The organism is Streptomyces sp. NPDC015532, assembly GCF_043078065.1.
In the GTDB taxonomy this organism is placed as follows: domain Bacteria; phylum Actinomycetota; class Actinomycetes; order Streptomycetales; family Streptomycetaceae; genus Streptomyces.
In genome coordinates this window covers 1-57,174 of the sequence record NZ_JBIBSY010000020.1, presented here as the reverse complement: position 1 = coordinate 57,174, position 57,174 = coordinate 1, and the positions used below count along the sequence as shown (strand labels likewise).

Annotated in this window: 49 protein-coding genes and 1 pseudogene (1 of these 50 only partly in view); 23 read left to right on the top strand and 27 right to left on the bottom strand. The window is 71.7% G+C overall.

The features are described 5' to 3' along the window. A protein-coding gene (locus tag ACF07B_RS38130; RefSeq protein ID WP_392182291.1) for a serine-threonine protein kinase crosses the window boundary here: on the top strand, positions 1-1,317 show its 3' portion. Its footprint begins 6 nt before the window's first position; 1,317 of the gene's 1,323 nt are visible here — the last part of the coding sequence; its start codon lies beyond the left edge, outside the window; its stop codon occupies positions 1,315-1,317. Between the two features lie 95 nt (positions 1,318-1,412). Here the strand turns inward: ACF07B_RS38130 and ACF07B_RS38125 are convergent, their stop codons facing one another. After that, positions 1,413-4,205 carry a penicillin acylase family protein gene (locus tag ACF07B_RS38125; protein WP_392182290.1) on the bottom strand — a complete coding sequence of 931 codons (2,793 nt, stop codon included), beginning with the start codon at positions 4,203-4,205 and terminating at the stop codon, positions 1,413-1,415. Between the two features lie 298 nt (positions 4,206-4,503). Here ACF07B_RS38125 and ACF07B_RS38120 point away from each other — a divergent pair, with 298 nt between their 5' ends. After that, on the top strand, positions 4,504-5,106 hold the full coding sequence (locus tag ACF07B_RS38120; RefSeq protein WP_362400252.1) for a hypothetical protein: 603 nt from the start codon (positions 4,504-4,506) through the stop codon (positions 5,104-5,106). Positions 5,107-5,504: 398 nt separating this feature from the next. Then, a complete protein-coding gene (locus ACF07B_RS38115) occupies positions 5,505-6,611 on the top strand; it encodes an RNA ligase (ATP) (protein WP_392182289.1) in 1,107 nt (368 codons plus the stop codon). Positions 6,612-6,668: 57 nt separating this feature from the next. On the opposite strand, the gene soxR is transcribed toward ACF07B_RS38115, so the two are convergent. Continuing rightward, positions 6,669-7,220 (bottom strand): redox-sensitive transcriptional activator SoxR, encoded by a 552-nt coding sequence (soxR, locus tag ACF07B_RS38110; protein WP_392182288.1) that lies wholly within the window; start codon positions 7,218-7,220, stop codon positions 6,669-6,671. Positions 7,221-7,326: 106 nt separating this feature from the next. Here soxR and ACF07B_RS38105 point away from each other — a divergent pair, with 106 nt between their 5' ends. Further along, a complete protein-coding gene (locus tag ACF07B_RS38105) occupies positions 7,327-7,788 on the top strand; it encodes a MaoC family dehydratase (protein WP_362400261.1) in 462 nt (153 codons plus the stop codon). A gap of 43 nt (positions 7,789-7,831) precedes the next feature. Here the strand turns inward: ACF07B_RS38105 and ACF07B_RS38100 are convergent, their stop codons facing one another. The 3 genes from ACF07B_RS38100 to ACF07B_RS38090 all read right to left on the bottom strand — a co-directional run bounded on the left by ACF07B_RS38100 (position 7,832) and on the right by ACF07B_RS38090 (position 10,026). Then, positions 7,832-8,458, bottom strand: a complete 627-nt coding sequence (locus ACF07B_RS38100) for a TetR/AcrR family transcriptional regulator (protein ID WP_369485863.1) — start codon at positions 8,456-8,458, stop codon at positions 7,832-7,834. A 96-nt stretch (positions 8,459-8,554) separates the two neighbouring features. Further along, on the bottom strand, positions 8,555-8,809 hold the full coding sequence (locus ACF07B_RS38095) for a YiaA/YiaB family inner membrane protein (protein ID WP_392182287.1): 255 nt from the start codon (positions 8,807-8,809) through the stop codon (positions 8,555-8,557). Between the two features lie 65 nt (positions 8,810-8,874). Then, positions 8,875-10,026 (bottom strand): acyl-CoA dehydrogenase family protein, encoded by a 1,152-nt coding sequence (locus tag ACF07B_RS38090; RefSeq protein WP_392182286.1) that lies wholly within the window; start codon positions 10,024-10,026, stop codon positions 8,875-8,877. Between the two features lie 89 nt (positions 10,027-10,115). On the opposite strand from ACF07B_RS38090, the gene ACF07B_RS38085 reads away from it, so the two are divergent. Beyond that, on the top strand, positions 10,116-10,757 hold the full coding sequence (locus ACF07B_RS38085; protein WP_369485865.1) for a TetR/AcrR family transcriptional regulator: 642 nt from the start codon (positions 10,116-10,118) through the stop codon (positions 10,755-10,757). A 264-nt stretch (positions 10,758-11,021) separates the two neighbouring features. Beyond that, complete coding sequence (locus ACF07B_RS38080; protein ID WP_392182285.1) at positions 11,022-12,101, top strand: DMT family transporter; 1,080 nt, start codon at positions 11,022-11,024, stop codon at positions 12,099-12,101. 85 nt (positions 12,102-12,186) lie between these two features. Here ACF07B_RS38080 and ACF07B_RS38075 read toward each other — a convergent pair whose 3' ends face one another. The 8 genes from ACF07B_RS38075 to ACF07B_RS38040 all read right to left on the bottom strand — a co-directional run bounded on the left by ACF07B_RS38075 (position 12,187) and on the right by ACF07B_RS38040 (position 21,849). Further along, positions 12,187-13,323 (bottom strand): Zn-dependent alcohol dehydrogenase, encoded by a 1,137-nt coding sequence (locus tag ACF07B_RS38075; protein WP_392182284.1) that lies wholly within the window; start codon positions 13,321-13,323, stop codon positions 12,187-12,189. After that, positions 13,280-14,668 carry an aldehyde dehydrogenase family protein gene (locus ACF07B_RS38070; protein ID WP_392182283.1) on the bottom strand — a complete coding sequence of 463 codons (1,389 nt, stop codon included), beginning with the start codon at positions 14,666-14,668 and terminating at the stop codon, positions 13,280-13,282. The genes ACF07B_RS38075 and ACF07B_RS38070 overlap by 44 nt, the downstream gene beginning before the upstream one ends. A 131-nt stretch (positions 14,669-14,799) precedes the next feature. Further along, positions 14,800-16,146, bottom strand: coding sequence for an ABC transporter ATP-binding protein (locus ACF07B_RS38065; protein WP_369484057.1), 1,347 nt, complete (start codon positions 16,144-16,146; stop codon positions 14,800-14,802). A gap of 241 nt (positions 16,147-16,387) precedes the next feature. Then, a complete protein-coding gene (locus tag ACF07B_RS38060) occupies positions 16,388-17,167 on the bottom strand; it encodes a class F sortase (RefSeq protein ID WP_392182282.1) in 780 nt (259 codons plus the stop codon). Then, positions 17,154-17,846 (bottom strand): hypothetical protein, encoded by a 693-nt coding sequence (locus ACF07B_RS38055; protein WP_392182281.1) that lies wholly within the window; start codon positions 17,844-17,846, stop codon positions 17,154-17,156. The genes ACF07B_RS38060 and ACF07B_RS38055 overlap by 14 nt, the downstream gene beginning before the upstream one ends. Positions 17,847-18,035: 189 nt before the next feature. Next, a complete protein-coding gene (locus ACF07B_RS38050; RefSeq protein WP_392182280.1) occupies positions 18,036-20,294 on the bottom strand; it encodes a molybdopterin oxidoreductase family protein in 2,259 nt (752 codons plus the stop codon). 171 nt (positions 20,295-20,465) lie between these two features. Further along, positions 20,466-21,083: a TetR/AcrR family transcriptional regulator gene (locus ACF07B_RS38045; protein ID WP_362400294.1), complete on the bottom strand. Its 618-nt coding sequence runs from the start codon at positions 21,081-21,083 to the stop codon at positions 20,466-20,468. 193 nt (positions 21,084-21,276) lie between these two features. Continuing rightward, on the bottom strand, positions 21,277-21,849 hold the full coding sequence (locus ACF07B_RS38040) for a hypothetical protein (RefSeq protein ID WP_392182279.1): 573 nt from the start codon (positions 21,847-21,849) through the stop codon (positions 21,277-21,279). Positions 21,850-22,051: 202 nt separating this feature from the next. Between ACF07B_RS38040 and hmgA the strand changes: the two genes are divergently transcribed. The 4 genes from hmgA (at position 22,052) to ACF07B_RS38020 (ending at position 26,827) form a co-directional block, all read left to right on the top strand. Beyond that, positions 22,052-23,392, top strand: coding sequence for a homogentisate 1,2-dioxygenase (hmgA, locus tag ACF07B_RS38035; protein ID WP_392182278.1), 1,341 nt, complete (start codon positions 22,052-22,054; stop codon positions 23,390-23,392). Between the two features lie 49 nt (positions 23,393-23,441). Then, positions 23,442-24,191, top strand: a complete 750-nt coding sequence (locus ACF07B_RS38030) for a GntR family transcriptional regulator (protein ID WP_392182277.1) — start codon at positions 23,442-23,444, stop codon at positions 24,189-24,191. A 41-nt stretch (positions 24,192-24,232) separates the two neighbouring features. Next, a complete protein-coding gene (locus tag ACF07B_RS38025) occupies positions 24,233-25,447 on the top strand; it encodes a type ISP restriction/modification enzyme (protein WP_392182276.1) in 1,215 nt (404 codons plus the stop codon). 171 nt (positions 25,448-25,618) lie between these two features. Beyond that, positions 25,619-26,827, top strand: a complete 1,209-nt coding sequence (locus ACF07B_RS38020) for a CaiB/BaiF CoA transferase family protein (protein ID WP_392182275.1) — start codon at positions 25,619-25,621, stop codon at positions 26,825-26,827. A gap of 157 nt (positions 26,828-26,984) precedes the next feature. Here the strand turns inward: ACF07B_RS38020 and ACF07B_RS38015 are convergent, their stop codons facing one another. From ACF07B_RS38015 to ACF07B_RS38005, 3 genes are all read right to left on the bottom strand, one after another. Beyond that, the gene (locus tag ACF07B_RS38015) at positions 26,985-27,254 is read right to left on the bottom strand and encodes a hypothetical protein (protein ID WP_369486249.1); all 270 of its coding nucleotides are present in this window, start codon (positions 27,252-27,254) and stop codon (positions 26,985-26,987) included. A 115-nt stretch (positions 27,255-27,369) separates the two neighbouring features. After that, entirely contained in the window at positions 27,370-28,158 is a 789-nt protein-coding gene (locus ACF07B_RS38010; RefSeq protein WP_392182274.1) for an anti-sigma factor domain-containing protein, read from the bottom strand. Positions 28,159-28,213: 55 nt separating this feature from the next. After that, a complete protein-coding gene (locus ACF07B_RS38005) occupies positions 28,214-28,756 on the bottom strand; it encodes a sigma-70 family RNA polymerase sigma factor (RefSeq protein WP_392182273.1) in 543 nt (180 codons plus the stop codon). A gap of 353 nt (positions 28,757-29,109) precedes the next feature. Here ACF07B_RS38005 and ACF07B_RS38000 point away from each other — a divergent pair, with 353 nt between their 5' ends. From ACF07B_RS38000 to ACF07B_RS37985, 4 genes are all read left to right on the top strand, one after another. Continuing rightward, positions 29,110-30,651 carry a DUF4331 domain-containing protein gene (locus ACF07B_RS38000; RefSeq protein ID WP_362400321.1) on the top strand — a complete coding sequence of 514 codons (1,542 nt, stop codon included), beginning with the start codon at positions 29,110-29,112 and terminating at the stop codon, positions 30,649-30,651. A 116-nt stretch (positions 30,652-30,767) separates the two neighbouring features. Beyond that, a complete protein-coding gene (locus ACF07B_RS37995) occupies positions 30,768-32,408 on the top strand; it encodes a tetratricopeptide repeat protein (RefSeq protein WP_392182272.1) in 1,641 nt (546 codons plus the stop codon). Further along, positions 32,405-34,309: a sulfite exporter TauE/SafE family protein gene (locus ACF07B_RS37990; RefSeq protein WP_392182271.1), complete on the top strand. Its 1,905-nt coding sequence runs from the start codon at positions 32,405-32,407 to the stop codon at positions 34,307-34,309. Before ACF07B_RS37995 ends, ACF07B_RS37990 begins: the two co-directional genes overlap by 4 nt. 45 nt (positions 34,310-34,354) lie before the next feature. Next, a complete protein-coding gene (locus tag ACF07B_RS37985; RefSeq protein ID WP_392182270.1) occupies positions 34,355-35,992 on the top strand; it encodes a protein kinase in 1,638 nt (545 codons plus the stop codon). 90 nt (positions 35,993-36,082) lie between these two features. Here ACF07B_RS37985 and ACF07B_RS37980 read toward each other — a convergent pair whose 3' ends face one another. Continuing rightward, on the bottom strand, positions 36,083-36,889 hold the full coding sequence (locus ACF07B_RS37980) for an SGNH/GDSL hydrolase family protein (protein ID WP_369486360.1): 807 nt from the start codon (positions 36,887-36,889) through the stop codon (positions 36,083-36,085). 451 nt (positions 36,890-37,340) lie between these two features. On the opposite strand from ACF07B_RS37980, the gene ACF07B_RS37975 reads away from it, so the two are divergent. Further along, on the top strand, positions 37,341-38,435 hold the full coding sequence (locus ACF07B_RS37975) for a DUF5925 domain-containing protein (protein WP_369486359.1): 1,095 nt from the start codon (positions 37,341-37,343) through the stop codon (positions 38,433-38,435). A 30-nt stretch (positions 38,436-38,465) separates the two neighbouring features. Here the strand turns inward: ACF07B_RS37975 and ACF07B_RS37970 are convergent, their stop codons facing one another. After that, positions 38,466-38,840: a GntR family transcriptional regulator gene (locus tag ACF07B_RS37970; protein ID WP_328454120.1), complete on the bottom strand. Its 375-nt coding sequence runs from the start codon at positions 38,838-38,840 to the stop codon at positions 38,466-38,468. A gap of 71 nt (positions 38,841-38,911) precedes the next feature. Here ACF07B_RS37970 and ACF07B_RS37965 point away from each other — a divergent pair, with 71 nt between their 5' ends. Further along, the gene (locus ACF07B_RS37965) at positions 38,912-39,841 is read left to right on the top strand and encodes a GNAT family N-acetyltransferase (protein ID WP_384235784.1); all 930 of its coding nucleotides are present in this window, start codon (positions 38,912-38,914) and stop codon (positions 39,839-39,841) included. After that, a complete protein-coding gene (locus ACF07B_RS37960; RefSeq protein ID WP_369486356.1) occupies positions 39,822-40,322 on the top strand; it encodes a DUF402 domain-containing protein in 501 nt (166 codons plus the stop codon). The genes ACF07B_RS37965 and ACF07B_RS37960 overlap by 20 nt, the downstream gene beginning before the upstream one ends. A 220-nt stretch (positions 40,323-40,542) precedes the next feature. Here the strand turns inward: ACF07B_RS37960 and ACF07B_RS37955 are convergent, their stop codons facing one another. Beyond that, positions 40,543-41,166 carry a class I SAM-dependent methyltransferase gene (locus tag ACF07B_RS37955; RefSeq protein ID WP_392182269.1) on the bottom strand — a complete coding sequence of 208 codons (624 nt, stop codon included), beginning with the start codon at positions 41,164-41,166 and terminating at the stop codon, positions 40,543-40,545. Between the two features lie 161 nt (positions 41,167-41,327). Here ACF07B_RS37955 and ACF07B_RS37950 point away from each other — a divergent pair, with 161 nt between their 5' ends. Further along, positions 41,328-41,462, top strand: a complete 135-nt coding sequence (locus ACF07B_RS37950) for a hypothetical protein (protein WP_263974428.1) — start codon at positions 41,328-41,330, stop codon at positions 41,460-41,462. Between the two features lie 122 nt (positions 41,463-41,584). On the opposite strand, the gene ACF07B_RS37945 is transcribed toward ACF07B_RS37950, so the two are convergent. Next, positions 41,585-42,058: a GNAT family N-acetyltransferase gene (locus tag ACF07B_RS37945; protein WP_392182268.1), complete on the bottom strand. Its 474-nt coding sequence runs from the start codon at positions 42,056-42,058 to the stop codon at positions 41,585-41,587. Positions 42,059-42,308: 250 nt separating this feature from the next. Between ACF07B_RS37945 and ACF07B_RS37940 the strand changes: the two genes are divergently transcribed. Further along, on the top strand, positions 42,309-43,553 hold the full coding sequence (locus ACF07B_RS37940) for a hypothetical protein (RefSeq protein WP_392182267.1): 1,245 nt from the start codon (positions 42,309-42,311) through the stop codon (positions 43,551-43,553). A 30-nt stretch (positions 43,554-43,583) separates the two neighbouring features. Here the strand turns inward: ACF07B_RS37940 and ACF07B_RS37935 are convergent, their stop codons facing one another. Beyond that, the gene (locus ACF07B_RS37935) at positions 43,584-44,123 is read right to left on the bottom strand and encodes an NUDIX hydrolase (RefSeq protein WP_369486352.1); all 540 of its coding nucleotides are present in this window, start codon (positions 44,121-44,123) and stop codon (positions 43,584-43,586) included. Between the two features lie 451 nt (positions 44,124-44,574). On the opposite strand from ACF07B_RS37935, the gene ACF07B_RS37930 reads away from it, so the two are divergent. The 3 genes from ACF07B_RS37930 to ACF07B_RS37920 all read left to right on the top strand — a co-directional run bounded on the left by ACF07B_RS37930 (position 44,575) and on the right by ACF07B_RS37920 (position 48,409). Next, positions 44,575-45,507: a hypothetical protein gene (locus tag ACF07B_RS37930; RefSeq protein WP_392182266.1), complete on the top strand. Its 933-nt coding sequence runs from the start codon at positions 44,575-44,577 to the stop codon at positions 45,505-45,507. A 94-nt stretch (positions 45,508-45,601) separates the two neighbouring features. After that, entirely contained in the window at positions 45,602-46,552 is a 951-nt protein-coding gene (locus ACF07B_RS37925) for an NUDIX hydrolase (RefSeq protein ID WP_392182265.1), read from the top strand. A gap of 804 nt (positions 46,553-47,356) precedes the next feature. Then, entirely contained in the window at positions 47,357-48,409 is a 1,053-nt protein-coding gene (locus ACF07B_RS37920) for a lytic polysaccharide monooxygenase (protein ID WP_392182264.1), read from the top strand. Positions 48,410-48,568: 159 nt separating this feature from the next. On the opposite strand, the gene ACF07B_RS37915 is transcribed toward ACF07B_RS37920, so the two are convergent. Together ACF07B_RS37915 and ACF07B_RS37910 are read right to left on the bottom strand one after the other, a co-directional pair. After that, a complete protein-coding gene (locus ACF07B_RS37915) occupies positions 48,569-49,429 on the bottom strand; it encodes an esterase/lipase family protein (protein WP_384234333.1) in 861 nt (286 codons plus the stop codon). 170 nt (positions 49,430-49,599) lie between these two features. Next, on the bottom strand, positions 49,600-50,046 hold the full coding sequence (locus ACF07B_RS37910; protein WP_369485782.1) for a MarR family winged helix-turn-helix transcriptional regulator: 447 nt from the start codon (positions 50,044-50,046) through the stop codon (positions 49,600-49,602). Positions 50,047-50,207: 161 nt separating this feature from the next. On the opposite strand from ACF07B_RS37910, the gene ACF07B_RS37905 reads away from it, so the two are divergent. Then, positions 50,208-50,582, top strand: coding sequence for a cupin domain-containing protein (locus ACF07B_RS37905; protein WP_392182263.1), 375 nt, complete (start codon positions 50,208-50,210; stop codon positions 50,580-50,582). A gap of 64 nt (positions 50,583-50,646) precedes the next feature. On the opposite strand, the gene ACF07B_RS37900 is transcribed toward ACF07B_RS37905, so the two are convergent. The 4 genes and pseudogenes from ACF07B_RS37900 to ACF07B_RS37885 all read right to left on the bottom strand — a co-directional run. Beyond that, positions 50,647-51,621 (bottom strand): hypothetical protein, encoded by a 975-nt coding sequence (locus ACF07B_RS37900; protein WP_392182262.1) that lies wholly within the window; start codon positions 51,619-51,621, stop codon positions 50,647-50,649. After that, a complete protein-coding gene (locus ACF07B_RS37895; RefSeq protein ID WP_392182261.1) occupies positions 51,618-55,202 on the bottom strand; it encodes a DNA polymerase III subunit alpha in 3,585 nt (1,194 codons plus the stop codon). The genes ACF07B_RS37900 and ACF07B_RS37895 overlap by 4 nt, the downstream gene beginning before the upstream one ends. A 336-nt stretch (positions 55,203-55,538) precedes the next feature. After that, complete coding sequence (locus ACF07B_RS37890) at positions 55,539-56,606, bottom strand: S1 family peptidase (RefSeq protein ID WP_392182260.1); 1,068 nt, start codon at positions 56,604-56,606, stop codon at positions 55,539-55,541. A gap of 398 nt (positions 56,607-57,004) precedes the next feature. After that, positions 57,005-57,174, bottom strand: a pseudogene (locus tag ACF07B_RS37885) (slipin family protein); the annotation flags it as partial.

Sequence of the window (57,174 nt, the reverse complement as noted above, 5' to 3'; positions counted from 1 at the left end):
GAACCGGCAGTGAGCGTTTCTCCCTACTGGGAGCTGGTCTTCGACGCGGACGGGGACGTGGACGGCCGGGAACGGGACCGGTGGATCGAGGAGGTGCCGCGGCGACGGGTCCGCGACCTGATCGTCTTCGCGCACGGCTGGAACAGCGACCGCTCGGCGGCCACCCGCATGTTCGGCCAGTTCTTCGAACCCGTCCCCGCGCTCGCGCCGGCCGCACGCCTCGGATTCGTGGGCGTGGTCTGGCCCTCGATGCGGTTCTCGGACGAACCGATCCCGGACTTCTCCCCGTCCGTGGCCCCCGATGTCACCGGGGACAGCGCCTCACCGCTCGGCAAGAACACCCGGCACGCCCTTCTGGAGGTGTTCCCCGGCCGCGCCACCGTCGTCGAGCAGATCGCCCGGCTGCTCGAACAACAACCCGACGACGGAGCCTCGTTGGAGGAGTTCGGCCGGCTTGTACGGCTGCTCGTGGAGGTCCGGCCAGGGGGTCCGCAGGCCTCCTTCGCGGCGGACACCCTCGCGGAGGGCGTCCCGGAGAGCGATCCCGAGATGCTCTTCGGGGACACCGCGACGGTGTGCGGCGAGTTCGCGCGGGCGCTCGCCGGGGCCGGGACCCCCGGTGCCGGGACGTTCGCGCCGCCCCGGTTGTGGGACGGAGCGCTCGAACTGCTGCGCCAGGCGACGTACTACGCCATGAAGAGACGCGCGGGCACGGTCGGCGAACGCGGGCTCGGCCGGGCGGTCGGTCAGCTCGCGGCGGCGGCGCCCGACGTGCGGGTGCATCTGGTCGGGCACAGTTTCGGCGCCCGGCTGGTCTCCTTCGCGCTGCGCGGGCTGCCGCCCGGAGTGCGGGCGGTGAAGTCGGTGACGCTGCTCCAAGGCGCCTTCTCGCACTACGCGTTCGCCTCGCGGCTGCCCCACGATCCGCGCGCGAGCGGTGTGCTGGACGGCCAGTACCACCGCATCGACGGCCCGCTGGTGTGCTGCTACTCCCGTTTCGACTCGGCGCTCGGCACGGTCTACCCGCTGGCCTCACGGATGGCGGGGGACAACCGGTCCGTCGTGGCGGACTTGGGCATCGGCCGTGCGCTCGGCGCGCAGTGGGGTGCGATGGGGCACGACGGGGTGCAGGCGGTGCCCGGGACGACGTCGTTCACGCTGGCCGAGGCGCTGCGCACCCGGCTTCCGGTCTCGGGGTGCGTGAACGTCGACGCCGCCTCGGTGGTGTGCCGGGGTGGCGCCCCGGCGGGTGCGCACAGCGACATCTGTCATCGCGAGCTGGCACAGGTGGTGCTGGCGGCGGGCCGCGTCAGGTGACCCGCCGCCGTTCAGGGCCTGTCCGGCGGATCACTCCGGACAGGCCCTGAGCGCCGATCGCCCCTAGGGGCGGCCGTGACGGCGCCGCCGCGCGTTCATCGGTGCGAGGTGTACTCGACGACCTGCTGGAAGGTCGGCCGGTTCTGCCAGGTGATCTTGCCGTGCTTGATCCCGCCGAGCGTCCGCTGGACGATCGAGTCGGCGCACCACTGGTCGCCCGCCGAGCACTGGTCGTCGCCCGGGTACACGGTCGACGCGCTCTTGCCGGCCGCCTCCTTCAGTGAGCTGATCAGGGCGTCCCGGCAGGCGGTGAGGCTGCCCCCGCCGCAGTACGTCTGCGGCAGGCCGCCCTGCACGGACTCCCCGAGCACCGCCCGGATGTCCTTGTCGACATAGCTCCACCAGCCGTACTGGAAGGAGCTTCCGGCGTGCGAGCCGGTCGGTCCGTGTCCGGCGGACGGCGCCTCGTCGACAGGGAGGTTGTTGCCGAACGCGGTGTACAGGTCGCTGCCGAGTCCCGGCTGGAACTCCGCCTTCACCAGCAGCGGCCACCAGGCGTCCAGGAGACGGATCGCGTCGGCGTTGGCGTAGGTGTGCGAACCCGACGACGTCTCCGTGCGCTTGGCACCCGCCGTCACCCACGCGGACAACTTGCTCACGGCCGCGGCGGCCGTGGAGTCCGTGACCGGGGAGCTGTTGACGACCTTGAGCAGGTCGGGGAGCACGTCCTCGGCGCGCAGATCGGCGAGTGCCGCGTCGGCCATCGCCTTCACCAGCGCGGACCTGGTGACTCCGCCGGCCGCGACCAGCTTGGACACCCGGTCCTCCAGCAGGTCCCCGCGGTGCACCGAGCCGTCCCCCCAGGAGGCCGTGGTGTAGTCCTTGGCCTGCTTGTTGTTCCAGGAGATGTAGTAGTCCTGGTCCACCGAGTTGGGATGCGCGGACGCCGGAGTGTAGGAGGCGGTGTTCGTGGCCGGGTCCCAGTTCCGCCACTCGTACCCGGCCTGCGCCCACACCGGGAACTCCGCGTCGACGCCGCTCGCCCGCACCGGGTTGTCACCGCTGTTGTAGTAGGCGGTGTGCGCCGAGTCGGCGTAGAACCAGTTGAAGGTGTAGTTGATGTTCTGCGCCGCGCTCTGGAAGGTGGCCGGACTCTTCACGAAGTCGGGGTCGTTGAGCATCTGGAAGCCGATGATCGAGTCGGCCTCGTGCATGAAGGAGGTGCGCAGGGTGGTGTACGCGACCTTCTTGCCGCCCACCGTCGCGCGGTACTCCACGGGCCCGTACTTGGTGCGGTAGACCTGCATCCGGTACGACCCGGCGGCGGTGCCGTCGGCGGTGGTCGGCTTCCAGGAGTTGGTCCGCTCGATCTTGTCCATCGCCGTGCAGGTGCCGTGGTACAGGTAGTGGTAGTCGTCCTGGCACAGTTCGACGGCGTAGGTGTCGATGATGTCCTGGCCGGAGGTCGTCGCGCTCCAGGAGTAGTCCTGGCCGCGGCCGAGTTCGACGTACATGCTCAGGCCCGCGAAGGAGGCGCCGCGGGCGCTGATCCCGGGCCCCTGGATCTCCTGGAGCATGAGGAGCTGTGGCGCGAAGTAGCCGGTCTGCGGGCCGAAGACGGCGATCGGGTGGCCGCTCGCGGTGTGGTTGCCGCTGACCACGAGGGCGTTGGACATCCCGCGCTTGGCGGAGGTGAGCGCGGTCGTGGCCGCCGTGGCCGAGGCACCGGTCGCGCTCGCGCCGGCCGCGCTGCCGGTGCGGTCGTAGACCAGCGGTTCCTGGCTCACCGAGCCGGTGTCGGGCAGTGCCTGGCCCTGCGCGCTGTCGGGCTTGGCGGCGTAGGGGAAGCTCTCGCCGTTGTGCACGGTGAGCGCGGCTTCCGGGTCGTTGCGCTCGCGGAAGGACTCCCAGACCTTGGTGCCCTCGGTGACGCCGTACTTGGACTGGGCGGCGAGCAGGGAGAGGGCGTTGTTGACCTCGCCGCCGCCTCCGGAACCGAAGAGCGAGCCGATGACGGAGGCCAGCGCGACCAGGTCGGTGAGTTTGAAGTGGTCGATGGTCCCGGCGTTGGTGATGGAGTCCTTGTGGCCGGTCAGGACGTATTCGCCGGGGAAGTAGCGGCCGCTGTCGGAGGCGTCGATGTAGGCGTTGACGCCGTCGATGTAGGCGTTGGCGTCGGCGAGGGCCTGGACCCCGCGGGCTCCGGCCTTGCTGGTCGCACTGTCGATCTGGGCCTGCAGATCCGCCTCGGTGTAGGGCGCGTTGCGCCAGAACTCCTGCTCCAGTCCCTGGTTGGAGGGCGCGCCGCCGGCGAAGCTGGTGAGCTGGCCGCGTCCGACGTGCCGGAAGACGTCCATGAGCCACAGCCGGTCCTGGGCCGCCGCGAACCCGGCGCCGTACTCGGTGCCGTAGCGGGTGGTGCCGGTGATGTGCGGCACGCCCGTCCTCTTGTCGCGGACGATCGTCACGTCGGTGCGGCCGCCGGGCTTGGTGGTCGACTCCACCTGGCCCGAGGCGACGCCGAAGGAGGCGTCGTTGAAGAAGTCGTTGATCTTGGCGTCGGTGAGCGTGGAGGAGCCGGAGGGCAGGTTGCCGTAGAGGCCGAGCTGGTCCTCGGCGTGACCGGGCTGGGTTCCGAAGACCTGGTTGAGCAGGATCTGGGCGAGGGTGGCGTTGCCGTTCTCACCGGGCGGCAGGATGTCGGAGCACTGACCGCCGCAGTAGTCGTTCGCGGCGACCGCCGCCGAGGTGTCCGCGGCGGCCGCCGGGGAAAGCGGCGACAAAAGACCGGCAATGAGCACGCATAGGGATGCCGCCTTGAGGAACTTGGGGAATCTGCGGGGAGTTCTCAGTCTGTCCAAGGTGGTGCGTGGGGTGCTCGGTGGCATGTCAGCTCCTACCGACGGGGGGTGGGCCGGACGTTACCGCCGGTATCCCCGAGTTTGAAGATGAACATGCGTCAGTTTTTGGGATTCACAGCGAGCGAGGGCGCACAGGAGGTCCGGCACACGGCCGGCCGACGGCGACGGAAGGCGGGGTCAGGACACTCGGCGGGTGGCTCGCGGGGGTCGTCGAAAAATTGGATGGAGCCGAATCGCTTGTCGATACGTCTACTCGACGACGTCCGTACGGGACGGCGCCGAAGTGACCGGAGTACAGGTGCAGGTGTGACGGAGGTGCAGGACGATGGCCGGTTTCCGGAGTCTGGCGAGACAGGCGCGAGATCCGAGGTGTGATCTGGCGCTGCGGCGGTACTCACTGCGCAAGTGCCTGGAGCGGTTCGCCCCTTACGGGCATCGGGCGACCTGGGACCATCTGTGTTCCCGGGCCGGATTCGACCCCGAGGACCGCTCCCCCGATCCGGCGCGGCTCGTGGCCGCACTGGACGAACTGGAGGAGGCCCGCTCCGTCTGGCTCGCCTACGAGGTCGCGTTCGCGCAGCGTCGCAAGAAGGAGAAGCACGACGGGCTGCGCAGGCCGGGCAGTGTCGACGACTGGCACCGGCTCACCTGGGGCGGCTTCGGTGTCGCCTGGTGCGACGACCCCCGTGTCCACCCCCATGAACCCCTGGCCGAGGTGCTGCGCCGGCTGATCGCGGCACTGGAGCGCGAACCGGGCACCGTCTGCCCCGTGTGCGCCGGTGAGCGCCTTGTCTGGATGTACGAACTGGCCCACGAACCGTCGTCGGGTCCCGTCTGCACGAGCTGCGGCATCGTGGTGCCGCGGCCCGTCCTGACCCCGGAAGCGCTGGCCGGCGCGAGGCGCGTCCGGCTGCTCGTGTCCGCGTGAGTTCCCCGTCCGGCCGAGCGCGGCCGGGCAGCGGACCCAGGGGGTGAGCCGTCGGCCGCGGAAGGCCCGTGGCCGGGCGCGTACGTGTGACACCGGGTCGGTCGGGGACTGTCCCGCGCCGACGGGGGACTCGGTGCGGCTCCGTGCGGACGGAGCCCGGATCGGCACGGCGGCCCCGTCGTGCCGATGACGCCCGAACGACGGTGAGGCCGGCGGCCGATGCCTGTCGCGGCGCCGCCCATCCGGGCCGTGGCCGAGGCGGCGGTCCGCCCTCGCGGCGGGCGTGCGCCGGGATCGCGGTCGGTGACGGTACCAGCCGTTAATCCGCTGGCTCCAGCCGTTTCTCCCACGGACAGTTGGGGGCGATGAAGAACCGCTGAGCACTCCTGGAGTCCCCCATGTCGACACTGCGCGTCACCGCCGAAACGCTGACCATCCACGAGCATCCCAACGCCGACGCGCTCGAACTGGCCCAGGTGGGTCTGTATCGGGCCGTGGTCGCCAAAGGCGCGTACCGCACCGGCGAGTGGGCGCTCTACATCCCGGAGCAGTCCGTGCTGCCGGCCCCGCTGATCGAGGAGCTGGGGCTGACCGGGCGTCTGGCGGGCAGTTCGTCGGACCGGGTCAGGGCGGTGCGGCTGCGCGGCGAGCTGTCGCAGGGGATCGTGTGCCGCCCGAAGGCGCTGGCGGACGTGGACCTGGCGCGGGCCGCCGAGGAGGGCACGGACTTCGCGGAGTTCCTCGGGATCGTGAAGTGGGTGCCGCCGATCCCGCCCACGATGAACGGCGATGTCGAGGCGGCGCCCGATCTGCTGCCCTGGGTCGACATCGAGAACATCCAGCGGTACCCGGACATCTTCACGCCGGGCGAGCCCGTCGTCGTGACGGAGAAGCTGCACGGTTCGGCCTGTCTGCTGACCTACCTCGCCGACGAGGGCCGCGTCCACGTGTCCTCGAAGGGCTTCGGCTCCAAGTCCCTGGCGCTGAAGGAGGATCCGCGCAATCTGTACTGGCGCGCGGTGCGCGGACACGGCGTCGCGGAGGCGGCCGCCGGGATCGCCGAGCGGCTGGGCGCACGCCGTGTCGGCATCTTCGGCGAGGTGTACGGAGCCGGTGTGCAGGACCTGTCGTACGGCGCCGACGGCCGCCGCGAGGCGATCGGCTACGCCGTGTTCGACGTGTCCGCGGAGATCGACGGCGAGGTCCGCTGGCTGGACGCGCAGGAGCTGCTGGCGGGCGAACTCCCCCTCGTACCAAGGCTGTACGAGGGCCCGTACGACGTCGAGCGCGTCCTGGAGACCGCCTCCGGCCGGGAGACCGTGTCCGGTCGCGGGCTGCATCTGCGCGAGGGTGTCGTGATCCGCCCCGGGGCTCCGGCTCCCGGCGGACCGGAGGGGACCTTCGTCGCCGCCGAGCGGTACAGCCCGGTGACGGGCGGACGGGCGATAGCGAAGGCGGTCAGCCCGGCCTACCTGACCCGCAAGGGCGGCACGGAGTACGAGTGACGCGCTCGCGGGCGGGGCGGCTGACGCGTCGGGGGCGGGGCTGTCGAGGGCCACGCGTCAGCGGCAGTCCCCCGCCGCCGGGTCCCGGCGCGGCCCGGGCTCGCACGCGGCCGCCGGACCCCGCTCCTGGGGTGCCGGCGCCGGCCGCGCGCCGGCCTGTTCCACCAGGAGGCGGGAGCCGGCCCGGCGCTCGCCGAGGACGTCGTCGGGGTTGGAGAGCACACAGGTCTCCAGGGAGAGGCAGCCGCAGCCGATGCAGTCCGTGAGGTGGTCGCGCAGCCGGCCGAGCTGTTTGATGCGCTCGTCGAGTTCGGAGCGCCAGGCCCGGGAGAGCCGGGCCCAGTCCTCCCGCGTCGGGGTGCGCTCCTCGGGGAGCTCGGCGAGCGCCTCCCGGATGGTGGCGAGCGGGATGCCGACGCGCTGGGCGGCCCGGACGAAGGCGACGCGGCGCAGCGCGTCACGGTGGTAGCGGCGCTGGTTGCCCGAGGTGCGGCGGCTGCTGATCAGGCCCTTGGACTCGTAGAAGTGCAGGGCGGAGACGGCCGCGCCACTGCGGGCCGACAACTGTCCGACGGTCAGCTCGTGGACCTTCTCGGGGATCTGGGGCACCCCTCCAACCTACCTACCGCGCCACGCGTCCGGTCCGTTGACATGCGCCGCCCGGCCGACCATGCTAAGCAGTCGCTTAGACTATGAGATGCGGGAGGCCAGGGACATGGCAGAGCCGAGGACGTTCGCGACGGTCGACGAACTGCGGGGCGCCGTGGGCGAGCAGCTGGGACACACGGACTGGGTCGAGATCGAGCAGAAGCGGATCGACCTCTTCGCGGAGGCCACCGGCGACCACCAGTGGATCCACGTCGACCCCGAGAAGGCCGCGGCGGGTCCGTTCGGCACCACGATCGCGCACGGCTATCTGACCCTGTCGCTGCTGCCGCTCTTCGGTCCGCAGCTGATCAGCGTCGAAGGCGTGAGGATGGGCGTCAACTACGGGACGAACAAGGTCCGTTTCCCCGCTCCGGTTCCGGTCGGCTCGCGGCTGCGCGCCACCGGGACGATCACCGCGGTGGACGACGTGCCCGGTGGCGTGCAGGTCTCCCTGGCCTTCACCGTGGAGCGCGAGGGCGGCGACAAGCCGGTCTGCGTCGCGGAGTCGGTCTCCCGCTACTACCTCTGAACCGCACCCGGGCCCGGCACCGGCACGTGCCGGCCGGGCCGCCCTACTCCTTGAATCCCACCATCCGCCGGACGAGGTCGGCGTAGAGCGTGCCGACCTCGTCCGGTGTGCGGGGGCCTTCGACGTTGAACCAGCGGGCCACGTCGATGCACAGGGACAGCACGGCGACGGTGGTCCCGGGAACGTCCGGGACGTCGAACTCGCCGGTCGCGACACCGTCCTGGATGATGCCGCGGACCTCCGCGTCGACCTGCCTGCGCAGCGCGATGATCTCCGCGCGGGCGTCCGGCCCGAGGGCCTCCAGCTCGTACTGGACCACGCGGGCCGTGGTGTGCTGGCCCGCGTGCCACCGTACGAAGGAGCGCACGGCGTCGGAGAGCCGTTCGGCCGCCGTGCCCTCGGCCTCGGCGGCGGTGCGCACGATGTCGAGCGCCTTGTCGTGGCCGATCCGGCTGATCCGGTGGAGCAGCTCTTCCTTGGTCTTGTAGTGGATGTACAGCGCGGCCGGGCTCATGCCCGCGCGGCCCGCGATGTCCCGGGTCGTCGTCGCGTGGTACCCGCGCTCGGCGAAGGCCTCCACTGCGGCGATCAGCAGCCGCCGCGCCGCGTCCGGGGTCACCTCGGCCCACGGCTGCATCTCGCCGCCGGGCGTCTCCTGCGCCGTACTCATCGCTGTTCGCCCCTTCTCGACTGACAGGGTGAACACCATACCCCCGAAGCTGAGCGGGCGCTTAGCGTCTTCGGCCAGGTCATGGCCGCGCGGGGGTCAGAGCTTCTCGAACGGGTCGTACACCCGGGCGCCGGGACGGCCGCCGTCCTGGCGGTCACGGATCACTTTGGCGAGCGTGAAGGAGGACGTCACCAGATAGAGGACGGCGATGGCCAGGAAGCCCCGCACCCACGCGTCGGCCTGGAGCTTGAAGATGCCGAGCGCGGTGGCGGCCATCGCGACGGAGAAGGAGGCCACGGCCTGTCCGTAGAAGGCGGCCGTGTTCTGCTGCTTGACGGGTGTCTCGCTCATGGGACAAGGATCGGCGGACGTGGCCGCCGCCACATCCGCCGTCGTACTCAGGGACGTACTCAGAGTCAGAACGCCGAGACACCCGTCAGAGCGCGCCCGATGACCAGCTTCTGTATCTGGCTGGTGCCTTCGTACAGGGTCATCACCCGGGCGTCGCGCAGGAGTTTGCCGACCGGGTACTCGTCGATGTAGCCGTAGCCGCCGTAGACCTGGAGGGCGTTGTTCGCCGCGCGCACGGCGGCCTCGGAGGCGAAGAGCTTGGCCTTGGAGGACTCGGTCGCGAACGGCAGCCCGCGGTCCACGAGATCGGCGACCCGCCAGGTCAGCAGCCGCGCCGCGTCCACGTCGACGGCGATGTCGCTGAGGAGTTCCTGGACGAGCTGGTGGTGGGCGATCGTCTTCCCGAACTGCTCCCGCTCGGTCGCGTACGCCACGGCCGCGTCCAGGGCGGCCTGGGCGATGCCGACGCAGCCCGCGGCCACCGACATCCGGCCCTTCGCGAGCGCCGACATGGCCACCGTGAAGCCCTTGCCCTCGGGCGCCAGCATGGCGCTCGCCGGCACGCGTACGTCCTCGAAGGCGAGTTCGGCGGTGGCCTGGCCGCGCAGCCCCAGCTTGCCGTGGATGGTGCGGCGGGTCAGACCGGGGGTGTCGGTGGGCACCAGGAAGGCGGAGACGCCCTTGTGGCCCGGGGCGTCGGTGGAGCGGGCGAAGAGCAGCACGACATCGGCCCAGGTGCCGTTCGTGATGAACATCTTGCTGCCGTTGATCACATAGTCGTCGCCGTCGCGCACGGCCCGCGTCGACAACCGGCCCGCGTCGGAGCCGGTGCCGGGCTCGGTGAGGCCGAAGCAGCCGACGTACTCGCCCGCGGTCAGCCCCGGCAGCCAGCGCCGCTTCTGCTCCTCGCTCCCCCAGGCGGCGATCGACTTGGCGACGAGCCCGAGCGAGACGGAGACGATCCCGCGCACGGAGGAGTCACCGCGCCCGAGCTCCTCGGTGACCAGGCAGTACGCGAGATGGTCGCCGCCGCTGCCGCCGTACTCCTCGTCGATGGTGAGGCCGAGGAAGCCGACCTCGCCGAGCTTCTTCACGATGGACCGGTCCACGTCCTCGGCGCGGTCCCACGCGACGACGTGCGGGGCGATCTCACGGTGCACGAAGTCCTTGGCGAGCTGCCGGACGGCGGTCTGCTCATCGCTGAGCCCAAGGTTCATGCCGGGTCACCCCACAGATAGCTGACGTTGAAAGCCGTAGATTTAAATTAGCACTGCTAGTTTCATGGTGCAGCCCTACTATGTGCGCCATGGCCCGACCGCGCAAGCCCCTCCTCAGCACCGACCGCATCGTCGAGACGGCACGGACGCTGGTGGACGCCGAGGGCCTCGCGGCCGTCTCGACGCGCCGGCTCGCGGCGGAACTCGGAGTGAGCGGGCCCTCCCTCTACAACCACTTCCGCACCAAGGACCAGATCCTGGAGGCGGTCGCGGACTCGGTGAGCGCGCAGGTCGACCTGTCGATGTTCCAGGGCGGCCGCGACTGGCGGACCGCGCTGCACGACTGGGCCGTCTCCTACCGCGCCGCCCTGCGCGACCACCCGAACATCGTCCCGGTCCTCGCGCGCGGACCGGGCCGCAGGCCGGCCGGACTCCGGCTCGCCGACGCCGTCTTCGGCGCCATGGTCGACGCCGGCTGGCCGCCGGCCCAGGCCACCTCGATCGGGGCGCTGATGCGGTACTTCATCATGGGGTCCGCGCTGGGTTCCTTCGCCGGCGGATTCGTGGACGACGAGAGCGCGTACGACCCGGACGACTATCCGCATCTGGGGCAGGCGCACCTCCTCGCCGAACAGCAGGAGAAGATCGACGAGCGGGCCTTCGAGACGGGACTCGGCGCGCTGCTGGACGGCCTCGCCGTGCAGTACGCGAGGCTGGCCCGGGAGGACTGAGCGAGGCGGTCCCCGGCAGTCACCGGTCACGGCTCGGCACCGGGCTCGGCTCCCGGCAGGGAACCGGTCACGGCTCCCGGCAGGCAGGGCAGTGGACTCGGCTCCGCGCCCGGCACGGGGCTCCTCGGTTCCACACCCGGCACGGGCCCGGCTCCACACCCGGCACGGGCTCGGCTCCACACCCGGCACCGGGCCCGGACGTGCGTCGACCTGGGCGTCCGAAATCCGCGCGACCCGCGGCCTCGGCCCGCCTAGCCTCGGGGCATGACGAACACCTCCCCTGTCACGTCCCCTGTCGCGCCGCCCGGTCGGCGGGCGCGGTTGCTCGCCGCCGGTGCGGCGACCGTCACCGTCGGCCTGTGGGCCTCCGCGTTCGTCGCGATCCGCAGCGCGGGCGCCGCGTACTCGCCGGGCGCGCTGGCGCTCGGACGGCTGCTGGCGGGAGCTCTGGTGCTCGGTGGCGTCTGCGTCGTGCGCGGTGAGGGGCTGCCGCCGCGCGGTGCCTGGCGCGGCATCGCACTGTCGGGGGTGCTGTGGTTCGGGCTCTACATGGTCGCCCTGAACTGGGGCGAGCGGCAGGTGGACGCCGGTACGGCGGCGCTCGTGGTGAACATCGGCCCGATCCTGATCGCCCTGCTCGGCGCCCGGCTGCTGGGGGACGCGATGCCGCCGCGGCTGCTGGCCGGTATGGCGGTGTCGTTCGCGGGAGCGGTCGCGGTGGGGCTGTCGATGTCCGGTGGCGGTGGTTCCTCGGTGCTCGGGGTCGTGCTGTGTCTGCTCGCCGCCGTCGCGTACGCCGCGGGGGTCGTCGCGCAGAAGCCGGCGCTCGGGCGCGCGAGCGTGCTCCAGGTGACGACGTTCGGCTGTCTGGTCGGGGCCGTGATGTGCCTGCCGTTCGCGGGACAGCTCGTCCACGACGCCGCCGCCGCTCCCCTGTCGGCCACGCTCGACATGGTCTATCTGGGTGTCTTCCCTACCGCGCTTGCCTTCACGACCTGGGGGTACGCCCTCGCCCGGACGAGCGCCAGTCGCATGGGCGCGACGACGTACGCGGTGCCCGCCCTGGTGGTGCTGATGTCCTGGCTGTTCCTGGAGGAGGTCCCGGGGCCGCTGACACTGGCGGGCGGGGTGCTGTGTCTGGCCGGCGTGGCGGTGTCGCGCTCCCGGCCGCGCCGGGGCCATGCGTCGGCGGAGCCGCCCGTCCCGGGTGCCGCCGGACCGGCCGCCGCACCCGAGGCGGCATCCGCCCCGACGGCCCCGACCACGGCTCCGGCTCCGGCCCCGGCGGGTGCTCCGGCGCCCACGACGGCCCCCGGGACGGGAGACCGGACCGGCCAGGCCTGACACAGGCCTGGCATGGGGCCGCCTCGGGGACGCGGATTCTCGCGTCCCCGAGGCGGCCCGGAGATGTCGATGGCAGACGTGGGCTCTAGAAGAGCACCAGGGCCCGGCCCCCCTTGCCCGCGATCATGTTGTCGAAGGCCGCGGGGATGCCGTCCAGGGCGATGCGGTCGGTGACCAGGCCCCCGAGGTCGAGCCGGCCCGCGCGTACGTGCTCGGCGAGCACCGGGAGATCGCGTGCCGGGTCGGAGTTGCCGTAGACGCAGCCGGCGAGGGTCCTGCCCCAGTGGAAGATCTCCAGGGCGTTGAAGGTGACCTGCTGGTCCTTGCCGCCGATGCCGACGACGGTGGTGCGGCCACCGCGCCGGGTCGACTCCCAGGCCGTACGGATGGTGACGGCTCGGCCGACGCACTCGACGGCGACGTCGACGCCCTGCTTGCCGGTGAGGCCGCGGATCTCGCGGGCGGTGGTGTCGGAGGCGACGACGTAGTCGGTGGCCCCGGCCTCACGGGCGAGCTGCTCCTTCTCGGGCGAGACGTCCACCGCGACGATCTTCGAGGCGCCCGCGATCCGGGCGGCCTGGAGAGCGGCGAGCCCGACCCCGCCGGCCCCGAACACGGCGACGGTCTCGCCGGGCCTGACCTTCGCGGAGTGGTGGACGGCGCCGTACCCGGTGAGGACGGCGCAGCCGAGCAGGGCGGCCTCGGTGAGCGGGATGCCGTCCGGGGCGGGCAGGAGACAGGACACCGGGACGACCGTCTCCTCGGCGAACGCGGCGACGTTCAGGCCGGGGTACAGATCGCTCCCGTCGGAGGCGCGGCGGGCGTACACGTTACCGGCGCCGGTCAGCGCGTCGGCGCACAGCCACACCTCGCCCAGCGAGCAGGCGTGACACCTCCCGCAGGAGGGAGCCCAGTTGAGGACGACCCGGGAGCCGGGGGCGACCTGGGTGACCCCCTCGCCGACGGCGACGACGGTGCCGGCGCCCTCATGGCCGAGCACGGCGGGCACCGGCACCCGCATGGTGCCGTTGGACAGGGACAGGTCGGAGTGGCAGACCCCGGCGGCGGCGAGTCTCACCCGGACCTGGCCCGGTCCGGGGTCGGGGAGTTCGATCTCGGCGATCTCCAGCGGGGCACCCACGGCGGGAAGGACAGCGGCGCGAACCACGTGAACGCTCCTAGAACTGGAGGGACTTGGTCTGGAGATACTCGGACAGTCCATGGGCGCCGAGTTCGCGCCCCACGCCCGACTGCTTGTAACCACCGAAGGGCGCCAGGGGGTTGAAGCGTCCCCCGTTGATGTCGACCTGGCCGGTGTCGAGCCGCCGGGCGAAGGCGACCGCCTCGGACTCCTCGCCCGCCCACACCGCGCCCGCGAGCCCGTACACGGTCCCGTTGGCGATCCGCAGGGCGTCCTCGGTGTCCTCGTAGCGCAGGATCGACAGGACCGGGCCGAAGATCTCCTCCTGGGCGATCGTCATCCGCTCGGTGACGTCGGCGAAGACGGTGGGGCTGACGAAGTAGCCCTGTTCACGCGGGGATTCGGGCCCGCCCACGACGATCCGCGCGCCCTCGGCGACGCCCTTCTCGATGTAACCGCGCACCCGGTCCCGCTGCTTGGCGTTGACGACGGGGCCGATGCGGTCGCCGTACTTCGCGGCGGCGGCCGCGGCGAGCTCGACCGCCTCGTCGTAACGCTCGGCGGGGACCAGCATGCGGGTCCACGCGCTGCACGTCTGGCCGGAGTTGGACATCACGTTGGCGACGCCGACGCTCACGGCCTTGGCGAGGTCGGCGCTCGGCAGGATGACGTTCGCGGACTTGCCGCCGAGTTCGAGGGCCACCCGCTTGACCGCGGCGCCCGCGGTGGCGCCGATCCGCCGGCCGACCGCCGTGGAGCCGGTGAAGGAGACCAGGTCGACGTCCGGGTGCTCGGCGAGCGCCTGGCCCGCGACCGGGCCGAGGCCGGTGACGAGGTTGAAGACACCGGCCGGCACGCCCGCCTCGGCCACGGCCTCGGCGAAGAGCTGGGCGGTGAGCGGGGTGTCCTCGGCGGGCTTCAGCACCACCGTGCAGCCGGCGGCGAGCGCGGGGGCGACCTTGGCGACGATCTGGTGCAGCGGGTAGTTCCAGGGCGTGATCGCGCCGACGACGCCGACGGGCTCCTGGTAGACGGTCGAGTTGCCGACCTTCTCCTCGAAGGCGTACGTCGCCGCCAGCTCGGCGTAGGAGCCGGCGACCAGCACCGGGACACCCGCGTGCACCGCCTGGGAGAACGCGAGCGGCGCTCCCAGCTCGGCGGTGACGGTCTCGGCGATCTCGTCCTTGCGGGCGGCCAGCACGTCCCTCAGGGCGGACAGGCGGGCGGCGCGTTCGGCGGGCGCGGTCGCGGCCCAGCCGGGGAACGCGGCGCGGGCGGAGCGTACGGCGGCGTCGACGTCCTCGGCCGTGCCCGCCGGGACCTGGCCGATCACCTGCTCGTCGACCGGGTTCACGACCTCGATCGTGTCCCGTCCGGCGGCGGGGCGCCACGCTCCGTCGATGTACATGCCGTCATGTGCCTTCATCGTGTTCCTCCCGGGCGGGGCAGCGTCGTCCGGACCCTAAACTAGCGGTGATAGTTTTGCGGCGCCAGGGTGACCTGCCGCACGACGGGTCCCCGGTCCCGCGCGGAGTCCGTGCCCCACGCCCCGGGACGTCACTCCTCCAGGTCGGGCAGGCGCTCCGGTGCCGGGCAGATCCGCTCGCCGCTCCGGTCGAAGACGAACAGGTGGGCGAGGTCCACGAGGAGCGGGATCTGCATGCCGTGGCGGAGTTCGAGGTCGGGCGTGGTGCGGACGACGAGATCGCCGGGCAGCCGCCCCTCGGGCGGTGTCTGCCCGGGGTGATCGCCCTCGTCGTCCGCCGCGTGGTCGAGGACGACGACCGGTCCGGCCCGCAGCGCCCCGGCGCGCCCGCGCAGCCGGTCCAGCACGGTCCCGGCGTCACGGCGCCGTCGCCGCACCGGGCGGGACGGACGCGGCGACTCCAGGTCGGGCACGAAGGCCGGCCGCGAGCCCGTGTTGAAGTGGACGAGGACCTCGTGCCCCTGGAACTCCACATGCTCGACCAGACCGGTGATCGCCACCTCGCCCGGCCGGGCGTCGGACGCCCTGGCGAGCCGTATGGCCTCGGAGCGCAGCCCGACGATCACCTCGCGGCCCTGCTGCACCCGGAGCAACTGGTGGTCCAGACAGAGGGGTTCGGGCAGCCGCAGGTACTGCTTGCCGAGACTGATCGTCATGGCGCCGTCGAGCGGGGCCCGGACGAGTCCGCGCAGCAGGTTGATCCGCGGGGTGCCGATGAAGGCGGCGACGAAGACGTTCGCGGGCAGCCCGTAGACCGTGCGGGGCGTGCCCAGTTGCTGGAGGACCCCGCCGCGCATCACGGCGACCCGGTCACCGAGCGACATGGCCTCGGCCTGGTCGTGGGTGACGTAGACCGTGGTCGCGCCGAGGTCCCTGGTGAGCTTGGAGATCTCGGCCCGCAGGTGGTTGCGGAGTTTGGCGTCGAGATTGGACAGCGGTTCGTCCATCAGGAAGGTGGACGGGTGGCGCGCGATCGCCCGGCCCATCGCGACGCGCTGCCGCTCGCCGCCGGAGAGCTGGCTGGGGAAGCGGTCGAGGAGGTCCTGGATACCCAGCATGCGGGCGGTGGCGTCCACCTGGGCCCGGGGGTCCGCGCCCGGCGTCTCGATCCGCAGCGGGAAGCCGATGTTGTCGCGGCTGGTCATGCTCGGATAGAGGGCGAAGTTCTGGAACACCATAGCCATGTTCCGCTCGGAGGGCGGCAGGTCGTTGGCGTACTCCCCGTCCAGGCGCACCTCGCCCTCCGTGACCTCCTCCAGTCCCGCGATCATCCTCAGCACGGTCGACTTGCCGCAGCCGGAGGGGCCGAGCAGCACGAGGAACTCGCCGGGCCGGATGTCCAGCGAGAAGCGTTCCACCACACGGGGCCCGCGGGCGTACGTTTTGCTGACGTGGTGCAGGGAGATGGCGCGTGTCATGACAGGTGCCCCCGGGGGCGTGCAAGGCGCTGGTGCTCCGCGGCCGGTCGTCCCGTACGGGTCGTACGGGACCTTGAGTCACGGAAGCTAACGGACCGCACACGTCCGGGGGAAGACGCGTGGCGGAAACGGACGGGCGGGTTCGGTACGGGCGGAAACGGACGATCGGATACCGGTGGGGCGGGGACCGGGCGCGGGGGATCCCGCGCCGCAACTCCGGTCCGCCGTACCGCGGTTCGCCTCACCGGGCGCCGGCCCGCCCCAGGATCTGCGTGAGGTGGGCGAAGGCGATGACGTTGGCGGCGTAGCCGGTCCTGTGGTCGTACGCGCCGCCGCAGGTGATCAGCCGCAGTTCGGGGCGCCCCCGGTTGCCGTACACCTCCTTGTCGGGGAACTGGGCCTTCGCATACGTCCGTACGACGTCGACCGTATAGACGGCGGTCCGTCCGTCCACGCGCCGCGCCTCGACGCGCGCGCCGGGGCGGATCCGTTCGAGCGGGGCGAAGACGGCGGGTCCCGTCCGGGTGTCGCGGTGGCCGACGACGAGGGCCGTGCCGCGTTCGCCCGGCGTGGGACCGTCCGTGTACCAGCCGACGGGCTTCGGATCGTCCACGGGCGGCGCGGCGAGCCGTCTTTGACGGTCCAGCCGGAGGCCGATGACCGGCGCGTCGACGCCGAGGGAGGCAATGCGCAGGCGGACGGCCCGGGAGCGGGGCAGCGGTGCGGGCGGGGGTGCGGGACGGGCCGTGCGGCGGGCGGCCGGCGACGGATGCCGCCGTGGGCCGCGCGCGTCGCCGCCGGGGCGGGCGTCCGGCGCGTGCCCGGCGCCCGCCTTGCCGGCCGGAGCCCGGGAGGCGGCGCCGTCGTCGCGTACGGCACCGGACGCCACCGTCCCGGCGGGCTCACCGTCCCCCGCCCACCAGACGCCGCCCACCACCAGCGCGACGGTGACCACCAGGGTCCTCGTCAGGCGGTAGGCGCGCGTCCGGTACCAGGGCCTCCGTCGTCTACGCGGCGCCATTGCCGCGTCGGCGCAGCCGCAGGAACACGACTCCCCCGGCCACGACGAGACCCGCGGCCGCCGCACCGGCCACCGGCGAGAAGTTCCGCTCGTGAGCGAGTCCGCCGCCGCCCGCCGGAGGTCCTCCGTTGGGGCCCGGGCCGCCCTGCTGTCCGCCCGGACCGCCGCCCGGACCGCCGCCCGGACCGCCCGGACCGCCCAGTTGGCTGGGCGTCGCGCTGGGTCCGCCGCCCCTGGTCGGCGTCGGGGCCGGAGCGCTGACGGGGCAGTCGACCTTGAAGACCTTGCTCTTGCCCGCGCCGTTCTCCCCCTGGAAGTTCCAGGTCAGCTTGTACTGGCCGTCGGGCAGGGTGAAGATGCGGGTCCCGGCGCGCCCGGTCTGGGACGCGGACAGCGTGCCCGTCAGGACGGGGTCGCCCGCGGCGCCGGGCTGGTGGGCGATCGACCAGGTGACCCGCTGTCCCGCGTCGAAGTTGAAGCCGTCGAGGTAGAAGTGACAGACCTTCGGATCGTCCCGCTGGTCTTCGAACGACGTGTTCGCGTCGTGGACCTTGACGTCGCCGTTGTCGCCGGGGGCGGCGAAGGCGGCCGGGGCACCGAGGAAGGCGGCGCCCGCGACCGCGAGGCCGACGAGGGCTCCGGCGCCGCGATGGGGCACAGAGAGGGACGGGGTGGGCATGCGAGGCGCCTCCGAGTCAGATGATTTTCATACAAATTTCAGGTCATCTGACTATTTCTCACAGAAGGTCCCAAAAGGGACGCAACTGCGCCCAGACCCCCGCCGGCTGTTCGCTCTACCGGCGCAAGGACGCCCCCGGGCCGCGACGGTTCACGGGCGTCCGCGGCGGCCCCGGGGCGTGTGGCGGGCTCAGGGGCAGGCCGCCAGTTCCACGGGCACCCCGTTGAGGACCGCCGTTCCGGACAGCGGGTCGAGCAGCGTGCCGTCGAGGAGCTGGTTGACGTTGACCCCGGGATCCAGGGCGGCATGGCTCATCCGGGTGCCGGGGCGGTCGTGGCCCCAGCCGTGCGGAAGGCTCACCACCCCGCGCCGCACGGTGTCGGTGACCTCCGCCGGGGCGATCACCTCGCCGCCGGCGCCCTTGATCCGTACGGCCGCCCCGTCCGCGAGCCCCAGCCGGGCGGCGTCGTCGGGGTGGATGTGCAGGGTGCAGCGGTTGGAACCGCCGGTGAGCGCGGGGATGTTGTGCATCCAGCTGTTGTTGGAGCGCAGATGACGGCGGCCGACGAGGACGATCGCCGCCGGGCGCTCGCGCAGCGCCTCGCGCAGACGGGGCAGATCACCGGCGATCGGCTCCGGAAGCAGCTCGATCTTCCCGCTGCGGGTCTTCAGCCGGTGCGGCAGGCCGGAGGAGAGCGGTCCGAGGTCGATGCCGTGCGGGTGCGCCAGCAGCTTGTCCAGGGTCAGGCCGTCGGGGCGGGCGCCGAAGCCGTCGCCGTACGGGCCGAGGCGCAGCATCAGGTCGAGCCGGCGTTCGGGGCCGTTCTCGCCGGTCAGGGCGGCGGCGAGTTCGCGCGGGTCGCGCCCGTGCACGGGGGACGCGCTGTCCCCGGTCGCCTTGGCGAGGGTGCCCTCGATGACCATGGTGTCCACGGCGGAGGGGTCGGCGCCGTGCATGCCGGTCGCGGCGAGGACGAGCCGGGCCAGGATCTCGGTCTCCGCCATCCGGCCCTCCTCCAGCGGCACGGCGGGGCGGTTGTAGCGGACCTGGTTGCGGACGGCGAGGGTGTTGAACGCGAAGTCGTGGTGCGCGCTCCGGGAGGGCGGGGGCGGCGGCAGCACGACGTGGGCGTGGCGCGAGGTCTCGTTCAGGTAGGGGTCGACGCTGACCATGAAGTCCAGCGATTCGAGCGCCTTGTCGAGCCGGAGACCGTCGGGCGCGGAGAGGACGGGGTTGGCGGCGACGGCGATGACCGCGCGGACCGGGCTGCCGTCCTCGGTCGGGGTGTCGATCTCCTCGGCCAGGGCGGCCAGGGGCAGTTCGCCCTTGGCCTCCGGATGCCGGCTCACCCTGCTGTGCCAGCGGCCGAGGGCGAAGCCGTGGCCGGGGCCCGCCGGGCGGGGTGTCCGGTCGGTGGCGGCCGTCGGGAAGAGGGCACCGCCGGGCCGGTCGAGGTTGCCGGTGAGGATGTTGAGGACGTCCACCAGCCAGCTGGCCAGGGTGCCGTGCGGGACCGTGCAGCTGCCGATGCGGCCGTAGACGGCGGCGGTGGGCGCGGCGGCCAGCTCGCGGGCCAGCTCCCGGATGGTGACGGCGTCCACGTCGCAGGCCGCGCTCGCCGCCTCCGGGGTGAAGTCCCGCAGAGCGTCCGGGAGTTCGTCGACACCCTGGACGTGCGGGGCGAGTGCGCCGAGGTCGACGAGCTTCTCCTCGAACAGGACGTACGCCATCGCCGCGAGGAGCATCGCGTCGGTGCCGGGGCGGACGGCCACATGGCGGTCGGCGAGCTTGGCCGTGCGGGTGCGGCGCGGGTCGATGACGGTCAGCGTGCCGCCGCGGGCCCGCAGCGCCCGGAGCTTGCCGGGGAAGTCGGGGGCCGTGCACAGACTCCCGTTGGACTCCAGCGGGTTGGCGCCGATGAGCAGGAGGTGGTCGGTGCGGTCCAGGTCCGGCACGGGGATCGCGTTGGCGTCGCCGAACAGCAGTCCGCTCGACACGTGCTTGGGCATCTGGTCGAGCGTGGAGGCGGTGAAGACGCTGTGCGTGCGCAGGGCGCCGAGCAGGACGGTCGGGTAGAGGGCGCCGGCCATGGTGTGCACGTTCGGGTTGCCGAGGACGACGCCGAGGGCGTGCGGCCCGTACCGCTCGACGACCGGGCGCAGTCCGGCGGCCACCGCGTCGAAGGCCTCCTGCCAGGTGGCCTCGCGCAGTACCCCGTCCTCGCGGACGAGGGGGGTGCGCAGCCGGTCGGGGTCACCGTCGGCGGCGCCGAAGGAGGCACCCTTCGGACAGATGAAGCCCTTGCTGAACACGTCGTCGCGGTCACCCCGGGCGCCGGTCACCCGGGTGCCCTCGATGGTCAGGGTCAGCCCGCAGGTGGCTTCGCACAGGGGGCAGACGCGCAGCGCGGTTCGGGAGTCGGGGGTGGTACCGGAGGTGCGGGACACGGGTCCTCCCGGAGGGCGGTGGCTTGGATGGCACACGGACGCGAGTGAGCATACCGACCGGTACGCATGGCGGGGAGGGTCTCCGGGGGTCCGTCGCAAATCCGCGCGCCGGGGATTTCGGGCCTCCGGGGACTCCGGGGGCTCTCCCGTGCGTGTCCCGGACGTGGACCGTCAGTCGAGGACCCGGGCCAGATACGCCCGCAGCAGTTCGCGGGTCTCCTCGATGATCCGCTCGTCCCCCTCGGGATCAACCCGGAACGCCAGGTGGACCAGGGTGTCGGCGCTCTCCACGGCGATCAGGAAGCAGCGGCGGAGATCGTCGTCCGGTTCGCGGTCCAGGTAGCCGGAGAGCAGGTCGGTCAGGCGGTCGGCGACCCGGGTGTTGGGCTCGGCGTACCGGGCGCCGACGGGAATCTGGTTGCCGAAGTCGACGAGGGAGAAGCCCGGCGCGGTGCGTTTCATGGCGAGGTACTCGTCGAGCACCGCGTCCATCGCGGCCCGCCAGCCTCCGCCGTCCGCCGCGCGCAGGCTCTCGGTGACGCGCTCGCTGTACAGCTCCAGGTTGCGCTGGGCGAGCGCGTCGGCCATCGCCCGCTTGTTGCCGAAGAAGCGGTAGACCGAGCCGATGGGCACTCCGGCCCGCTGGGCCACGGCCCGTGTGCTCAGCCCGTCGTAGCCCACCTCGTCCAGGAGGTCGGCGCAGGCGTCGAGGATTCTGGTCAGTCGTTCTGCGCTACGCCGCTGTACGGGCGCTCTGCGGAGCGAGGTCGCATGGGGCACGGTCTTCATGATGCCTTTCCGCCGGGGTCCGGTGAACCTCGCCCTTCAGTACGCACCTCCGTGCCGTGACCACTCATTTTCGGCGGACGTCTCTGTGCCGTGACCACGCGTCGCGCCCAGGACCCGCGGCCCGGCGCACCCCGGGCCCGCGGCCCGTCCCGCCGCCGGACCGCGGCCTGGGAGGTCCGCGCGGCCGGCGGCGTCAGTCCTCCGCGGGCGACGCCGGCGAGGCCGCGGCCTCGGCCTCGGGTGTCCGCGATTCCGGGCCCGGTATCGCGCCGGTGCCCGAGGCCGTGATGTCGGCCGTGCTCTCCACGGGCCTGCCCCGGACGGCCCACACGGTGCCGTCGTCGGCGTACAGCCGCGCGGTGATGTGGTGGGTACCGCGCGGCACGAGGTGCCCGGCCAGGTGGTAGTCGGCGGTGCGCAGTCGGGCGACGGTCCGGCCGTCGACGTAGAGGTGCACGATGCCGCGCCCGGCGACGGGCACGGCGCGCGTGCCCACGGGCGAGAAGCGGAAGTCGCGCAGGGTCAGCCGCACGTCCCAGCCGTCGGCGGAGTCCGGCTGGACCTCGATCCCGACCTCGGGTGCCCCCTTGGCGTCCACCTCACGGAAGAACCGTCCCTCCTCGTCCATCTCGTCGAGCAACGTGCCCACGGGCGAGGCGGAGACCGTGCTCCCCCGCTCGTGCGCATCACCGGCGCCGCAGCCCGCGGCCCCGCCGCACAGGGCGCAGGTCACGAGCGCGGTGAGCAGTCCACGCGTCCACCGCATGTCCGGGAGCGTAGAACAAGGCCCCTTACGGCCGGATCCCCCTGAAGTCGGGTTCTTGGCGTGACTCACACCCTTGAGGACTAGGACCTGTCCTAGTCCCCTGGCAATTCCGGCCAACCGTCGAGTTGCCCGGCCGTCCTCTTGCGCGGGGCGATCCGGAATCCTACGGTGATACATAGGAATCAGGCGCGAGGGAGCGATCATGAGCGGGGACGCGAGGAAGACGGCCGAGGGGCTGGCCTACCTCACCGGATTCGGCAACGAACACAGCTCGGAGGCGGTCCCCGGGGCCCTGCCGCACGGCCGCAACGCGCCGCAGCGCGCACCGCTCGGCCTGTACGCGGAGCAGCTGAGCGGTTCGGCGTTCACCGAGCCGAGGGCGTCCAACCGGCGTTCGTGGCTGTACCGGATCCGGCCGTCGGCCGCGCACCCCGCGTTCACCCGCGCCGACAACGGGGCGCTGCGGACGGCACCGTTCACCGAGACGGTGCCCGACCCGAACCGGCTGCGCTGGAACCCGCTCCCCGAGCCCCCCGCCGGGACGGACTTCCTGGCGGGCCTGTGGACCCTCGGCGGCAACGGCGACGCCGGTCAGCGCACCGGGATCGCGGTGCACCTCTACCACGCCAACGCGTCCATGGAGCGGGTGTTCAGCGACGCCGACGGCGAACTGCTCATCGTCCCGGAGCGCGGCGGCCTGCTGCTGCGCACCGAGTTCGGGCTGCTGCACGTGGAACCGGGCCAGATGGCACTGATCCCCCGGGGGGTGCGCTTCCGGGCGGAGCTGCTGGACACGGCCCCGGCGGGCGGGCGCGGCCGCGGCGCCCGTGGCTATGTGTGCGAGAACTACGGGGCACCCTTCCAGCTTCCCGACCTCGGCCCGATCGGCGCCAACGGCCTCGCCAACGCCCGCGACTTCCTCGCCCCGGTCGCCGCCTACGAGGACGTCGAGGGCCCGGTCGAGGTGGTGAACAAGTTCTGCGGCAACCTCTGGACGGCGACGTACGACCACTCGCCGCTGGACGTCGTCGCCTGGCACGGCAACCATGTGCCGTACGTCTACGACCTGCACCGTTTCAATGTGATCGGCTCCATCAGCTACGACCACCCGGACCCCTCGATCTTCACGGTGCTCACCTCGCCGTCCGACACCCCGGGTCTGGCCGGGGTCGACTTCGTCGTGTTCGCGCCGCGCTGGCTGGTGGGCGAGGACACGTTCCGGCCCCCGTACTTCCACCGGAACGTGATGAGTGAGTACATGGGTCTCATCGAGGGCGCGTACGACGCGAAGGCGGAGGGCTTCGTTCCGGGCGGCGGCTCGCTGCACAACATGATGTCGGCACACGGACCGGACCAGGAGACCTTCGACCGCGCCAGCGCCGCCGAACTGAAGCCCCAGAAGATCGACGACGGTCTGGCGTTCATGTTCGAGACCCGCTGGCCGGTGACCGCGACGGCCCAGGCGGCACGGGCGGACCACCTCCAGCGCGGCTACGACGACGTGTGGAAGGGGCTCGGGCGGCACTTCCGTCCGGCCGGCTGAGCTTCACCGGCCGTTGCCTTCCACGCCCGCGACCGGTACGGATACCCTCGTGACCTCCTTCGCTCCCGATTCGATCGTCCTGAACCGCAAGCTGCCGCTGTGGTATCAGGTGTCGCAGTCCCTGCGTGCCTCGATACTCGGCCGCGCTCCCCAGGACCCCCTGCGTCTGCCCACCGAGGAGCAGCTCGCGGGTCACTACGGCGTGAGCGTGCTGACCATGCGGCAGGCGCTCAAGGAGCTGGAGGTCGAGGGGCTCATCACCCGGCACCGCCGGCGGGGCACGTTCATCGAGCCGAGTGCGCGGCGGAGCGCGCCCGTGCGGCTGCTCGGCTCGGTGGACGCGATCGTGGCTCAGCAGTCGGGCATGACGACCGAGCTGCTGAGTCAGGGGAAGGCGCCCGTTTCCGGCGAACTGGCGGAATTCTTCCCGGACGTGGCGGAGGTGGCGACGTACCACCGGCTGCGCAGCGACGAGGCGACGGGCGAGCCGACGAACCACGCGCGCAACTACCTCCGGCCGGAGCTGGCCGACCGGATCGACCGGGAGGATCTCATCCGCTGGCCGATGACCAAGGTGCTGCGGGACGTGCTCGGGGTGGGCATCAGCCGGATCACCGACACGGTGGAGGCCACGCTCGCGGACCCGGAGACGGCGCGGCTGCTCCAAGTGCCGCTGCTCAGCCCGATCCTGCGCTACACCGGCGTCATCCACGGCACGGAGGGGCAGGCGCTGGACGTGGCGGTCATCCACTACCGGGGCGACCGCTTCTCGTTCACGGTCACCCTCGACGCGCACTGACGATGGCGTACGGGGACGGCGCGCGGCGCCCGCGTCGTACGATGCCGGGCGTGACGCCCGACGCCGCTCCGCTGCTCGCGGACCTCATGCCGTGGTCCGTCGCACCGCCGAGGCTGGGCCGGAGGTGGCCGACGGCGCCCGACGCGGCCTCCCTGAAAGCCCGCTGGGACGCCCTCGTGCGGGCCGAAGGGGAGGACCGCGAGACGCTGTTCGGGCCGACGCGGGCACGCACGACGCACTCCGCGGTCGCCCAGCTCCCGGGCCAGTCCAGCGGGACGGGCCGCCTCGCGCGGGCGTCGGACCCCTGCCCGGCACCGGTCCGCGTGCTGAGCGGCCCGTTCGACGAGCAGTGGCTGATTCCCGACCACAGGCTGATCGACTCGGCCCGCCCCGAGCTGTGGCGGGTGACGGACGGGGAGCAGGTTTTCGCGGTCGAACAGACATCGAATCCCGAGGGTTCCGGTCCGGCCCTGCTGGCCGCGTCCGTGCTGCCGTTGAGCGCGGGCCGCGGCGGGCGGGTGCGTCCGCTCTACCGGCGCCCCGGTGGCCGTGAACCGAACCTGGCGCCAGGCCTGCTGGAGCATCTGGGCTCCCGCCTCGGCCACGCGCCCGCACCCCTCGACGTCCTCGCGTGGACGGTGGCGGTCGCGCGGCACGGCCGCGACGGATGCGCGGTCCCGCTCACCGCCGACCCCGAAGTGTGGTCCGGGGGCGTCGAGTTGGGCCGGCGCATGCTGCGGCTGATGCGGCGCGGGGGCGAGCGTCCCAAACTCCCCGGCGGCCGGCGGCCCTACGTACGCGCACCGCTGTCCGCCCTCCCCCAGGTGTCCCGGCCGGCCGCGGGCACCCCGCTCACCGACCCGTACTACGACCGCGCCGAGGAGTCCCTCCACCTCGGCGACGGCAGGATCTCGCCCGTGCCGCCCGAGGCCTGGGACTTCGAGGTCGGCGGCGTACGCGTGCTGGAACAGTGGTTCGCGGCGAGGACGGGGGCGGCGGAGCCGGGCACGCTGGAGGCGATCGGCCCCGCCGACTGGCCGCAGGCGTGGACGTCCGAACTCCTCGAACTCATCACGGTGCTCGCACTCCTCGCGGAACTGCGCCCCCAGCAGGCCGCGTTGGAGCCGGGGACACCGATCACCCGGACGGAGCTGCGCACGGCCGGGGTGCTCCCGGTCGCGGACGCGGCGCGCCGCCCCGCCTCGGTGCTCGACCATCACGAAGAGGGCCCGGAGGGCCAGTTCGCGCTGATCTAGCGCCCCGCCAGGCGCTCTCCGCCTCGGGGCGACGGCGGCACTCCTTCAGGGGGCAGCCGCCGGTGCACCGCGGGCGGACGTCGGCCGCCGGTGCGCCGGGAACCGCCGGCCGAAGGCCACCGGATCAGCCCCGCGGCAATCAGTGCATGACAAAAGTATTGCCGGGGGGCCATGATCCATCGCATGCAGCCAGAGCCCCTGCCCCTCGAAGGCATCACCGTCGTCGCCGTCGAACAAGCCGTCGCCGCACCGTTCGCGACCCGGCAGCTCGCCGATCTCGGCGCCCGGGTCGTCAAGGTCGAGCGGATCGACGGCGGCGACTTCGCGCGTGGCTACGACACCGCGGCCCGGGGCCTGGCCTCGCATTTCGTGTGGTGCAACCGGGGCAAGGAGTCCGTCGCCCTCGATCTGAAGGACCCGCGCGGGCTCGACGTCGTCCGCCGGCTCGTCGCGGACGCGGACGTGTTCGTGCAGAACCTCGCCCAGGGCGCGGCGGCGCGGCTGGGCCTGGACGCGGCGACCCTGTGCGCCGAGCATCCCCGGCTGATCGCCGTGGACATCTCCGGATACGGGCCGTCGGGGCCCTACGCCGGCAAACGGGCGTACGACATGCTCGTGCAGTGCGAGGCGGGGCTCGTGTCGGTGACCGGCACTCCCGAGCAGCCGGTGAAGGCGGGCATCCCGGCCGCGGACATCGCGGCGGCCATGTACGCCTTCTCGGGGGTCCTCGCGGCTCTGGTGCGGCGCGGCACGACCGGGCGCGGGGGCCCGGTCGAGGTGTCGATGCTGGACGCGCTCGCGGAGTGGATGGGGCATCCGCTGCACCACGCGATGCACGACGGGACCCCACCGGCTCGCACGGGCCTCGCCCACGCCGTCATCGTTCCCTACGACGCCTATTCGACGGCGGACGGCGGGCGCGTGCTGTTGTCGGTGCAGAACGACCGGGAGTGGCGGCGGCTCGCCCAACAGGTCCTGAGGCGGCCCGAGGCGGCGGACGATCCGCGTTTCGCGACGAACGCGGCGCGGGTGGTGGACCGGGAGCGCGTGGACGCGCTGGTGGCCGAGGCACTGGGCGCGCTGGGCACCGACGAGGCGGTGGCCCGCCTGGAGGCCGCGGGCATCGCCTGCGCACGGCTGAGGGACGTACGGGAGGTGGCGGAGCATCCGCAACTGGCGGCCAGGAACAGGTGGCGGGAGGTGGGATCGCCGGTCGGGCCGCTGCGGGCGCTGCTGCCTCCGATCACGCTGCCGGGCGGGGAGGACGCGCGGATGGGGTCCGTCCCGCGGCTCGGTGAGCACACGGGGGTGGTGTTGCGGGCGCTGGGCATGACGGACACGGACGTCGCCGAGCTGCGGCGGGACGGAGTGGTGCGCTGAGCCTCACGGCTCGGTGACGGTGGTGACCCGCGCTCCGGATGTGGTGATCACCGGGCGCCGCTGCCCGCCGTGGGGATGACGGACGCGGAGGGGCAGCGTTGCGCCGGTTCGGTGGAGTCGCCGGAGCGCGGGTCGTGAAGGCCGGTGACGACAGCGGTCAGCGGTCGCCGAACAGCGAGCGGCGCAGCCGCCTGAGCGGAGCGAACAGCGAGACCCGCCGCACGCGCGCACCCCTGGAGCCGCTGTCGGGCGCGTGGTCACGGGTCGTGAGCTCACGCATCAGCGACGTCGCCTCGACCGTCTCGCGCTGCGGTATGGCAGGGCCACCGAGCACCGCGAGATGTCGGTCGAGGCGCGAACTGGTCGCGCTGCTCCCGCACGTGATCGCAGGGACGCGTGCCCTGCTGCGCACCGTTATCTGTTCCATGTCACTCCCCACCCGTACAAGTCCACCCGGCCCGGGCAGACTAACCCTATCGCCCCCTCGTGGCGCGCGTGTATCCCGGACGAAGGATTCACCTTCCCCATAAGGGGGTTGACGGTCACTCTCCGAATCCAACCGTTTCCAGGGCGAGTTGGACAACCGGCGATGTTGTGGGCTGTTCTGAGCCTCCGTGAGGCTCGACGGTCACTGCGAGTGACGTCGCGTTCGTGTTCAGCTCGTCGGCGACGAGGGGCGTGTCGGCGTCGAAGAGACCGAGGGAACGCGGTTTCTCGTTGGGGCGCATGAGCCACAGCTGATGGACGCGTCCGCCGGAGGGCGTGCCGAGTCCGCTGAGTGTCACGACGGCGCGCCGCTCCGACGCGGAGGCGACTACTCCGATTCCGCGGCCCCGCGCGTCCCGTTCACCGGTCGCCCGCGCGTCCGGTGCCGCGAGAACGTGGGCGATCTCACGCGCCTGGGCGCGCTCCTGGTTCAGCTCGTCGCGTGCCTGGGTCGCCTGCACCGCGAAGAGCGCTGCGACGACGAGGGCCGCGGCGGCCGTGGCGGTGGCGAGCGGGGCGAACAGAGGGCGGAGCCGGGGGGCACGCGCCCGCGTGGGCTGATGAGCCGGCCGCGCACGGGGCACGTCCCGGGCCCCGTGCTCCTGCGGTGTCGTGCGTACGGCGGTCAGCACCCGCGCGCGCAGCGCGGCCGGCGGGGCCGCCGCCGTGGACCAGGCGAGCCGTACCGCGTCCTCGGTCAACGCGCGCACCTCCTCGGCACAGCGGTCACAGCCCTTCAGATGGCGTTCGAAGCGGCGCCTCTCGTCGCTCTCCAGCGCGTCGAGGGCGTAGGGGGCGGCGAGCGAGTGAAGATCGCGGCCCAGCAGACGGTCGAGGACGCTCATGCGGCACCCCCCTCTCTTCCGTTCGGATCACGGCCCGGCAGGCGGTCGTCGGCGTTCACGCGACTCCTCCCAGGCATTCGCGCAGGCGGGTGAGCCCGTCGCGCATACGGGTCTTGACGGTGCCCAGCGGCAGGGAGAGCCGCTCGGCGACCTCACGGTAGGTGTAGCCGTCGTAGTAGGCGAGGGTGACGGACTGCCGCTGAAGGGCGGTGAGCCGGTCGAGGCAGCGGCGGACCCACTCGCGTTCGAGCCCGGCCTCGACCTCCTCGACGACCTGGTCGAAGGCGGGGTGGTGATTGCGCCGCCCCTCGCGCTGCTCGCGTTCGGTGGCCGCGCGGGCGCTGCGCACCCGGTCGACGGCACGGCGGTGCGCGAGCGTGAGGATCCAGGACAGCGCGCTGCCGCGTCCGGGGTCGAACCGCGGCGCGGAGCGCCAGAGTTCGAGCAGCACCTCCTGCGACACCTCCTCCGACTGCGCGGGGTCCCGCACCACGCGGCGCACCAGTCCGAACACCGGCCCGGACACCAGTCCGTACAACTCCTCGAACGCCTTCTGGTCGCCTCCGGCCACCAGTACCAGTAGCTCGTCAGCCTCCACCCGTCCCCCTCTCCGGCCGTGCACGGCCCGTCCTTTCCCCTACGTCTTCGCAGCGAACGTGTCTACGGATGGGTTACGGATCAGCGAGCCGAAAACGCGTGTCCGCCGCTGATCAGTTCCTGTCTCCGAGACCGGTTCGTCCGCGTGTCCGCCGGTGACCGTTCCCCCGGTCCGCGACCGGCGCTGTCGCCCGTCGCGCGCCGACCGGTTCGGGAGCCCGCCGGGAAAGAAGCCGGCCCGTCGATGAAACAAGCTGGGAGAACCGCCGTAAAGACGTTTGGGATTCGACCAATCCACCCGGGCGACCGCTCCGAATGGCGTGCGTCAGGCAAGTTGGACAGAGGACGGACGGCATGACACCTATCTCCAGGAGCGGCGCGGGTCGCAGGACTCTCGCGACCCTCGTATGCGGTGCGCTGGCTGCCGGGGGGCTCGCGGCCGCCGGTGCGACGGCGCTGGCGCCGGGGGCGGCCTCCGCCTCCAGCCACCGGGAGGCCCCGCTGATCTCGGGCACTCCCCAGTACGACAACACGGACGTGTACGCGTTCGTCAGCCCGGACAAGCCCGACACGACGACGATCGTGGCGAACTGGATTCCCTTCGAGGAGCCCGCGGGCGGGCCGAACTTCTACACGTTCGCCGACGACGCCCAGTACGACCTCCACATCGACAACAACGGTGACGCGCAAGGTGAGTTGATCTACCGCTACACCTTCAAGACGCACCGCAAGAACGGCAACACGTTCCTGTACAACACGGGTCCGGTCACCAGCCTCGACGACCCCGACCTGAACATCACGCAGACGTACGACATCGAGCTGCTGCGGCTGCACAACCAGCGGCTGGTGTCGAAGACCAAGGTCGCGGACGACGTTCCGGTCGCCCCGTCCAACGTCGGCAAGGCGTCGATGCCGGACTACGCGAAGCTGCGCCACCATGCGATCTCCAAGCTCGCGGGCGGCACGACGACGTTCGCCGGCCAGGCGGACGACCCGTTCTTCCTGGACCTGCGCGTCTTCGACCTGCTGTACGGCGGGAACCTGACCGAGGTGGGACGCGACACCCTCAAGGGCTACAACGTCAACTCCATAGCCCTTCAGGTCCCGAACGACATGATCCGCGAGTCGGCCGGACAGCCGGTCGTCGGCATCTGGTCCACCACGCAGCGCAAGGACGCCCGCGGCCAGTACCGCCAGGTCTCGCGTCTCGGCATGCCGCTGGTCAACGAGGTCGTCAACCCGCAGAAGGACAAGGACAAGTTCAACGCGTCCGCGCCCTGGGAGGACGCCCAGTTCCTGAAGAACGTGACCAACCCGGAGCTCCCGAAGCTCATCGAGGCGATCTACAAGATCAAGGCCCCGGCCGAGCCCCGCAACGACCTGGTCGACGTGTTCCTGAAGGGGGTCAAGGGCCTCAACCAGCCGCCGAACGTGCGTCCGGCGGAGGAGCTGCGGCTCAACACCTCGATCAAGCCGGCCATGCACCCCAAGCGGCTCGGTGTCCTCGACGGCGACAACGCGGGCTTCCCGAACGGACGCCGGCTCACGGACGACGTGATCGACGCCTCGCTCCAGGTCGTCGAGGGTGAACTGGTCGGCTCCAAGAACGACTTGGGTGACGCCGTCGACAAGAACGACAAGAAGTTCGAGAAGTACTTCCCGTACGTGGCCGAGCCGACATCGGGTTCGCGCGGCGCTCTCGCCAAGGGCACGACCAGCGGGACCGACGTGCGCAGCCAGCTCGGCGACGCGCTCCAGCCGGCCGGCACCGAGGCCGGTGGCGGTACCGACACCGTGCTGATCGCGGGCTCCGCCGCGGCGGGCGCCGCCGGCATCCTGCTCATCGGCTCCGGTCTGCTGTGGTGGCGCCGACGGATGTACAACCGGGCCTACTGACACTGACCCGGCTCACCGACTGGCGCGGCCCGCACATAGTTCACCCCCCACGGTGCGGGCCGCGCCGCCCCCACCCCCCACAACGACCGTTTCGCCCAGGACTTTGAGGAGAGGGCATGTCCCCGCGTACGAACGACAACGCGACGCCGGACGCCGATAGGGCCACGCCCGCCGAGAGCACCGCGGGCGCCACGCCCACCGAGGCCACCGCCGAATCCGCCCCAGCCGAGAACACCCCGGAAGCCACGCCCGCCGAGGCCACAGCCGAAGCCGACACCGCCGAGGCTCCCGCCGAAGCAGGCCTCGCTGAGAGCACCCCGGAAGCCACGCCCGCCGAGGCCGGCACCGCCGACGCCGTGTCCGGTTCGGACGGCGCGGACGGGGCCGACCAGCGGGTGGCCGCCGTGCGCCGGCTGTCGCAGTCGCAGCGCCGCTGGCGGGCAGCTCAACTCGGATTCTGCGCGGCCGCGTTGGCCGTCGCCATGACGGCGGGCGCGGTGGTGCTCGGCGCTCTGAGGGACAGCGGAACGACTCCCGCCGTCGCGGCCGTGTCCAACGGCGTGTCACCCCAACTGCTCGCGAGCGGCGACCTCGACGCGAGCGTCCTCTCCCTCCAGGCCCATCTCCGCTCCCAGCCCAAGGACTTCGGCGGCTGGGCCACGCTCGGTCTCGCCTATGTCGAGCAGGCCCGCACCAAGGGCGACCCCTCGCGCTATCCGCAGGCGCAGGAGGCGCTCAACCGGTCCCTCCGGCTGCGCCCCGACTACGATCCGGCGCTCGCCGGACGGGCCGCCCTCGCGGCCGCCCGGCACGACTTCGCCGGCGCCCTGAAGTACGCGGACCTCGCGCTGAGGCAGAACCCCTACAGCGAACGCGCCCTGTCCTCCCGCGTCGACGCTCTCGTCGAACTCGGGCGCTACGACGAGGCGTCCGAGGCCGCCGACCTGGCGGACTCGCGGCGCCCGGGTGTCCCGGTCTTCACCCGGTTCGCCTACGTGCACGAGCTGCGCGGCGACGTGAAGACCGCCCGCCGGGTGCTGGAGCAGGCCCTCACGACGGCGACCAGCCGCGGCGACATCTCGTACGTGACGTCCGCGCTGGGCCAACTCGCCTGGAACCAGGGCGACTACCGCTCCGCCCTCACCTACTACGCACGGGCGCTCGCCGCCGACGACAGCTATCTCCCCGCTCTCGAAGGCCGGGCCCGCACCCAGGCCGCGCTGGGCGACCGCGCGGCGGCGATCAAGGGGATGGAACAGGTGGTGCAGCGCTTCCCGCTGCCCCAGCCTCTCGTCGAGCTGGGGGAGTTGTACGAGGCCCGTGGCGCGGCGGGCGACGCGCGGAAGGCCCGCGACCAGTACACCCTGGTCGACGCCTGGATCTCCCTCGCCCACGCCTACGGCGTCAACGCCGACCTCGACACCGCGCTGGCCGCGGCCGACCACGGCGACCACAAGGCGGCGCTCACGGCCGCCCGCGCCGAGTGGGCCCGCCGGCACACCGTGCACACCGCGGACGCGCTCGGCTGGGCACTTCATGTGTCGGGCCGCGACGCGGAGGCGCTTCCGTACGCGCGCCGGGCCACGGCGACCGGCTACCGCAACGCGTCCTTCCTCTACCACCTGGGCGTCATCGAGAAGGCCACCGGCCACTCGGACAAGGCCCGCACCGCGCTCAAGGCGGCCCTGGACCTGAACCCCGGCTTCTCGCCGCTGGGCGCCCGCGCGGCCCGTAAGGCGCTGGAGGCCGCGAAGTGAGGGCGCCCCGGTTCCTCGCCCTGTGCGGCACGGTCCTGACGGCGGCCTGTGCGCTCGTGCTGGTCCCCTCGGCGCAGGCGAGCGCGCATCCGCTCGGCAACTTCACCGTCAACCGCTACGACGGACTCGTCGCCGCCCCCGGGCAGTTGCGCGTCGATCACGTCGAGGACCTGGCCGAGATCCCCGCCACACAGGCCAAGCCGGACATCAAGAGGCTCGGCATGGCCGACTGGGCCCGGCAGCGGTGCGAGAGCGCCGCGCACGGCAGCAAGGTCACGGTGGACGGGCGGGCGGTGACGCTGACCGCGGGCGCGAGCCGGGCCCACCTGCGGCCGGGGCAGGCGGGACTCGACACCCTGCGCGTGGAGTGCCGGCTGACGGCGCCGCTGTCCGGCAAGGGCACGCTCACCGTGGGCTTCCGGGGCGCGGGCGCCGACCACGGCCCCGGCTGGCGCGAGATCACCGCCCGAGGCGACCGGATGACGCTCTCCTCCTCGGACGTACCGCGCGAGTCCGTCTCGGCGGAGCTGACCAAGTACCCCAAGGCGCTGCTCTCCTCGCCCTCCGACACCGCCACCGCGTCGCTGCGGATCCGCCCCGGCGGCCCCGCCCTCGTCGAGGACCGGCGCGACGCTCCGGCCGCCTCCGTGCTCCCGCGCGGCGCCGACCGCTGGACACAGGCCCTGAACGACCTCGTGGCCCGTCGTCACCTCACCTTCGGCTTCGCCGCCCTGGCCCTGCTCATCGCCGTGGGCCTGGGGGCGATGCACGCGCTCGCGCCCGGCCACGGCAAGACCCTGATGGCCGCGACGGCGGCGGCGCGCGGGGGCCGGGCCCGGTTCAAGGACGTGCTGCCGCTGGCCGCTTCGGTGACGGTCACCCACACCCTCGGCGTCGTCGCGCTCGGCCTGCTGGTCACCGCGGGCTCGGCGGCGGCCCCCTCCGTGATCGCCTGGCTGGGCGTGTCCAGCGGTGTCCTCGTCACGGCTGCGGGCGCCACACTCCTGCGGCGGGCCTGGCGCAACCGGCCCTCCGCGCACGGACCCGGACACGATCACGGACACGACCACGCGCACGGACATGATCACGCGCACGACCACGGACATCCGCACGACCACACCCACGCGTCCGCCCACGGGCACGATCACGCGCACGAACTCCCCCACGAGCACGGCCAGGACCGGGCCCCGGCCCCCGGCCCCACGCACGACCATGAGCACCCGCCCGTCCCTTCGCACGACCACGACCACGACCACATGGACGCACCGCACCGGCATGCCGGTCACAGCGCGCGCCCCCTGGTACTGGCTCATGCCACCGCGTCCGTCACGACCGGCACCCCCACCGCGACAGCGACGGCCACGGCGCCCCGCCCCCACGACCACGACCACCCCCACCCGCACCCGCACCCGCACGACCACAGTCACGACAGCGGCACCGGTCACAGCCATGACCACGACCACGACCACGCCCACGACCACCGCTCGGGAAGCACCCCCCGCTCCCCCGCCCTCGAACACACGCACGGCGGCTTCACCCACACCCATGAGATCGCCCCGACCGTCCGTGGCACGATCCTGCTCGGCTTCGCCGGCGGGCTGGTGCCCAGTCCGTCGGCGGTCGTCGTCCTCGTGGGCGCCGCGGCGCTCGGACAGGCCTGGTTCGGCCTTCTTCTCGTGCTCGCGTACGGCGTCGGCCTCGCCCTGACGCTGACGGCGGCCGGGTTCGCCGTCGTCAAGCTCGGCAGCGGCGTGAACCGCGCCCTCGCGGGGCGCCGGCAGTGGGCCGACGGACGCGTCGTGCTCCTGGTCCGCAGGACCGCGCCCCTCGGATCGGCACTGATCGTCGTGGCCCTCGGGGCCGGATTGGTGCTCAAGGGGGCGGCATCCGTACTCGGCTGAGCTACTTTTGGGGAGAAATCGCGCGGAAGCGAATGGGGGACGCACGTGTCCGAAGATCCGGGCAGTGAACGTGTGATCGCGGGGCGCTACCGGCTGCTCTCGCCCTTGGGCGAAGGCGGCATGGGCACGGTGTGGCGCGCTCGCGACGAAGTGCTGCAACGCGAGGTCGCGGTGAAGGAGGTCCGCGCCCCGGCCGGGCTTCCCGGTGCCGAGATCGAGCGGATGTACGCGCGTCTGGAGCGCGAGGCGTGGGCGGCGGCACGTATCTCCCACCGCAATGTCGTGACGGTGTACGACGTGGCCATGGAGGACGGCCGGCCCTGGATCGTGATGGAGCTGATCCGCGGCATCGCCCTCTCCGATCTGCTGGACGCCGAGGGGCCGTTGGACCCGCAGCGCGCCGCCCACATCGGCGCCGAGGTGCTCGCCGCGCTGCGCGCCGCCCACGAGGCGGGGGTCCTGCACCGGGACGTCAAGCCGGGCAACGTGCTGATGGCGAACGACGGACGGGTCGTCCTGACGGACTTCGGCATCGCGACGGTCGAGGGCAGCTCCGCGCTGACCATGACGGGCGAGGTCATCGGGTCGCCGGAATTCCTCGCCCCGGAGCGGGCGTTGGGGCGTACCCCCGGACCCGAGTCGGACCTGTGGTCGCTCGGCGTGCTGCTGTACGCGGCGGTCGAGGGCAACTCGCCCTTCCGGCAGGCCACTCCGCTGAACACCCTGCGGGCCGTCGTCGACGAACCGCTGCCGGAGCCCCGTCGCGCGGGCCCGCTCGCCCCCGTGATCGAGGGGCTGCTCGCCAAGGACCCGGCCGAGCGGACGAGCGCCGGCCCGGCCGAACACGAGCTGCGCGTGGTCGCGGCGGGCGGTACCGCGCCCACCCGGTCCATGGGTGCCGCGACCCGCCCCTCCGAGGCGCCGACGATCGGGGCGTTCGGACTGCCGGCGCCGTCCTCCGCGACACCGCCCCAGGGGTTCGGTCCGCCTGCCGCGACCCTGCCCTCGGCCGCCCCCGCGGCGGAGCCCGACCGCAACCGCCGGGCGGCCGTCGCCATCATCGCGGGCCTGGTCGCACTGGCGCTCGCCCTCGGCGGGCTGACGTACGCCCTGCTGAACCAGGACGACGGCGACGCCGGGAACACCGGGCGGGGAAACAGCAGCGGAGGCACCGGCACCACCGACGGCGGGACCTCGGGCGGTCACAAGAGCCAGAGCGCCACCGCCGGTGCGACCGGCGGCGGGAGTCCCTCCAGCAGCGCTCCCGCGGGCGGGAGTTCGACCACCGCGCCGCCCGCGCAGTCCGTCCACGTGACGCTCTCGGGCCATCACACCGAGTACCGGGGCAGCTGTCCGCCGCCCTCGGCCGAGTCTCCCTCGTTCACGGCGACGTTCACGGTGGGCCGTGTCCCGGTGGACGTCGAATACCGCTGGGTGACGAGGACGGGCGAGGTGACCGATCCGGGCTGGAAGACGCTCTCGTTCCCCGCGAACGGCGGCAGGACGCAGCAGAAGACGGTGGTGGCGACGACGTACGACACGAGCGGGGAGTTCGCCAACTCGATCAGCGTGGAGGTGCGCAGCCCGGTGCGCGTGACCTCCGACTCCGTTCCGTTCACCATCACGTGTGTGACGGAGACCCCGACGGACGGGGCCTCCGCATCCGTATCCGCGTCCCCCTGACGGGGCGGGCGGTGTCCCGGCACGGGCGGACGTTCGCCCTGCCGGGACGGGTGTTCTCTCGAAGGGTTCCGGGGTGGGGGCCCGGAGGTGTCAGACGGCTCCGGAGAAGGCCGGCAGGTAGCCGCCGGAGTGGCCGCTCGCGGTCGGGTGGTACGACACGCCGATGTCCAGCCAGTTCAGGCTGTGCAGCCAGGCGCTGCCGGAGCAGATCTCGTGGCCGGTGAAGGTGCCCCTGACGTCGGCGAACGTGAAGCCGTGTGCGGCGGCACGAGCGGCGATCGCGCTGTCCAGATAGTCGGCCGCGCCGTTGATGGCGGACCGTTCACCCTCCGAAAGTCCGGTCAGGCAACTGCCGTTGAGCTTGTAGAAGCGGGGATAGCCGATGACGACCACATGCGCGGCCGGGGCTTTCGCGCTGATCGCCGAGTAGACCGAGTCGAGCTTGCCGGGGAGCGTGGAGTCGACGTACGCCTTCGCCGTGGCGATGCGCCCGAGGCAGTTGCTCTCGGACTGCAGGACACAGGTCGTCATGACGTCCGAGAAGCCGGCGTCGTTGCCGCCGATGGTGATCGAGACGAGGCCCGTGGAGGAGCTGAGCGGGCCGAGCTGGTTCGCCAGAACATCACCCGTACGAGCGCCCGAGCAAGCGGTGAAGTCGAACGACGAGGGTGAATGCGCGGCGTTCCAGAGGTAGGGGTACGCCTTCGTGCTGCGGTCGCAGGAGCCGCTGGAGCTGATGTAGCTGCCCGCGCCGACGCCGGAGGAATAGGAGTCACCCAGCGCCACATAGCCGGTGGCGGCCGCGGTTCGCGCCTGCGCCGCGGACGCCCCGGTGAGGGCGAGGCCGACGGCCAGGAGGAGTGAGGTCATGTATGCCGAAAATCTGGGACGTCTCATGGAACCTCCCTTTAGCAGGATCTCTGCCACAACTTTGGTAGCAGCCACGCGTGTTGACAGGAAGTGTCCATGCCAAGACTCTTAACGCATCAACCGGTGGATCCGCCCCCGTTCATCACTTATTTCGCTACATGTCCATGACGGTCGGATGACCGCCGGATGACACGGGCCGACGGCACGTCAACTTCCGCGGGTCTCACCGGAAACGGCGGCCGTCCCGCACAGCGGAGCCGTAACACCCCTGGGACGACACGGAGTTGCCGTCCGCCGCCCCCGTCCGCGGCGGCGGCGGACCCGGGGTGGGACGGGTCCCGTCGCACCGCGGCCCCGCAACGGGACGGCCCCGCAACAGAGTGAGGCGGTACACCGGAAGAGCGGGACCGAGCGCGACACACGCGACGCACCGCGGAAACCGGGTGCACGGGGCGCCCTGGTGACAGATCATGGCGACATGTCTGCGAACCCACACGACGCTCTGCCGATCAGGCTCAACGTCGACGACAGCGACTCTCCGTCGGACGTCGTCGACGCCCTGTTCCTCGGCCGCTTCGCGACGGGCGAGCAGCCGCACTCGCACGCGGCGAACATCGACCGCGTACGGTCCGGGGCCACTCTGCTGCCGCCGGGCGCCCGGGTGCTGCGCTCCGCGCGCGACGACGACCGCAGCGCCACCCTCGCCGAGGGCGACGGCTGGACCCTGCTGGTGTCCCGCTGGAACCGCGGTGCCGACGTCACGGTGACCGCGACCAGTGTCGAGCTCGCCGAGAAGGTGCTGAAGCAGGCCACGGACGGCGCGGCGGACGAACCCGAACCGCAGCCGGAGAACGTCACGATGGGCTTCTGGTACGTGTCGCCGCGCCGGGGCCCGCACCGCACGACCCGGCAGATCTCCGCAGGCACCTGGGAGGAGATCCGCTCCAACTACACGGCGCCGGTGGCCGATGCCATGGACCACCTGATGAAGACGACCCCGGAGGACATCGCGGGCCGGCTGCTGCTCCTCCACGGGCCGCCCGGCACCGGCAAGACCTCCGCCCTGCGCACCCTGGCCCGTTCCTGGCGCGACTGGTGCCAGGTGGACTGCGTTCTGGACCCCGAACGCCTCTTCTCCGACGTCGGCTATCTGATGGACATCGCGATCGGCGAGGAGGACGGCACCGGCAAGGGCCGCTGGCGGCTCCTCCTGCTGGAGGACTGCGACGAACTGATCCGCGGCGAGGCGAAGCACACCGCGGGCCAGGCCCTGTCCCGGCTGCTCAACCTCACGGACGGACTGCTCGGCCAGGGCCGCAACGTCCTCGTGGGCGTCACGACCAACGAGGACCTGGAGCGCCTCCATCCCGCCGTCGTCCGCCCCGGCCGCTGCCTCGCCCGGATCGAGGTCGGATCGCTCACCCGCCGCGAGGCGGTGGGCTGGCTGGGCACCGAGGAAGGCGTCTCACGCGAGGGCGCGACCCTCGCGGAGCTGTACGCACTGCGCCGCGGGACGAGCCCCACATCGGTCCCGGACCAACGCGAGGGCGCGGACGCGGGCCTGTACCTGTAGCCGGCCCGGTCCGGACGTCGCCCGCCGCGGCTAGGAAACGTCCTCGAAGGCCGCCCGCAGGGCGTCTCGTACGGCGTCCAGCGCGGCGTCCTCCGTCAGGCCGAGCCGTCGCGCGCGCTCGGCGTAGGCCTGCGCGGCCGACGCCGCCTCGCGGGACGCGGCGTCCCCGGCGGCCGCCACGAACGTGCCGTTGCGGCCCCGCGTCTCGATCACCCCGTCCGACTCCAGGGCCCGGTAGGCCTTGGCGACGGTGTTGGCCGCGAGGCCGAGCGACTCGGCCAGCCCCCGTACCGTGGGCAGCTTGTGGCCGACCGGCAGCGCGCCGGACCGGGCCTGCTCGGAAATCTGGGCGCGCACCTGCTCGTACGGCGCGGCCCCCTCTGCGATGCGGATCTTCAGGGTCACGCGGTGATTGTCCCGTACCCGCACGAAAATGAGAGGCACCCGCACACGGCGCCCGCGTAACGTGCGACCACATGACCGTGATCGTTCGCGAACTGCGGCGCGGAGACCCGGTGGACGCCGCGGCCTTCGCGCGCATTCGTCGCCAGGCACTCCCGTTCATGCTCTCCACCCCCGAGTCCGTCGCCTACGAACGCGAACGGGCCCATCCCGACTCCCACTACCGGCCGTTGCTGGCCGAGGAGGACGGAGAGCCGATCGGCACCGCGCAGGTGGGCCTCGTCCACGACAGCCCCGAGCCCGGCCAGGGAAGCCTCAACATCTACGTGCACCCGGAACGGACGGGACGCGGCGCGGGTTCGCTGCTGGCCCGTACCGCCGAGGAGCGACTGACCGCCCTGGGCGCGACCCGGCTGCACGCCTGGGTACTGGACACACCCGGGTACCGCGCCTTCGCCGAGAAGCGGGGCTACCGCGCCGCCCGCTCGGCGCACTTCCTCCGCCTCGACCTGGCGAACGGCAGCCTGCCCCCGCTCCAGTCCACGCCGGACGGGGTGGAGTTGCGCACCGGAGCGGACTTCGCGGACGACCCGCGGCCGCTGTTCCGGCTGGACGCGGAGACCGTCCTCGACGAGCCGAGCGACATCGAGCACGAGTTCACGGACTACGACGCCTGGCTGACGGAGACCTGGCACCACCCTCTCCTGAACCATGAACTCACGTCCGTCGCGCTCGTGGACGGCCGCCCGGCGGCGTTCAGCGCGGCACGCACCGACGGCGGCACCCGCTACGGCACCGTGATGACGGGCACCGGCCGCGCCTTCCGGGGCCGGGGTCTGGCCAAACTCGCCAAGAACCACTCCCTGCACCGGGCTCGCGCCGCCGGGTTCACGGAGGCGTTCACGGGCAACGACGCCGGCAACGGTCCGATGCTGGCGATCAACACATGGTTCGGCTATGAAATCCGCGCAACGGAGGTGAAGTATGTCCGTGACCTCGGCTGACACGCCCGGCTCGCTGGAGATCGTCCTCGTCAAGGCAGGCCGTACGAAGATCAGTTACCCGGCCGAGCTGCTCGCCGACGACGGCAATCGGGTGGTCGTGCGCGCTCCCTGGGCGGGAGACGGCGTCCGTGACTTCGGCTTCGTACGGTTCGAGAAGGGTGACGTCTTCACCGAGTACTACTGGCGGGACCGCTGGTACTCGGTGAAGGAGGTCCGGGACGCGGCGGGTGAGCGCAAGGGCTGGTACTGCGACATCACCCGTCCGGCCACCCTCACCGGAGGCCGGCTGGTCGTGGAGGATCTCGACCTCGACCTGTGGCGCTCGGCCGACGGCACGGACGTACGGCGCCTGGACGAGGACGAGTTCGCGGAGAGCGGTCTGGCGACCACCGACCCGGCCGCCGCGGCCGCCGCCGAGAAGGCCCTGGACGACCTCGAACACCTGGCCCGCGAGGGCGGCTTCGAGGCCCTGCTGACGTAACCGCGACGCAGCCGGCGACACGGCGGGACGCGCCGCTCGGTAACAGGCCCCCTCGTTGACCGGCGCCGATGGAACGGCGCCGGTCGAGGAAGCACGCCGCTCGACGAAGGGCACCGCTCGACGGAGCCCGAGCACGCCTCTCGGTGAAACGGGCCGCTCAACGGAACCCGAGCACGCCTCTCGACGAAGCCCAAGCGCGCCTCTCGGCGAGAGGCACCGCTCAGAAGCGGGCCACCACCGCGTACCGCTCGTCCTCGACGTCCCGGCCCCACAGCCGCGCGTCGGCCGACAACTGCTCCACCCGCAGGTCGGCGTCGTCGGACAGCAGGGGCCGGAGCAGGGTGACCATCCGCTCGGCGGATATACCGACCGGGCTCACGGTCCCCCACACACCCTCGATCAGCACCAGCCGCCCTCCCGGGCGCAGCAGCCCGCGCCAGTGGCGCAGCACGCGCGCGGGATCGGGCAGCGTCCACAGCACATGGCGGCTGAGCAGGACGTCGAACCGCTGCTCTCCGACGGGCGGCGCCCCCGCGTCACCGACGAGGAAGGCCGCGTCGCGCCCGGCCAGCTTGGCGCGGGCCTGGTCGATCATGCGCGGCGCGAGGTCGATCCCGGTGACCCGGTGCCCCTGCTCGGACGCGACGAGCGACAGGCTGCCGGTACCGCAGCCCACGTCGAGCAGATCGCCCGACCTCTCGGGCAGCCAGTCCCGCAGCCGGGCGACCCAGGCGCCGCGGACCTCGGGATCACGCATCCCGTGGTCGGGTTCCTCGTCGAACGTGCCGGATTCCGCGTCCCAGTCGACGCCCGCCCCTGGAGTGGTTCCACCGTCGTTCACCATGCGTTCCACGATGTCACCCACCACTGACAATCGGCCCCGCGCCGATCACGGACGGCCGAGGGTGACCGGCGCCACAGACATTTCGCGACCGATGAGGAACTCTCCCCCAAACGGTCTACCTCCGTACAACCGCGGAATCCGGTAGACGCGAGGAGGCAGCCATGCGCCGTGTAACCGTGCAGAAGCCCCTGAGGAAGTCGGACTCCCGCCGTGTACGGGACGAGCCCGACGAGCGCCCCGCGGAGCGCCCGGAGGTCCGGAAGGACATCGCGCGCACCTGGTGGCCGGACGGCTGAGCCGGCGCGCCGGGCACGGCGCGCGTTCCGCCGGTTGAGCGGCGGGCGGTGAAGCCCCGCGGTCGGCCTGCGGTGAGCGCCTGCCGGCCGCTCACCGTGGATCCCGTCAGACCGACAGACCGTCAGACCAGCCGCTTGCGGTAGTGGATCCGGTCGTACGGCCCGTCCGCGCGCCGCTCGGCCACCTCGTACCCGTAGCGCGGGTAGATCTCCTGGTTCTCCCACATCATCGCGTTCGTGTAGAGCCTGATCTCGTCCAGCCCGAGCGCCCGCGCGTGTGCGTCCACGAAACGCAGCAACCGCCCGCCGATGCCCTGGCGGTGGGCATCGGGCCGGACCGCGATGATGTCGAGATACAGATGGTCCGGGCGCTCCTCGACGACCACGAGCCCGAGAACCGGATCGCCCGTGACGAACACCCGTCCCGCGGCCACGTTCGCCGCGTGGTCGGCCTCCATGGGCACCGGCACGAGCCCGATGCGCTCCACGTAGGGCTGGAACGCGGCATCGATCACGGCTTTCACGACGGGCACGTCGCCGGTACCGGCCATCCGCACGCCGAACTCCTCCGCCGTCTCCCCTGACTCCCCGCGCATCCCGCATCCCCCACCTGATCGCAGCCACGTACGCCCCTCTGTATACCGAACGGCTCCAGGACGCCGTCTCCAGGATCCCGGCAGGGACGGCGGGAGGGTGGCCACCGCGCGGGCGGCTTTCCGCGACTCAGGGTGGATGACAGATCCGGCTGGGTAGTGTTTCTCTCCGGCAAGGTCGCACACACAGTCGAAGCGGGACGCGGGCGTACCTTCCTCAGGTGCGCGCGAGAACGCCACCGGTGGAGGAACAGTGTCTCCTGATGCGGGAAACAGCACCCACGTCTTCCTGAGCGAGACGGAACATCACGGCAGCTCTGTCACCGACCCCAAAGGCCTCCGGGCGCGAATAGTGCAGCATGCCCTCTTCGCCGAGCGGCTGGTCATCACCGATTCCCAGGTGCTCCACAACGCGGCGTTACGCTCGCTCCTCGACGGCCGGACGCCCTCCAGCGCCGAATGGCGTGCGGATCTCGCCGAATTGATCCGCTCAGGCATGCTGGTCGTCGTACGACGCGACTCGGCGCGTTCTCTTCGTGAAATCCGGGATGAACACGAAGCGCGCAATGTAAGCAGTGTTCCGACCGAAGAATACGCCGAACTCATGGACGAGATCACCGAAGGGCACATCGTTCCGTATTCGGTGGACCGGGCGAGCGAGCGTTTCAAGACGAGGACGGCAGACCGTCTGAGCGAGCTGATCGGACCGCCCGACGACGACTACGCCCGGACACTGCGTTCCGCGGTGGAATGGATCCACGGCCAGGATCCGCTGTACTACAACTCCCTGCGCGCATGGATCGAGGAGCGGCGCGCGACGCACCGGGACACTTCCGAAGTCGCGCTGGAGGCCGTCGAGCGGTCGGCGAACTGGTCCTTCAGAACCGCCCTGCCCTCCGTGCTGGAGATACCCGTGGCCTGGGGCGCCGTGCGCACACCCACCACGGTCGCGTTGCAAGGTGAAGCCTCCCGGGAGGGATCGACCCTGCCTGGATACGCGCTGAACCCCTACGTGCTGGCGCGCCTCCCCGCGGGTGTGGTCAACGAAGCCGTCGGGCTCGAGTCCCGGAAAGTGGTCGTCGATCAGTTCGCGAGGGCCCACAGTGGTCAGCCGGTGGACACCGACGCGCTGAGGAACGGCGTCGAGGATTTCTGCATGCACCTCCAGGAAGCCGCGGTCGCCGCCTTCCGGGGCCTCGACGCCGACGCTCTGGCCGCCGTCCGGGACGAGCGGGTGAGGGCCAGGCTGCACATCTCGTCATCCTCCGTGGCCACGGGTTCCATCGACACCCTGATCGGGCTGATCAGTTCCGGTTTCAACCCCGCTTCGCTCATGCTCAATCTGCTTTCCGTGCCGTTCGACATCCTCCAGGACAAGAAGGAGAGGAAACTGAAGAAGGAAACCGACAGGTTCAAGAATGCCTGGAGGCTCGAAAAGCAACTGCCCGAGCACGAAAAGCTGCTGCGCATCGTCAGCCCGACGGAACCACCCGAGTGAGATGAATGGTGAGATGTCTGGTCACCGTTGTCACCGTGACCAGACCAGTGCGGCGGCGGCGATGGTGATCGCACACCGCACTCGCTGGTCCGCGAACGCCGCACGCAACTCGGCGGAGCCGAACCAGACGGGTTCCGCGACCGATTCCATGGCTTCGGGCGACCGCTTCCCGAACGCGGAGGTTTCCACCTGGGCCTCGACCACCTCGATGGGGGACTCGATCAGGCCGGTGTCCGCGTAGAGCACGCCCAGCCGCCGGGTGGCGGTTGCGGTCAGACCGGTCTCCTCGTTCAATTCCCGGGCCGCGGCCTGTTCGACCGACTCGCCGGGTTCCTGGCCTCCCCGCGGAAATTCCCACGACAGATCGCCGATCGGGTAGCGAAAAGACGGAACGAGCGCGACCGAGTCGGCCCACCGAGGCACGACGACAACGCCCGAATGCGACCATTTCCATCGAAGATACCGACCCGATTTCCCGCCCGGAGAGACGACAGCGTCGTTGTACAGGCGCCCGTAGGCGTTCCGATAGACCTCGACAGCCTCTTGCCTCCGGATAGGACCTGGTCGCATCGACTGCCTCCGAGAACAGCTTTCGAGAATTGATCCACAAGGCGACATCACCTCAACCGTGCCCGTCGTCCCGTCCGCCCAATCCCCGGGTCACCGTCGCCGGAACACCCCGCCCCTCCCCGGAGACAGCACCATGAGAGGCGTACGGGGGCAGGTCATCTTGATCTGACTTGCCCTGTGGGGTGGGTGAGAAGGATGTCGCAGCGCCCAAGCCCTATCCGGAAAAGTTCCGCGAGGATGTCGCGCGGGTCGCAAGGAACCGCGGACCATGCCGGGACGATCGGTCCGGCTTCCGGCGGACGGCATGGGCAAGCAGCGCCGCATCAGCGTCTCGGCGGTGTCACCGGCGTTCACGGTCTCTTGATGGACCACACGCGGCTCCTGTTGAATCGACTGGATCCAAGCGGGTGGAGCGGACCGGGTTGGCGGTCGAACGATCGGGGGACGGCCCATGGACGACACTGAGAGAAGTGACGGCCCGGCGGGCGTGAACACGAAGCTGTACCTCTCCTCGCTCGGTCTGGCCGCCGCGCTGCTGATCGTGATCAGGCTGTTCGCGTTGCCGCACCTGGGCGGGGCGACGAAGGTGAGTCTCAGCGACACGATCATCTCGATCGTCGACTCGCTCACCGGAGCCGCAGTGGCCTCCTTGTGCGTCTCGCTGCTCGTGGTGTTCTTCTACGGCTTGAAGCGGCAGGGGCCGACGGAGGTTCAGGTGGTCACCGACCCCGGATCGATCTCCTCCGAGCTGGACAAGGCAGCAGGCGCCACCAACTCCTGGGATTACCGGGGTCATACGGCTCGGTATTTCAGATCGGCGGTCCTGCCGACCCTTCTCCAGCGCGCCGAGAGACAGGGGCACTATCTCTCGGTGAACGTGCAGGTGCTCGATCCGGACAACGTCGAACTCATGGACTTCTTCGCCGAGTACCGGCGGAACGCGAACCCCGACCGGCGGGACTACTGGACCCGGCAGCGCGCGCAGGCGGAGATCGCTGCGACCATTATCAGGCTCCAGCTCCTGAGTTACCAGTTCTCCCGGCTCAACTGCCGGGTGTACCTAGCGTCCACTGTTTCACCGTTCACGATCGACCTGTCCGACACCTGCGTGCTCGTGACCCGCGAGAAGGCCGGCGCGGCCGCGCTGAAATACCCGGTCGGCTCGTCCTTCTACGACTCGACCAAAGAGGACATGCGGCTGAGCAACCGCCAGAGCACGGAGCTGGCTCTCCCCCGGTCCGCCACCGAGCTGGATCCTGGTTCCGTCGCGGACGTCAGAGAAGTCCTCTCCCTGCTGGACATCCTCCAGGGGGCGGACGACGAACTCCTGAGCATGACATTGCACGCGTACCGGAGGCCGGTGAACCCCTATGCCAACGCGTGAGCCGATCGGCTCGTGGATGACCCGTCAAGGGTGGCCGGACCTACGGACGTTCCTGAACGACTCGCCCTCCTACCTGCACCCCTACGGATTCCTCGTGTTCCGTCTGCCCTTGGACACGTTCCCGGAGTGGGGCATCCGCGTGCATCTGTGGCCACCCGCAGGAAAACGGAGAACGAGCTCCGACCCCTTCATCGTGCACAGCCACGGCTGGGACCTTCTGACACGTTCCATCGTGGGCTGTGTCCGACACGCGATGTACGACGTGGATGATGGCGCGACGGCTGTGCGGTACGACTCGTACACCGTCGAGAGCTCGCTCGGCGTCGGAGCCAGCGTTCTCTCGCCGGAAGGAAGGTCCACGAGTGTCCGCATGGTCTCGGAATGGGACGCCACACCGCAGGAGAGCCCGCTCCACATTCCTGCCGGGAGGTTCCACACCACGACAAGCCCGCATGAAGCCGTATGGGATTCCTGGTCCGTGACTCTAGTCGCCACCGAGCGCGTGGCCGGCAACGACTCAAGGGTGCTCGGCCCCTCAAAGGGCAGTGCCGTGATCAACGAACGAGCCGCAATCACGGATCCCAGTATTCCGCTCTCCGCCGTTGACCACGAGTACGAGCAGCGGACTGATAGATCTAACCTGTGGACGTCCTTTGTCTTCCTGATCGACTCGGGAAGGATCCTGCTCGCGCGGACTCGCCGCTATCCCGGGTACTGGCATCCCGTTGGGGGCCAGATGGAGTCGTGGGACGACACGCCCTTGGACACCGCCCGCCGCGAGGTGCGCGAAGAGCTGGGCATCTACCTGGACGCGGGGGAGATGATCTCGGTCGGGTGTCTCCCCAGGGACGAAGGGCCCGGGAAGGTCCACGCATGGGTCTGCGTCGGCGCCCTTCCCGCGCGTCCCGACGTACAAGAGGAGGAGATCCACGAGGTCCGGTGGACGACGCTGGAAGAGGCCCTTCGGGCGGACTCCCTGGCTGCGTCACAGAGCTTCCTCACCACCATCTCGGACAGACGGCGCGAGTTCGGCCTGGAGATCTGACCTCGGTCCCGGAGGCGGCGCCGGGCCCACGAGAACACCCCACGGACCCTGCTAGAGCCACCGCTACCGCACCGTCAGAGATCGGGGGTGGCCCTGGCAGCCCCCTCGCACGCGCGGCGAGGATGACAGCGCCCTCGGTGCGGAGACTCAGGGCGTCTGACGGCCCGGGGACCGCAGACGGTGAAGGGTGGCGGGAGCCCGCTGTAAATCTGCCAGCTCGATCGAATGGTTGGCTGGAGCTGCCTGGCGGCTCAGGTCTTGAGCCGGGCCGCCTGTGGGCCGTCGCGGGTCGGCCCACAGTGACCGACAACGACCATGGACGGCCGCTCGATCGCAGATCACTGCCGTCTCGGCGTGCATCGTCCGAGGGCCGTCCGGGGCCGCACAAGTTCCTGCGCAACAAGCCCCAGGAGTAGGAGGAGTCCCGCTCCAAGGTGACCGCCTCAAGCTGCGGAAGACCCTGCCCCTGCTACAGACTCGGAGCGAGGCGGGAACGGCTCCAGGAGCCGACAGCCCTTGGGAGCCATACGGGGAGCCAACCGAGGCGTCCGACGACGGACGAGCGTGGACCGTCACGGACAGCGGCAGCGCTCGGCAACGGGTCATGCCGGGCCCCTCGAACACCCTTCCTCAGCCCCCCGTTAGCCCTGCCTTAAAGGGACCATAAGGATCTCCGTCACCCGCCTCCAGGAGGCGATTCCACGGTTTCTTGGGGCTAGCTTTCTGATCACCCCCCACGGGATCGCCGCTCGGAGCGCCGTGCGGGACTCACCCCACGCACCAGGACCGTTCGAGGAGTTCCCCATGTCCGCACGCCGCAAGGCCGCCGGTGTCGCCGTCCTCGGCGTCGCCCCGCTCGCCCTGTCCGCGCTGGCCGCGGCGCCCGCCTCGGCGCACGGCTCGATGGGGAACCCGGTGAGCCGGGTGTCCCAGTGTTACGCGGAGGGGCCGGAGAACCCCCGGTCGGATGCCTGCAAGGCGGCCGTCGCGGCGGGCGGCACCCAGGCGCTCTACGACTGGAACGGCATCCGCATCGGCGACGCGAACGGGCGGCACCAGGAGCTGATCGCGGACGGCAAGCTGTGCAGCGCCGGCAACGCCGAGTTCAAGGGGCTCGACCTGGCGCGCTCCGACTGGCCCGCGACCAGCGTGAGCAGCGGCTCGTACACCTTCAAGTACCGGGTGACCGCACCCCACAAGGGCACGTTCAAGGTCTACGTCACGAAGCCGGGCTACGACCCGTCGCGGCCGCTGGCCTGGGGCGACCTCGACCTGGCGCACCCGGTCGCGACGGCCACCGACCCGGCGGCCTCGGGCGGCTTCTACACGTTCTCCGGGACCCTCCCGGAGCGCTCGGGCAAGCAACTCCTCTACGCGGTCTGGCAGCGCTCGGACAGCCCGGAGGCCTTCTACTCCTGCTCCGATGTGACGTTCGGCGGCACGGGGAGCGGCAAGGGCACGGGCGGCGGCAACGCTCCCGTGCCGAGCGCCTCGGCGCCGTCCGAGAAGCAGATCGAGGACGGCAGCGACAAGTCGACCGTGGAGCACCACGGTCACGGTGACGGCGACGCCGGTACGTCGGCGGAGCCGGCCCCGGGCAAGGCCACCGCCGGGACGGCCGAGGACACCAAGTCGGCCGGGGCGGAGGAGGGCTCCCAGGCCACCGTGGATTCCGCGGACTCCTCGGAGAACCTGCCGGAAGCCGCCGGTTCCGCTCGGAGTCTCGCCGAGACCGGCGGTGACGCCTCCACCTCGTACATCGCGATCGGCGGTGCCGCCGCGCTCGCGCTCGGTGCGGCGGCGCTGTTCGCCTCGGTGCGGCGGCGCGCCACGCCGGGCAGCCGGCGCGGGCGCTGAGAGCCGGACGACTCCGGGGGCTGACCGGCGGCTCAGGCCGGACAGCCCCCGGCGGCGTGCTCCGCCGTCCGCGTTCCGCATGTGCGGAACGCGGACGGACGGACGATCACGCCGGTGCGCTCGGGCGGACCACCATGGACGAGTGGTCCGCCGAGCCGGTCAGCTGAACACCGACGCGCAGGTGGTGGTGGACGCGTGCGCCGGGTCGAGCGCGTTCGCCACCTCGTGGTACGCGATCCGGTCGAAGATCCCGATGGCCACGTGCTCGGAGAGGTCGAGCCCGCACAGGTTCTGCAACAGGACGTTGTGGACGTCGGATCCGCTCAGGTACCCGGAGCTGTACGGCGTGACCACCTCGTCGTACTTGGTGGCGATGACCGTGTAGTGGACGCCGGGGACGGTGTCGCCGCCCTCGTTGAGCTTGGTCAGGAACGCGGAGCCGGCGATCTGGTCCGCGAGTCCCGGGGTCGCCGTGGACAGCAGATCCTCCGCGCCCGGGAAGTACGGGAGCAGCTTGGTGAGTCCGTTGAGGCTCGTGCCGTGGTTGTCGGGGGCGATACCGACGAGGGCGTTCACCTTGGCGGCTCCGCCGAGGAACTTGAGGTAGTAGCGGGGCATCATGCCGCCCTGCGAGTGGCCCACCACGTCGGCCTTGGCGGCGCCGGTCGCGGCGAGCACTTTGTCTACGAAGACCTGGAGCTGTGCGGCCGACTTGTCGATGGGGCCGAGGCCGTAGAACAGCGGGACGCCAGGCAGCTGCCCGTAGTCGAGGGAGAAGACGCAGTACCCACGGCTGGTCAGGTAGGGGGCGAGGGCCAGCCAGTTGTCGACGGAGTTCCCGAAGGTGCCGTGGACGAGGACGACGGGGCGCGGGTGTGTGGCGGACGGCTTGCAGGAGTAGTTGTTCCAGCCACTGCTGGGGGCGGAATCAGCTTGTGCTGTGGCGGCGGGGACGACTGCGACCGTGGCGGTCAGGAGCAGCGCGGCCAGGGGTCTGAGCACTCGCTTCCAGGGCAGCATCGAGTGATCTCCTTGCGGCTCAAGGGAGTTGTGGGGGTGTACGCCCTGTGATCCGGATCACGAGGATGCTGTTCACTCGTCAAGTTACGGGCGAGTAGCAGACGTGTGAAGTTACGCGTCAGTAAAAACTTCCAGTGATAACCAGAAGAGCCGCCGCCGGTGACGGAACGTCACCAGGTGGGCCTGATGGGACCGTAGGGCGCGATGCTCGCCAAACGTGTGCACAACGCGCGCATTTCACCCTCCCCCAGCACTTCGGCCCACGCCCGCACGGCGTCCGCGGCCGCCTCTTCGGCCGCACGGGTGCAGGCCCATCCGAGCTCGGTGAGCACGAGGAGCCGGGCCCGCGCGTCGTCGGGGTGAGGCCGCCGCTCCACGTACCCCTTGCGGACGAGCTCCTCGACGAGCTGACTGGCGGCCTGCTTGGTGACTCCCAGATGGGCCGCGACCTCGGTGACGGTCGCCCCGCCCGGAGCGAGCCGCGCGAAGGCGAAGCCGTGCGCGGGCCGCACCCCCTCGAATCCACGGGCGACCACGCCTTCGTGGATGCGTTGCGTCAGCTCGCCGGCGGCGGCGAGCAGGGCGGCGGACAGGGCCATGGCCTCGGAGTTCTGCACGCCTGCATTGAAACACCCTTGACTATTCGGTCAAGCTGCTTGACCATAATCGGGAAACAGAAAGTCAAGCTACTTGACTACATTCCGGCAGTCGCCCGGCTCACCACCTCGCCGGCTCCCCGGCTCCCCGACTCACCGACTCACCGATCCTGGAGGCACCCGTGCCCGTCGTCCGTTCGTCCGAAGCCGTGGCCCACGAGGTCCACGGCGCCCGTTTCGTCTCGTACGCCGCTCCCCGCAGCGGCAGCAAGGAGCTGTGCGCCTGGCGCACGGAGATTCCCGCGGGGCATCAGGCCCCCGTGCACACCGTCAACCGCGAGGAGATCCTCCTGCTCCTCTCCGGCGAACTGCTGGTCACACTCGACGGCCGCACCGAGCGGATCACCGCGGGCGACACCGTGATCGTCACCCCGGGCGCGACCCTCGGCATCGAGAACCCGGCCCAGGAGGCCGCGCTCTGCTGGGTCACCACGTCCATCGGTCTCCAGGCGGAACTGGCCGACGGCTCGACCCTCACGCCGCCCTGGGCGAACTAGGGCCCCTGGCGGGCAACGGCGCCCGACGTCGGCCGGCCGGGGCACCGGGCCCGCGCGGACGGCGTCAGGCGGCCAGCGTCCCCGGGCCGATCACGTGCGGGCCGAACTTCGCCCGCGCCCGGTCGGCGACCTCCTCGATACGGCGGACCTTCTCGTCGACCGGGTCGAAGGTGAGCTGACGGGAGGCCTGCGCCGCGGGGGTCAGCCCCTCGGCACGCAGGGCGATCACACGGACCCGGGCACGCTGGAGGCCGAGCGCCTCGTACATGCGGTACGCGGCGCCGGTCAGCGTCGACGAGTGCGCGGTCGCCTCCGTGAGGGTCCGGCTGCGGGTGGTCGCGGAACGGTCGGCGTAACGCACGGTGAGGGTCAGCGTGCGGCAGACCTTCTCCAGGGAGCGCAGCCGGGTACCGAGCTCCTCGGCTGCGGAGAGCAGCGCCCTGCGGTGCCGGGCGGGGTCCAACTCGTCGTACGGGAAGGGTCGTTCGGTGGCCAGAGATCGCGAGGCGGCGTTCGGTACGACCCGGCCGCGGTCGATGCCGGACGCCTTCTCGCGCAGTTCGCGGCCGGGCCGGACGCCGGTGAGACGCTGAAGCGTGGACAGGGGCGCGGCCGCGACCTTGCCGATGGTGTCGAGGCCGTACTCGCCCAGGGTGCGGGCGGTGGCGCCGCCGACGCCTGGCAGCGTGGCGACGGGCCGGCCGGCGAGGAACTCCGTCACGGCGTCCGGCTCTTCGGACACCACCCGGGGCGCTCCGGGTACGGCGTCCCGCAGTGCCATCCGCGCGAGCATCGGTCCGGGGCCGGCCCCGATCACGCAGTCGATCCCGTACAGGGCGAGTGTCCGCACCCGGATCAGCGAGGCGAACTCGACGGCACCGCGCCCGAAGTACCGCTCGGCGCCCCGCAGATCGAGCAGGGCGCCGTCGGGTGGCAGCGCCTCGACGACGGGGGTGAACTCCTCCAGGACGCCGAGGAGCCGGGGCAGGCCGGCCTCGTACATCGGAGGCAGCTGGAAACGTACGCAGAGGATGGTCATCCCGCACTCCCCGGGCTCTGGTGCCACAACTTCTTTCCTCCCGCGGGCCCTTCGCCCGCGGGACGCAGATCGGCCCAGGGGTGCATCTCGTACCCCGTGGGCATCCGGATCGTCCGGCCCCCGGCCGGACCGCGGTCGCCTGCCGGACCACCGCCACCGGACGGGCCCTGCCGCCGCGGCTCCCCCGGCCCGCCCGGCCCGCCCGGCCCGCCCGGCCCGCCCGGCTTCTGCGGCGCGGGTTCGGCCAGTCGCTCCGCCACCACGTCGAGGCCGCCCTCGGCGCGCAGTTCGACCAGTTCGGCGAGGTTCCAGGCCGCCGCGCCCACCACGCTGAGACTGCGCGGTCCACGGCGCTGCACCACTCCGCGCACGAGCAGCAGCCAGGAGTGGAACACGGTGTGGGCGCAGGCGTCGTGGGAGTCGTCGAAGAAGGCGAGGTCGACCAGGCCCGTCCCGTCGTCCAGCGTGCTGAAGATGACTCGCTTGCCGGAGCGGATCGGCGGCGTCTGGGTGGCCGCCTTGGCACCCGCGACCAGGACCGTCTCACCGTGCCGTGCCTCGCGCAGCCTTCGTGCCGTGACCACGCCCAACTCCCCCAGGAACGCTCGGTGGTCGTCCATCAGATTGCGCGAGGCGTCCATCGAGAGCACGCCCAGTTCGGCACTCAGCCGCTCCGCCGAGGACAGGTCGGGCAGCCCGGCGGAGGCGGTGTTCCGCCCTCCGGACAGCGGGAGTTGGCCACCGCCCGCGCCCCGGGAACCGCGGTGCAGTTCGGTCAGGTGCAGTTGCAGATCACGGCGGTTGGCGCCGAACGCGTCCAGCGCGCCGACCTGCGCGAGCCGCTGGGCGAGCGGCCGGCTCGGCCGGGCCCGTTCCCAGAAGTCGAGCAGCGAGGCGTACGGCCGCCCTTCCGCGATCCGCGCCGCCTCGGCCTCGCTGATGCCGTGCACGTCGGAGAGCGCCAGCCGGACACCCCAGCGACCGGCGGCACCCGAGCCCGAACCGGGGCCCGGGCCGGTGTCCGAACCGGGGCCGGTGTCCGAACCCGAGCCGATGCCCGGCCCAGTCGACTCAGACACCAGTTCGATGCAATGGGCGACCGCCGACCGGTTCACGTCCAACGGCAGGATCGGCACCTCGCGCCGCCGCGCGTCCGCCAGCAGCAGCCGCTTCGGATACATCCCGGGGTCGTGCGTGAGCAACCCGGCGTAGAAGGCGGCCGGGTGATGGGCCTTCAACCAGGCCGACTGGTACGTCGGGACGGCGAAGGCGACGGCGTGCGCCTTGCAGAAGCCGTACGACCCGAAGGCCTCGACGATCTCCCAGGTGCGCGCGATGGTCTCGGCGTCGTACCCCTTCACCGCCGCGTGCTGCGCGAACCAGAACCGGATGCGCCCCTGCGACTCGGGGTCGGAGAGCCCGCGCCGCACCCGGTCCGCCTCGTCGCGCCCGCAGCCGGTCATGATGTCGACGATGTCGATGATCTGCTCGTGGAAGACGACGACCCCGTACGTCTCCTTCAGCGGTCCCTCCAGGTCCGGGTGCGGATAGCGGACCGGCGCCCGGCCGTGCCGCGCCTCGATGAACGGCCGCACCATGTCGGCGGCGACCGGCCCCGGCCGGAAGAGCGAGATGTCGACGACGAGGTCGTGGAAGGTCGCGGGCTGAAGCCGTCCGACCAGGTCGCGCTGTCCCGGCGACTCGATCTGGAAGCAGCCCAGCGTCTCGGTGGACTGGATGAGCCGGTACGTCGCCGGGTCACCCGGCGCCACCGCGTCGATGTCCGGCCGGTCCCCCGTGGCCCGCTCCACCTCGGCCACCGCGTGCGCCATCGCGGACTGCATCCGCACACCCAGCACGTCGAGCTTGAGCAGGCCGAGATCCTCGACGTCCTCCTTGTCGAACTGGGACATGGGCAGGCCCTCGCCGCTGGTCGGCATGACCGGCGTACGGGCGAGCAGGGAGGCGTCGGAGAGGAGCACCCCGCACGGGTGCATGGCGATGCCGCGCGGGAGGGCGTCGAGGGATTCGACCAGGTCCCACAGCTTGCCGTATCTGTCCTTCTCCCCGGCCAGTGCGCGCAGTTCGGGGAGTTCGTCCATGGCCGCGCGGGCGTCACGGGCCCTGATGTGCGGGAAGGCCTTGGCGATCCGGTCGATCTCGGCCGGGTCCAGCGAGAGGGCGGCGCCCACATCGCGGACGGCGTGCCGGACCCGGTAGGTCTCGGGCATGGAGACGGTCGCGACCCGCTCGGTGCCGAACCGGCCGATGATCGCGCGGTAGACCTCCAGACGGCGCGCGGACTCCACGTCGATGTCGATGTCGGGCAGCACCGGGCGGCGCTTGGACAGGAAGCGCTCCATCAGCAGCCGGTGCTCGACGGGGTCGGCGTGCGCGATGCCGAGGAGGTGGTTGACCAGGGAACCGGCGCCGGAGCCGCGTGCCGCGACCCGGATGCCCATCCCCCTTACGTCGTGCACGACTTGAGCGACCGTCAGGAAATAAGAAGCGAAGTTGTGGTGGGCGATGATGTCCAGCTCATGGTGCATCCGTTCCCAGTACGCGCGCCGGCCGGCGTAACCGCGCAGCACCATGCCCGCCGCCGCGCGGGAGGCCAGGACGCGCTGGGCGGTGCGCCGGTCCGCGCCGACGAGACGCGGTTCGGGGAAGTGCACGCCGCCGATGCCGAGGTCGTCCTCGGGGTCGACTCGGCAGGCGTCGGCGGTGGCCCGCGTCTGTTCGAGCAGCCGGTGCGCGGTGTCGCGCCGGAAGCCCGCCGCCTCGACGATCCGTTCGGCGGCAGCCAGCATGGCGGTCCCGTCCTTGAGCCAGGCCTCGCCGGAGTCCAGCTCGCGCCGGGGGTCGACGGGGACGAGCAGGCGGGCGGCGTCCAGGACGTCGGCGACCGGGCCGAGGCCCGCGTCGGCGTACCGGACGGCGTTGCTGAGCACGGGACGCACACGCTGTTCGGCGGCGAAGCCGACCATGCGGGCGGCCAGGCGCAGGGAGCCGGGGCCGGTGCCCTGACGGCCGTGCCAGACGGCTTCGAGGCGCAGGGCGTCGCCGTAGATCTCCCGCCAGGGCGCGAGCAGCGCGGCAGCGCGGTCCGGGCGGCCCGCGGCGAGCGCGCGGCCGACGTCGGAGGCGGGGCCGAGCAGCACGGTCAGACCGTCGGCGTGATTGTCGGGCCAGGGCAGCAGCGGCGAGCCGTCCGCCCTGCCGCCCGCATGCGTCGCCGTGACGATTCTGCAGAGGTCGGCCCAGCCGGTGGCGCCGTCCCGGGCGAGGAAGGTCGCCCGGGGTGCCGACTCGTCGATGAAGGCACCTCCGCGCACCGGGGCGCGGCGCCGCTCCCCCCGTACCGGCTCCCCGACCGCCAGGTCCACGCCGAACAGCGGGCGGATGCCCGCCTTCGCGCAGGCCTTGGCGAACCGGACCGAGCCCGCGAGGGTGTCCCGGTCGGTGAGCGCGAGGGCGTCCATGCCCCGCTCGGACGCGCGCTCGGCGAGCCGCTCCGGGTGCGAGGCCCCGTACCGCAGGGAGAACCCGGAGGCGGTGTGCAGATGCGTGAATCCCGGCACGCACACCTCCCGACCTGTGAGCCTTTACGGCTCTCGAACACTTGTTCCCAGCTACCCCACCCCCACCATAGACCAATTCTCGAACACTTGTACGACATCCGCGGGGACCCGGTCCCACCTGCGCGAACACCGGGCGGATCGGACCGTGAGGCCTGCGAGAGGGGCGCCGGCGCCGGCGTTCCTCCCGCCCGGGACCCCGGCCGGAAAAACCGGGAGCCCCGCCCCCGCGACGTGCGCGGGAGCGGGGCTCCGCCTCCCCGGGGGGAGGCCTGACCGGGAAGGCCGTCTGTCGATCCGGGTTCCGAAGGCCGTCAGCCGATCCGGACCCGAAGACCGTCAGCCGATCTGGGCGCCGAAGGCCGAGAGCGCCTCGGGCACGGGCTGGAAGAAGGTCTCGCCGCCCGCGGTGCAGTCACCGCTGCCGCCGGAGGTGAGGCCGATCGCGGTGTCACCGGAGAAGAGCGAGCCGCCGCTGTCGCCGGGCTCGGCGCAGACATCGGTCTGGATGAGACCGTTGACGACATCGCCGTTGCCGTAGTTCACGGTGGCGTCCAGACCCTTGACCGTGCCGTCGTGCACCTGGGTCGTGGAGCCGCTGCGGGTCACCTTCATGCCGACGGTGGCGTCGCCCGCCTTGGTGATGGGCTGCGTGGAGCCGTTGTAGAGGTCGACCTCGCTCGGGTGGTCCGTGGTCGCCGTGTACTTGACCAGGCCGAAGTCGTTGTCGGGGAAGCTGGACTGCTCGTTCGTGCCGATCTGCTTGCCGTCGGAGTCCGACCAGGTGGAGATCGCCTCGGTGCAGTGCCCGGCGGTGATGAAGTACGGCTGCCCGCCCTTGACCACGTTGAAGCCGAGCGAACAGCGCCCGCCGGAACCGCTGATGGCGTCACCACCGGCGACGAAGGGCTTGAACTCCCCCTTCGTCCGCTTGAGTTCCGCCTTGGCGCCGAGACCGTCGACGACCTTGGTGAGTCTGGCCCACTCGGCCTCGGAGACCGTGCGGTCGGCCGTGACGACGACCTGGTTGGTCTCCGGGTCGGTGGCCCAGGACGTACCCGGGATGCTCGCGTCCTTCTTGAGCGTGGTGCGGGCGCCGGACAGCTCGGCGAGGGAGTTCTCGACGATCCTGGCCCGGGCTCCGGCCGCCGTGACGGTCCTGGCCGCGGCCTCGTCGAGCACGTTGACGACGAGGTGCCGGGACTTCGCGTCGTAGTACGTTCCCGCGGCGTCGGCGCCCAGGTCCTCGCCGAGGGTCGAGGCGAGCTTTCCGGCCGCCGCGACGGAGAGGGCGTGCGGCTCGGGGCTCTTCGGGGCCTCGCTCGCGTTCGCAGTCTGGAAGGTGACTCCGGCGGCGACGAGTGCGGCGATGCCCGCACCCGTCATGAGGGCAGGCCTCTTGGACATACGTCGGTGCTTCAACTCACGTCCTCCTGTGGGGGGTCGGTCCGGGAGGTTGTGGGGACCTCCGGGGCCGGAAGGCGTACGGACATGGGCGCCGGGCACGACGAAAAGTCCGTACCGTCGCGTCCATGCCAGTTGTTCCTCGCCCACTATTCCGAGACGCACAGGGAACACACAAGGTCGACTTCAGGACGCCTGTACGACAACAGCCGTACCGCTTCTACGTCCTGACTGTGCGTGGTCACGCCCCGTGGATTCGCACAGCAAACACGGAAACACGCGTCCCACCGCGGCGGCTCTCGGGATCCGGCCCTGTCTTGATATCGCCCCCGCGCGGGGCGAACACAAGAAGGCTCGCCGGTAAGGCGGTTGCTTCCGCACCGGTTGCTCCGCCCGGCAACCTACTCAGAAGCGGTCGACCGCTCCGGCCGCGACTCCGGTTGCGGCTCCGGTTGCGGCTGCGGCTGCGGCACCGTCGGCTGCTGTCCCGACTGGGCCCGTTCCAGGAAGCGCAGCAGTTCGACCGGGAAGGGCAGGACGAGGGTGGAGTTCTTCTCGGCCGCGACGGCCA

Coding starts and splice junctions, on each gene's coding strand:
- ACF07B_RS37955 (WP_392182269.1), bottom strand. CDS start 41,166: ATGGTGAACGACGGTGGAACCACTCCAGGGGCGGGCGTCGACTGGGAC.
- ACF07B_RS38025 (WP_392182276.1), top strand. CDS start 24,233: ATGCCGGGCGTGACGCCCGACGCCGCTCCGCTGCTCGCGGACCTCATG.
- hmgA (WP_392182278.1), top strand. CDS start 22,052: ATGAGCGGGGACGCGAGGAAGACGGCCGAGGGGCTGGCCTACCTCACC.
- ACF07B_RS37920 (WP_392182264.1), top strand. CDS start 47,357: ATGTCCGCACGCCGCAAGGCCGCCGGTGTCGCCGTCCTCGGCGTCGCC.
- ACF07B_RS37930 (WP_392182266.1), top strand. CDS start 44,575: ATGGACGACACTGAGAGAAGTGACGGCCCGGCGGGCGTGAACACGAAG.
- ACF07B_RS38120 (WP_362400252.1), top strand. CDS start 4,504: ATGGCCGGTTTCCGGAGTCTGGCGAGACAGGCGCGAGATCCGAGGTGT.
- ACF07B_RS37975 (WP_369486359.1), top strand. CDS start 37,341: ATGTCTGCGAACCCACACGACGCTCTGCCGATCAGGCTCAACGTCGAC.
- ACF07B_RS38125 (WP_392182290.1), bottom strand. CDS start 4,205: ATGCCACCGAGCACCCCACGCACCACCTTGGACAGACTGAGAACTCCC.
- ACF07B_RS37900 (WP_392182262.1), bottom strand. CDS start 51,621: ATGACCATCCTCTGCGTACGTTTCCAGCTGCCTCCGATGTACGAGGCC.
- ACF07B_RS37945 (WP_392182268.1), bottom strand. CDS start 42,058: ATGCGCGGGGAGTCAGGGGAGACGGCGGAGGAGTTCGGCGTGCGGATG.
- ACF07B_RS38020 (WP_392182275.1), top strand. CDS start 25,619: ATGATCCATCGCATGCAGCCAGAGCCCCTGCCCCTCGAAGGCATCACC.
- ACF07B_RS37950 (WP_263974428.1), top strand. CDS start 41,328: ATGCGCCGTGTAACCGTGCAGAAGCCCCTGAGGAAGTCGGACTCCCGC.
- ACF07B_RS38015 (WP_369486249.1), bottom strand. CDS start 27,254: ATGGAACAGATAACGGTGCGCAGCAGGGCACGCGTCCCTGCGATCACG.
- ACF07B_RS38060 (WP_392182282.1), bottom strand. CDS start 17,167: ATGGCGCCGCGTAGACGACGGAGGCCCTGGTACCGGACGCGCGCCTAC.
- ACF07B_RS38070 (WP_392182283.1), bottom strand. CDS start 14,668: ATGAAGGCACATGACGGCATGTACATCGACGGAGCGTGGCGCCCCGCC.
- ACF07B_RS38065 (WP_369484057.1), bottom strand. CDS start 16,146: ATGACACGCGCCATCTCCCTGCACCACGTCAGCAAAACGTACGCCCGC.
- ACF07B_RS38080 (WP_392182285.1), top strand. CDS start 11,022: ATGACGAACACCTCCCCTGTCACGTCCCCTGTCGCGCCGCCCGGTCGG.
- ACF07B_RS37960 (WP_369486356.1), top strand. CDS start 39,822: ATGTCCGTGACCTCGGCTGACACGCCCGGCTCGCTGGAGATCGTCCTC.
- ACF07B_RS37915 (WP_384234333.1), bottom strand. CDS start 49,429: ATGCTGCCCTGGAAGCGAGTGCTCAGACCCCTGGCCGCGCTGCTCCTG.
- ACF07B_RS38045 (WP_362400294.1), bottom strand. CDS start 21,083: ATGAAGACCGTGCCCCATGCGACCTCGCTCCGCAGAGCGCCCGTACAG.
- ACF07B_RS38105 (WP_362400261.1), top strand. CDS start 7,327: ATGGCAGAGCCGAGGACGTTCGCGACGGTCGACGAACTGCGGGGCGCC.
- ACF07B_RS37995 (WP_392182272.1), top strand. CDS start 30,768: ATGTCCCCGCGTACGAACGACAACGCGACGCCGGACGCCGATAGGGCC.
- ACF07B_RS38100 (WP_369485863.1), bottom strand. CDS start 8,458: ATGAGTACGGCGCAGGAGACGCCCGGCGGCGAGATGCAGCCGTGGGCC.
- ACF07B_RS38000 (WP_362400321.1), top strand. CDS start 29,110: ATGACACCTATCTCCAGGAGCGGCGCGGGTCGCAGGACTCTCGCGACC.
- ACF07B_RS37890 (WP_392182260.1), bottom strand. CDS start 56,606: ATGTCCAAGAGGCCTGCCCTCATGACGGGTGCGGGCATCGCCGCACTC.
- ACF07B_RS38090 (WP_392182286.1), bottom strand. CDS start 10,026: ATGAACCTTGGGCTCAGCGATGAGCAGACCGCCGTCCGGCAGCTCGCC.
- ACF07B_RS38075 (WP_392182284.1), bottom strand. CDS start 13,323: ATGGACTGTCCGAGTATCTCCAGACCAAGTCCCTCCAGTTCTAGGAGC.
- ACF07B_RS38095 (WP_392182287.1), bottom strand. CDS start 8,809: ATGAGCGAGACACCCGTCAAGCAGCAGAACACGGCCGCCTTCTACGGA.
- ACF07B_RS38115 (WP_392182289.1), top strand. CDS start 5,505: ATGTCGACACTGCGCGTCACCGCCGAAACGCTGACCATCCACGAGCAT.
- ACF07B_RS38085 (WP_369485865.1), top strand. CDS start 10,116: ATGGCCCGACCGCGCAAGCCCCTCCTCAGCACCGACCGCATCGTCGAG.
- ACF07B_RS38040 (WP_392182279.1), bottom strand. CDS start 21,849: ATGCGGTGGACGCGTGGACTGCTCACCGCGCTCGTGACCTGCGCCCTG.
- ACF07B_RS37980 (WP_369486360.1), bottom strand. CDS start 36,889: ATGAGACGTCCCAGATTTTCGGCATACATGACCTCACTCCTCCTGGCC.
- ACF07B_RS38010 (WP_392182274.1), bottom strand. CDS start 28,158: ATGAGCGTCCTCGACCGTCTGCTGGGCCGCGATCTTCACTCGCTCGCC.
- ACF07B_RS37965 (WP_384235784.1), top strand. CDS start 38,912: ATGACCGTGATCGTTCGCGAACTGCGGCGCGGAGACCCGGTGGACGCC.
- ACF07B_RS38055 (WP_392182281.1), bottom strand. CDS start 17,846: ATGCCCACCCCGTCCCTCTCTGTGCCCCATCGCGGCGCCGGAGCCCTC.
- ACF07B_RS37935 (WP_369486352.1), bottom strand. CDS start 44,123: ATGCGACCAGGTCCTATCCGGAGGCAAGAGGCTGTCGAGGTCTATCGG.